The sequence below is a fragment of the Herbaspirillum sp. AP02 genome (genome assembly GCF_015767275.1).
Classification (GTDB): Bacteria; Pseudomonadota; Gammaproteobacteria; order Burkholderiales; family Burkholderiaceae_D; genus Herbaspirillum.
This window is the reverse complement of sequence record NZ_JADWMY010000011.1, coordinates 1-57,671: the sequence shown is the minus strand read 5'-3', so window position 1 is coordinate 57,671 and position 57,671 is coordinate 1. Positions and strand designations below refer to the sequence as shown.

General features: G+C 63.9%; 48 protein-coding genes. 31 read left to right on the top strand and 17 right to left on the bottom strand.

What is annotated here, in order from left to right; translation table 11 throughout:
• Positions 1 to 88: 88 nt before the first annotated feature.
• Positions 89 to 1,504 carry a PAS domain-containing sensor histidine kinase gene (locus tag I5R65_RS19735; protein ID WP_231395260.1) on the top strand — a complete coding sequence of 472 codons (1,416 nt, stop codon included), beginning with the start codon at positions 89 to 91 and terminating at the stop codon, positions 1,502 to 1,504.
• Complete coding sequence (locus I5R65_RS19730) at positions 1,489 to 2,844, top strand: sigma-54 dependent transcriptional regulator (RefSeq protein ID WP_180666805.1); 1,356 nt, start codon at positions 1,489 to 1,491, stop codon at positions 2,842 to 2,844. The genes I5R65_RS19735 and I5R65_RS19730 overlap by 16 nt, the downstream gene beginning before the upstream one ends.
• 52 nt (positions 2,845 to 2,896) lie before the next feature.
• Here I5R65_RS19730 and I5R65_RS19725 read toward each other — a convergent pair whose 3' ends face one another.
• From I5R65_RS19725 to I5R65_RS19710, 4 genes are all read right to left on the bottom strand, one after another.
• Positions 2,897 to 4,702, bottom strand: a complete 1,806-nt coding sequence (locus I5R65_RS19725; protein WP_180666803.1) for a sensor domain-containing phosphodiesterase — start codon at positions 4,700 to 4,702, stop codon at positions 2,897 to 2,899.
• Positions 4,695 to 6,410 carry a methyl-accepting chemotaxis protein gene (locus I5R65_RS19720; protein WP_180666801.1) on the bottom strand — a complete coding sequence of 572 codons (1,716 nt, stop codon included), beginning with the start codon at positions 6,408 to 6,410 and terminating at the stop codon, positions 4,695 to 4,697. Before I5R65_RS19720 ends, I5R65_RS19725 begins: the two co-directional genes overlap by 8 nt.
• Positions 6,411 to 6,796: 386 nt before the next feature.
• A complete protein-coding gene (locus I5R65_RS19715) occupies positions 6,797 to 7,609 on the bottom strand; it encodes an SDR family oxidoreductase (protein WP_180667063.1) in 813 nt (270 codons plus the stop codon).
• Positions 7,610 to 7,737: 128 nt separating this feature from the next.
• Positions 7,738 to 8,085, bottom strand: a complete 348-nt coding sequence (locus tag I5R65_RS19710) for a multidrug efflux SMR transporter (protein ID WP_180666799.1) — start codon at positions 8,083 to 8,085, stop codon at positions 7,738 to 7,740.
• 260 nt (positions 8,086 to 8,345) lie between these two features.
• On the opposite strand from I5R65_RS19710, the gene I5R65_RS19705 reads away from it, so the two are divergent.
• From I5R65_RS19705 to I5R65_RS19695, 3 genes are all read left to right on the top strand, one after another.
• Positions 8,346 to 9,041 (top strand): hypothetical protein, encoded by a 696-nt coding sequence (locus I5R65_RS19705; RefSeq protein WP_231395259.1) that lies wholly within the window; start codon positions 8,346 to 8,348, stop codon positions 9,039 to 9,041.
• Positions 9,042 to 9,200: 159 nt separating this feature from the next.
• A complete protein-coding gene (locus I5R65_RS19700; protein WP_006461163.1) occupies positions 9,201 to 9,548 on the top strand; it encodes a DMT family protein in 348 nt (115 codons plus the stop codon).
• Complete coding sequence (locus tag I5R65_RS19695; protein WP_180666795.1) at positions 9,545 to 10,774, top strand: MFS transporter; 1,230 nt, start codon at positions 9,545 to 9,547, stop codon at positions 10,772 to 10,774. The genes I5R65_RS19700 and I5R65_RS19695 overlap by 4 nt, the downstream gene beginning before the upstream one ends.
• 6 nt (positions 10,775 to 10,780) lie before the next feature.
• Here the strand turns inward: I5R65_RS19695 and I5R65_RS19690 are convergent, their stop codons facing one another.
• Positions 10,781 to 11,524 (bottom strand): helix-turn-helix transcriptional regulator, encoded by a 744-nt coding sequence (locus I5R65_RS19690; protein ID WP_102662617.1) that lies wholly within the window; start codon positions 11,522 to 11,524, stop codon positions 10,781 to 10,783.
• Between the two features lie 190 nt (positions 11,525 to 11,714).
• Here I5R65_RS19690 and I5R65_RS19685 point away from each other — a divergent pair, with 190 nt between their 5' ends.
• Genes I5R65_RS19685 through I5R65_RS19675 form a run of 3 tightly spaced genes read left to right on the top strand, consistent with a single transcriptional unit; the run spans position 11,715 to position 13,355 of the window.
• Positions 11,715 to 12,125 (top strand): hypothetical protein, encoded by a 411-nt coding sequence (locus I5R65_RS19685; protein ID WP_180666793.1) that lies wholly within the window; start codon positions 11,715 to 11,717, stop codon positions 12,123 to 12,125.
• Between the two features lie 23 nt (positions 12,126 to 12,148).
• Entirely contained in the window at positions 12,149 to 12,940 is a 792-nt protein-coding gene (locus I5R65_RS19680; protein WP_180666791.1) for a DUF2145 domain-containing protein, read from the top strand.
• Between the two features lie 34 nt (positions 12,941 to 12,974).
• Positions 12,975 to 13,355, top strand: coding sequence for a cytochrome c family protein (locus I5R65_RS19675; protein ID WP_370460923.1), 381 nt, complete (start codon positions 12,975 to 12,977; stop codon positions 13,353 to 13,355).
• 11 nt (positions 13,356 to 13,366) lie between these two features.
• Here the strand turns inward: I5R65_RS19675 and I5R65_RS19670 are convergent, their stop codons facing one another.
• Positions 13,367 to 14,245 carry an oxygenase MpaB family protein gene (locus I5R65_RS19670; RefSeq protein WP_180666789.1) on the bottom strand — a complete coding sequence of 293 codons (879 nt, stop codon included), beginning with the start codon at positions 14,243 to 14,245 and terminating at the stop codon, positions 13,367 to 13,369.
• A gap of 419 nt (positions 14,246 to 14,664) precedes the next feature.
• Between I5R65_RS19670 and I5R65_RS19665 the strand changes: the two genes are divergently transcribed.
• The 4 genes from I5R65_RS19665 (at position 14,665) to I5R65_RS19650 (ending at position 22,304) form a co-directional block, all read left to right on the top strand.
• Positions 14,665 to 17,853, top strand: a complete 3,189-nt coding sequence (locus I5R65_RS19665) for an efflux RND transporter permease subunit (protein ID WP_180666787.1) — start codon at positions 14,665 to 14,667, stop codon at positions 17,851 to 17,853.
• 3 nt (positions 17,854 to 17,856) lie between these two features.
• Positions 17,857 to 19,071 (top strand): efflux RND transporter periplasmic adaptor subunit, encoded by a 1,215-nt coding sequence (locus tag I5R65_RS19660; protein WP_180666785.1) that lies wholly within the window; start codon positions 17,857 to 17,859, stop codon positions 19,069 to 19,071.
• Positions 19,068 to 20,576, top strand: coding sequence for an efflux transporter outer membrane subunit (locus tag I5R65_RS19655; protein ID WP_180666783.1), 1,509 nt, complete (start codon positions 19,068 to 19,070; stop codon positions 20,574 to 20,576). The genes I5R65_RS19660 and I5R65_RS19655 overlap by 4 nt, the downstream gene beginning before the upstream one ends.
• 177 nt (positions 20,577 to 20,753) lie before the next feature.
• Positions 20,754 to 22,304 carry a methyl-accepting chemotaxis protein gene (locus I5R65_RS19650; protein ID WP_180666781.1) on the top strand — a complete coding sequence of 517 codons (1,551 nt, stop codon included), beginning with the start codon at positions 20,754 to 20,756 and terminating at the stop codon, positions 22,302 to 22,304.
• A gap of 13 nt (positions 22,305 to 22,317) precedes the next feature.
• Here I5R65_RS19650 and I5R65_RS19645 read toward each other — a convergent pair whose 3' ends face one another.
• The 4 genes from I5R65_RS19645 to I5R65_RS19630 all read right to left on the bottom strand — a co-directional run bounded on the left by I5R65_RS19645 (position 22,318) and on the right by I5R65_RS19630 (position 25,872).
• Positions 22,318 to 22,908, bottom strand: a complete 591-nt coding sequence (locus tag I5R65_RS19645; protein ID WP_180666779.1) for a hypothetical protein — start codon at positions 22,906 to 22,908, stop codon at positions 22,318 to 22,320.
• Between the two features lie 4 nt (positions 22,909 to 22,912).
• The gene (locus tag I5R65_RS19640) at positions 22,913 to 23,545 is read right to left on the bottom strand and encodes a ComF family protein (protein WP_231395258.1); all 633 of its coding nucleotides are present in this window, start codon (positions 23,543 to 23,545) and stop codon (positions 22,913 to 22,915) included.
• A gap of 147 nt (positions 23,546 to 23,692) precedes the next feature.
• Complete coding sequence (locus I5R65_RS19635) at positions 23,693 to 24,424, bottom strand: response regulator (protein WP_180666775.1); 732 nt, start codon at positions 24,422 to 24,424, stop codon at positions 23,693 to 23,695.
• Positions 24,421 to 25,872 carry an ATP-binding protein gene (locus I5R65_RS19630; protein WP_370460922.1) on the bottom strand — a complete coding sequence of 484 codons (1,452 nt, stop codon included), beginning with the start codon at positions 25,870 to 25,872 and terminating at the stop codon, positions 24,421 to 24,423. Before I5R65_RS19630 ends, I5R65_RS19635 begins: the two co-directional genes overlap by 4 nt.
• Positions 25,873 to 26,081: 209 nt before the next feature.
• Between I5R65_RS19630 and I5R65_RS19625 the strand changes: the two genes are divergently transcribed.
• Genes I5R65_RS19625 through I5R65_RS19615 form a run of 3 tightly spaced genes read left to right on the top strand, consistent with a single transcriptional unit; the run spans position 26,082 to position 32,082 of the window.
• Positions 26,082 to 27,407, top strand: a complete 1,326-nt coding sequence (locus I5R65_RS19625) for an efflux RND transporter periplasmic adaptor subunit (protein ID WP_219341763.1) — start codon at positions 26,082 to 26,084, stop codon at positions 27,405 to 27,407.
• 11 nt (positions 27,408 to 27,418) lie between these two features.
• Positions 27,419 to 30,574, top strand: a complete 3,156-nt coding sequence (locus tag I5R65_RS19620; RefSeq protein ID WP_180666772.1) for an efflux RND transporter permease subunit — start codon at positions 27,419 to 27,421, stop codon at positions 30,572 to 30,574.
• A complete protein-coding gene (locus I5R65_RS19615; RefSeq protein ID WP_305037728.1) occupies positions 30,574 to 32,082 on the top strand; it encodes an efflux transporter outer membrane subunit in 1,509 nt (502 codons plus the stop codon). The genes I5R65_RS19620 and I5R65_RS19615 overlap by 1 nt, the downstream gene beginning before the upstream one ends.
• A gap of 79 nt (positions 32,083 to 32,161) precedes the next feature.
• On the opposite strand, the gene I5R65_RS19610 is transcribed toward I5R65_RS19615, so the two are convergent.
• A complete protein-coding gene (locus tag I5R65_RS19610) occupies positions 32,162 to 33,799 on the bottom strand; it encodes a methyl-accepting chemotaxis protein (protein WP_180666770.1) in 1,638 nt (545 codons plus the stop codon).
• Between the two features lie 449 nt (positions 33,800 to 34,248).
• Here I5R65_RS19610 and I5R65_RS19605 point away from each other — a divergent pair, with 449 nt between their 5' ends.
• The 13 genes from I5R65_RS19605 (at position 34,249) to I5R65_RS19545 (ending at position 47,415) form a co-directional block, all read left to right on the top strand.
• Complete coding sequence (locus I5R65_RS19605; protein ID WP_180666768.1) at positions 34,249 to 35,103, top strand: NAD(P)-dependent oxidoreductase; 855 nt, start codon at positions 34,249 to 34,251, stop codon at positions 35,101 to 35,103.
• Positions 35,104 to 35,397: 294 nt separating this feature from the next.
• Positions 35,398 to 36,195 carry an amino acid ABC transporter permease gene (locus I5R65_RS19600; protein WP_180666766.1) on the top strand — a complete coding sequence of 266 codons (798 nt, stop codon included), beginning with the start codon at positions 35,398 to 35,400 and terminating at the stop codon, positions 36,193 to 36,195.
• Positions 36,192 to 36,845, top strand: coding sequence for an amino acid ABC transporter permease (locus I5R65_RS19595; RefSeq protein WP_180666764.1), 654 nt, complete (start codon positions 36,192 to 36,194; stop codon positions 36,843 to 36,845). The genes I5R65_RS19600 and I5R65_RS19595 overlap by 4 nt, the downstream gene beginning before the upstream one ends.
• Positions 36,829 to 37,623 carry an amino acid ABC transporter ATP-binding protein gene (locus tag I5R65_RS19590; protein ID WP_231395257.1) on the top strand — a complete coding sequence of 265 codons (795 nt, stop codon included), beginning with the start codon at positions 36,829 to 36,831 and terminating at the stop codon, positions 37,621 to 37,623. The genes I5R65_RS19595 and I5R65_RS19590 overlap by 17 nt, the downstream gene beginning before the upstream one ends.
• A 90-nt stretch (positions 37,624 to 37,713) precedes the next feature.
• Positions 37,714 to 38,478, top strand: coding sequence for a transporter substrate-binding domain-containing protein (locus I5R65_RS19585; protein WP_370460927.1), 765 nt, complete (start codon positions 37,714 to 37,716; stop codon positions 38,476 to 38,478).
• A 393-nt stretch (positions 38,479 to 38,871) separates the two neighbouring features.
• The gene (dapA, locus tag I5R65_RS19580) at positions 38,872 to 39,759 is read left to right on the top strand and encodes a 4-hydroxy-tetrahydrodipicolinate synthase (RefSeq protein WP_180666760.1); all 888 of its coding nucleotides are present in this window, start codon (positions 38,872 to 38,874) and stop codon (positions 39,757 to 39,759) included.
• A 32-nt stretch (positions 39,760 to 39,791) separates the two neighbouring features.
• On the top strand, positions 39,792 to 40,961 hold the full coding sequence (locus I5R65_RS19575; RefSeq protein ID WP_180666758.1) for an iron-containing alcohol dehydrogenase: 1,170 nt from the start codon (positions 39,792 to 39,794) through the stop codon (positions 40,959 to 40,961).
• Positions 40,958 to 42,268 carry a four-carbon acid sugar kinase family protein gene (locus I5R65_RS19570; RefSeq protein WP_180666756.1) on the top strand — a complete coding sequence of 437 codons (1,311 nt, stop codon included), beginning with the start codon at positions 40,958 to 40,960 and terminating at the stop codon, positions 42,266 to 42,268. Before I5R65_RS19575 ends, I5R65_RS19570 begins: the two co-directional genes overlap by 4 nt.
• Positions 42,265 to 43,275 (top strand): 4-hydroxythreonine-4-phosphate dehydrogenase PdxA, encoded by a 1,011-nt coding sequence (pdxA, locus tag I5R65_RS19565; protein WP_180666754.1) that lies wholly within the window; start codon positions 42,265 to 42,267, stop codon positions 43,273 to 43,275. The genes I5R65_RS19570 and pdxA overlap by 4 nt, the downstream gene beginning before the upstream one ends.
• A gap of 95 nt (positions 43,276 to 43,370) precedes the next feature.
• Positions 43,371 to 44,816, top strand: coding sequence for a sodium:solute symporter family protein (locus tag I5R65_RS19560; protein ID WP_180666752.1), 1,446 nt, complete (start codon positions 43,371 to 43,373; stop codon positions 44,814 to 44,816).
• A gap of 31 nt (positions 44,817 to 44,847) precedes the next feature.
• Complete coding sequence (locus I5R65_RS19555) at positions 44,848 to 46,032, top strand: exo-alpha-sialidase (protein WP_180666750.1); 1,185 nt, start codon at positions 44,848 to 44,850, stop codon at positions 46,030 to 46,032.
• 32 nt (positions 46,033 to 46,064) lie between these two features.
• Complete coding sequence (locus I5R65_RS19550; protein ID WP_180666748.1) at positions 46,065 to 46,526, top strand: nuclear transport factor 2 family protein; 462 nt, start codon at positions 46,065 to 46,067, stop codon at positions 46,524 to 46,526.
• Positions 46,527 to 46,638: 112 nt separating this feature from the next.
• Positions 46,639 to 47,415: a DeoR/GlpR family DNA-binding transcription regulator gene (locus tag I5R65_RS19545; protein ID WP_180666746.1), complete on the top strand. Its 777-nt coding sequence runs from the start codon at positions 46,639 to 46,641 to the stop codon at positions 47,413 to 47,415.
• Between the two features lie 24 nt (positions 47,416 to 47,439).
• Here the strand turns inward: I5R65_RS19545 and I5R65_RS19540 are convergent, their stop codons facing one another.
• Entirely contained in the window at positions 47,440 to 48,168 is a 729-nt protein-coding gene (locus tag I5R65_RS19540; RefSeq protein WP_180666744.1) for a FadR/GntR family transcriptional regulator, read from the bottom strand.
• Between the two features lie 462 nt (positions 48,169 to 48,630).
• On the opposite strand from I5R65_RS19540, the gene I5R65_RS19535 reads away from it, so the two are divergent.
• The gene (locus I5R65_RS19535) at positions 48,631 to 49,887 is read left to right on the top strand and encodes an MFS transporter (protein WP_180666742.1); all 1,257 of its coding nucleotides are present in this window, start codon (positions 48,631 to 48,633) and stop codon (positions 49,885 to 49,887) included.
• Positions 49,888 to 49,971: 84 nt separating this feature from the next.
• On the opposite strand, the gene yfcF is transcribed toward I5R65_RS19535, so the two are convergent.
• On the bottom strand, positions 49,972 to 50,643 hold the full coding sequence (yfcF, locus tag I5R65_RS19530; RefSeq protein WP_180666740.1) for a glutathione transferase: 672 nt from the start codon (positions 50,641 to 50,643) through the stop codon (positions 49,972 to 49,974).
• A gap of 439 nt (positions 50,644 to 51,082) precedes the next feature.
• Here yfcF and I5R65_RS19525 point away from each other — a divergent pair, with 439 nt between their 5' ends.
• Positions 51,083 to 51,385, top strand: a complete 303-nt coding sequence (locus tag I5R65_RS19525) for a type II toxin-antitoxin system MqsR family toxin (protein WP_370460920.1) — start codon at positions 51,083 to 51,085, stop codon at positions 51,383 to 51,385.
• A 1-nt stretch (position 51,386) separates the two neighbouring features.
• The gene (locus tag I5R65_RS19520) at positions 51,387 to 51,869 is read left to right on the top strand and encodes a type II TA system antitoxin MqsA family protein (protein WP_180666738.1); all 483 of its coding nucleotides are present in this window, start codon (positions 51,387 to 51,389) and stop codon (positions 51,867 to 51,869) included.
• Between the two features lie 17 nt (positions 51,870 to 51,886).
• Here I5R65_RS19520 and I5R65_RS19515 read toward each other — a convergent pair whose 3' ends face one another.
• The 4 genes from I5R65_RS19515 to I5R65_RS24490 form a co-directional block, all read right to left on the bottom strand.
• Complete coding sequence (locus I5R65_RS19515; RefSeq protein ID WP_180666736.1) at positions 51,887 to 52,618, bottom strand: GntR family transcriptional regulator; 732 nt, start codon at positions 52,616 to 52,618, stop codon at positions 51,887 to 51,889.
• A 349-nt stretch (positions 52,619 to 52,967) separates the two neighbouring features.
• A complete protein-coding gene (locus I5R65_RS19510) occupies positions 52,968 to 53,552 on the bottom strand; it encodes a 3'-5' exonuclease (protein ID WP_180666732.1) in 585 nt (194 codons plus the stop codon).
• 292 nt (positions 53,553 to 53,844) lie between these two features.
• Positions 53,845 to 56,607 (bottom strand): DEAD/DEAH box helicase, encoded by a 2,763-nt coding sequence (locus I5R65_RS19505; protein ID WP_231395256.1) that lies wholly within the window; start codon positions 56,605 to 56,607, stop codon positions 53,845 to 53,847.
• A partial coding sequence (locus I5R65_RS24490; protein WP_196872207.1) for a DNA methyltransferase occupies positions 56,607 to 57,671 on the bottom strand: 1,065 nt, incomplete at its 5' end. The genes I5R65_RS19505 and I5R65_RS24490, both read right to left, overlap by 1 nt.

Below are 57,671 nucleotides of genomic sequence, written 5' to 3'. Positions count from 1 at the left end.
GGCCTGTTCACACTAAATCGCACTCGTAGATATAGTGTGAACAGGCCCTGGCGCTTCATGTTTAAATGCAAGCGCCATGCAAGGCGACATGCCAACTGGCAGTGGAGGCCTCCTGAATATCAAGAACACCATCAAACGCGACCTGCTCATCCTGTGGGCCTTCATTGCCCTGATCGCGCTCGTGCTGGCCTTCCTGCTGCTGCAGCTGAGCCGGCAGGGTGCCGCGTCGCAGATCAGCCAGGCTACGGGCCAGGCCGCGGTGAGCTGCACCGCCATGAGCGCCGGACTGGCGCACGCGCTTTCCACCCCTCTTTCCAGCCCCGCTGGCGCCACGCGCCAGGAGCCCGGGGCCGACGGCCTGCCTGCACGCTCGCTGATGCAGGCCGTGATCGACCTGTCCCTGCGCGATCAGGCCGGGGTGGAGGGGGGATTCTGGCATCCGCAGCAGGATGTGGTGGCCTATGCCTTTCCCACCTATGACGGCAGCGGCATCAAGCGCGACCCGCCCGGGGCGGAAATGGAACGCATCGTCTCGATCGCCCAGCGTGCCCTCGATGGTGCGGCCACCGTGAGCGACGTGCGCCCCGGGCTGCGCGAGGCGGTGGTGTTCGCCGCCTGCCCGGTCGCGTGGAAGGGTGTGTCGCTGGCCGCCTGGACGCTCAAGCGCGTCCCCGTGATGAGCGCCGGCGTGCTCAACCAACTGCTGGTGGCCATCGCGTTGTTGCTGGGTTTCGTGATCGTCAGCGGGGTCTGGCTGGGGAGCACGCTGAGCCGCTGGCGTGGGCAGTCCGAACGCCTGTCGCGCCAGCTCGCGCATGCCGAGCGCCTGGCCACGCTGGGTCGGGTGGCCGCCGGCATGGCCCATGAAATCCGCAATCCCATCGGCGCCATGCGCATGAAGGCCGAGAACGCCCTGGCAGCACCGGCCCAGGTGCGCGAGGCAAGGGTGACCGGCGCGCTGGAAATGGTGGTCAGCCAGACCGAGCGGCTCGATGCGCTGGTGGCCAGCCTGCTGGCGCTGGCCCAGCCGTTCCAGGTGCAGCGCCAGCGCATCGACCTGGCAGCCTGGATCGAGGAACGGCGCCAGGCGCACGCCGAGCTGGCCGAGAAAAAGCAGCTGCAGCTGGGCACGGCACTGGACCTCCCCAGCTTCGCCACGGGACTCTCGACCACCGCGCTGGACCCGGTGCAGATGGCGCGCGCGCTGGACAATCTGCTGCTCAATGCACTGGCCCACTGCGAGCCTGGCGGCCACATCGACATCGGCGCCCGGCTTGGCGCGGATGGCCGCCTGCAGCTCTGGGTGGCCGATGACGGCCCCGGTGTCGCGCCCGAACTGCGCGAGAGCCTGTTCGATCCCTTTGTCAGCCAGCGCAGCGGCGGCACCGGCCTGGGCCTGGTGCTGGTGCGCGAAATCGTGCATGCGCATGGCGGCAGCATCACCCTGGCCGCCACCGGGTGTGGCGCCCGTTTCGATATGGAGTTGCCATGGCGCGCATCCTGATCGTCGATGACGACGTCGCTTTTCGTAGCAGCCTGGCCGAGACCGTCGGCGATCTCGGCCACGAGGTGCTGGAGGCCGGCAGCACCGCCGCCGGCCTGCGCCTGCTCTCTGCCCACGCCATCGATGCCGCCATCGTCGATCTGCGCATGCCGGATGAAGATGGCCTGGTCTTCCTGCAGCGTGCACCGGCCATCGCCGCCATTCCCTGCATCATGCTGACCGCCTATGCCAGCGGCGACAACACCATCGAAGCCATCCGCCTGGGCGCCTTCGACCACCTGACCAAGCCGGTCCCGCGCACCGCCCTGGTAGAGACCCTGGAACGTGCCTTGCGCCAGAGTGCCGCCGCATCAGCCGTGTCTGCCTCGCCGGACGCGGCCACCGCCAGTGCCAGCGAGCGCAACCAGCTGGTGGGCGACAGCGAAGCCATGCGCCAGGTCTTCAAGCAGATCGGCCGTGCCGCCAGCAGCGACGCCACCGTGCTGATCCTGGGCGAAACCGGCACCGGCAAGGAGCTGGTGGCACGTGCCCTGCATCGCAATGGCAGTCGCGCAGGGCGTCCCTTCGTGGCGGTCAACTGTGCGGCGATTCCCGCCGAACTGATCGAGAGCGAACTGTTCGGCCACGTCAAGGGGGCCTTCAGCGGTGCCACCCAGCATCGTCTGGGGCGCTTCCAGGAAGCCGACGGCGGTACCCTGTTCCTGGATGAGATCGGCGACATGGCGCTACCGACCCAGGCCAAGATTTTGCGTGTGCTGCAGGAACGGGAACTGACGCCGGTCGGCGGCAGCCAGTCGCAGCGCGTGGATGTGCGCGTGATCGCCGCCACCCATCGCGACCTGCCACAGGAGATTCGCGACGGACGCTTCCGGGAAGACCTCTGGTACCGCCTGCAGGTGGTGCCGATCATGGTGCCGCCGCTGCGCGAGCGGCCCGGCGACATCCTGGCCATTGCCGAACATTTCCTGCGTCAGCACGGTGGCGACAGCCCCAGGCGCATCAGCGCGGCGGCGGCGCGACGCCTGCTGCAGCATGCCTGGCCGGGCAATGTGCGGGAACTGCGCAATACCATGGAACGGGCGGCGGTGATGAGTCACGGCGCCTGCATCGAGGTGGAGCATATCGCCTTGCCCACCTTGTCCGTGGCCACTCCGGGACAGGGTGTGCACATCGATTGGGATGGACCGCTGGCAGCGGCCGTGGCACAGGTGGAGCGGGTGATGCTGGAGCGCGCATTGGCCGCAGCCAACGGCAATCGTGCCGAAGCCGCCCGCCGGCTGGGCATTTCGCGCCAGCAGCTGTATCGCAAGCTGGAAGAATCGGGACCGCCATTTAGTTAGGCCCCCCGGAAGGTACCTGGTCGCTCTAGTCGCCAGTCTCTGGCCTGAGACCTCAGGCCGCAGCCCGCACGTGGGCCGCGAAGGCCTCCGGCGTCAGGGGACGGGCCATGTAGTAACCCTGTGCTTCGTCCACGCCCCAGGTGCGGATCAACTCCAGGGTCTGCGCCGTTTCCACGCCCTCGGCCACGATGTGGTAATCCAGCTCCTTGGCCAACGCGATCAGCGATTGCACGATGCGACGATCCCGCTCGCTGGTGTCCAGGTGGCGGATCAGCGACTGGTCGATCTTGACCACCGAGGCCGGCACCTGCTGCAGGTAGGCGAAGTTGCTGTAGCCGGTACCGAAATCGTCCAGCGCCAGCCCCATACCCAGGGCGCGGATATCGTGCAGCAGCCCGAGCACGGCCGGGCTGTGCATCCATATCCCTTCGGTACATTCGATCTCGACCATGGCCGGGTCGATGCCGCTGTCGCGGCAGGCACGTTCCAGGCGGCCGATCAGGTCGGACTCCTCGAAGTTGGGCGCGGCCAGGTTGATGGCCAGCTTGACCGGCATGCCCTCGTCCTTCCATGTCGCCATCTGCTGCAGGGCGGCCTGGATCACCCATTCCGACACCGGACGGATCAGCGCCGTGCGCTCCACCAACGGGATGAATTCGGCCGGCGAGATCGGTCCCAGCGCATGGTGCTGCCAACGCAGCAGGGCCTCGCCGCCGTGATAGCGGTTGCTGCGCAGGTCCAGCTTGGGCTGGTAGGCCAGTGCCAGGCCACCCCCCTGCTGGCGCTCGGGCAGGAGCGCTGCGGGGATATCGTTGAGCAGGCGGAAGCGACGCTGGTGCATCACGTCGGCATCGGCATCGTAGTCGGCCCAGCGGTGCCGGCGCGCCAGGGCTTCATGCAGGGCCGCCACCGCCTTGCGCGGCGCATCGCGCAATTGCTCGCCGTTTTGCGCGACGCTGACGATGCCGCCATAGCTGGGCAGCTTCATGGGCACGGCCATGCTGTCGACCGGCTCTTCCAGCACCGCGGTCATGCCGCGCAAGTGGCTGGCCATCTGCTCGGCCTTGCCGGCGTGCGAGAGCAGCGCGAAACGGCCGTCACTGATGTGATAGACGTCGCCCTGCCCCACCACCAGTGCCTGCAGCCGCGCCCCGACATTGCGGATCAGTTCGTCATGGATGCGCGAACCCAGCACGCTGCCGATCTCGAAGGAGGTATGGGCGTCCGGCATGTCGATGTAGGCCAGCGCCCGGGTTCCCGGCGCATCGCTCTGCAGGGCGGTATCGGCCGATGCCAGCGAGGCCAGGTCTTCGCGCAACTGATACTTGTTGGGCAGGGCCGTGAGCGGATCGACGCGGCCGATGGCCCGGCGCAGCAGCATCTGCGACATCGCCAGTGCGGCCAGCTGCTGCAGCTGCTTGCGCTGGGCTGCATCGAAACTGCGTGCAACGGTATCGGTCACGCACAGCGCACCAATGGCATGCCCCTCGGGCGTGAGCAGGGGGGCACCTACATAGAAGCGGATATAGGGCGGTCCGACCACCAGCGGATTGGCGGCAAAGCGCGGATCGAGGGCGGCGTCTTCCACCACCATCAGCGCACGCTGGCTTACCGTGTGGTCGCAGAAGGACAGCTCACGGGATGGCGCGCACATGTCCGGGCCACTCTGCGACTTGACCCACTGGCGGTCGGCATCGATCAGCGAGACATAGGCGCCACTGACCGCGAACAGCGAGTGACACAGGCGGGTGATGTTGTCCAGATCTTCGGAGGAGCCGGTATCGAGCAGGTGCAGGGCATGCAGCGCCGCCAGGCGCTGCAGTTCATCGTTCGGCCGGGACAGCGTCGCGTCATCCATTCACGTGTTCCCCCGCTGCAGCCAGTTGCAGGCTTCGACCCGGACGGGCATCCAGCGCGGGTGGCGGGTTGACGAGCGTTGCAGACGACTTCGTTGCCGCCAACGAGGAGGGCGCTGCCAGCTGGAACACATCGACCGCCCGGGTCAGGTGCTGGGCCTGGTCCTGCAGGCTGGAGACAGCGGCGCTGGCCTGTTCCACCAGGGTGGCGTTCTGCTGGGTGACCTGATCCATCAGGGCGATGGCCTTGTGCACTTCCTCGATGCCCACGCTCTGCTCATGGCTGGCGGTGGAAATTTCGCCCATCACGTCAGTGACCTGCTGCACGCTGGTCACGATCTGTTCCATGGTTTCGCCGGCGCGCTCCACCAGGCGGGTACCGTTCTCGACGTTGTCGACCGAGGCATCGATCAGTTGCTTGACCTCCTTGGCGGCCGCTGCGCTACGTTGTGCCAGGCTGCGCACCTCGGTGGCGACCACCGCGAAGCCACGTCCCTGTTCACCGGCACGTGCCGCTTCCACCGCTGCGTTCAAGGCCAGGATATTGGTCTGGAAGGCGATGCCGTCGATCACCCCGATGATGTCCACGATCTTGCGCGACGAGGTGTTGATGGCGGCCATGGTATCGACCACTTCGTCGACGATGGCGCCGCCCTGCTTGGCGATGTCGGAGGCATTGCGGGCCAGCTGGTTGGCTTCGCGGGCATGGCCGTCGTTCTGCTTGACGGTGGCCGTCAGTTGCTCCATGGCCGAGGCGGTTTCTTCCAGCGAGGCGGCCTGGTCTTCGGTACGGGCCGACAGGTCGCTGTTGCCGGCGGCGATCTGGGCGCTGATGGTGGCCACACCCGCTGCCGCATCACGCACTTCGGTCACGGTATTGCGCAGGTTGACGCTCATCTCGGAGAGCGTCGCCATGATGCTCTGGCGCTTGCCGCCATCGTAGCGGCGCAGGGCCACTTCGTGGTACAGCTCGCCACGGTCCACCGCCAGTGCCAGTTGCTTGACCTGGTCCGGCTCGGCACCCAGGGCGCGGCCAATGGAACGCGTGATCAGGCCGGCCAGCACCACCCCGGCCACCATGGCCGCCGCCAGCAGTACCAGCATGAAGGCCTGGAAACCACGGGCGGTGCTGCGTGCCTTGGTCGACTCGGCCTGGCTCATGCGTTCCTGCAGATCGATGAATTTGTTCACCGTGGCCAGCCAGGTGATGAAGGCCGGCTTGGCTTCGCCCAGCATGATCTTGCGGGCGCCGTCGATGTCGCCGCTGCTGCGGGCGGCGATGATGCGTGCCGAAAGCGGCATGGCGCGGGCTTCGGCGGCCTTGATCTGGGCCAGGGCGTCGCGCTCGTCGGCGTTGGGAGCGTGCGCCCCCTTGTTGGCGAAGATGGCGTCCAGGGGTTGCGCCGATTGCTGGTAGTCGGCATCGAGCTTGTTGATCAGGGTCACCACCTCCTTGACCTCGGCGTCACCCACCAGCGTCAGGTCGCGCAGGGCGATGGCGCGGTCGTGGACGCTGCCACGGAAGTTGATGGCATAGCGTTGCTTGACGTTGTTGTCTTCGCTGACCGTGGTCAGGCTGCCCTCGATCGAATTGACCTTGCTGATGCTCACCACCGTCAGTACCAGCATCATCACCAGTACCAGCGCAAAACTGAGACCCAGGCGCGCAGCCACGCTGAGCGAGCGCCCCTTGTTGTTAGCCTTATCCATGATTTCCCCTGTTGTATGGATTCAATGTGCGGACCAGATCCGCTGCTGGCGCGTTCTCGCGCCTTGGAAGACAGTGCGATGCCAGGCCCCCACCGTCCCATGCAAGACCAAGGGGGGCGTGTTTCCGGATGACCAGCCCCGACCGCTCATCCGCTGTTTTCACGGTCGGGGAGCCTAGCACGTCGGCGGAAAAACTTCTTGGACGTTCTCGGATCCTTGTGACGGACATGCGCGGCGCTGCCAAAGCCGATTTGCCGGGCCGCGAGGCAATCCTGCAAGCGTCTGCACTGCACCCGGATGACTGCCGCTGATGGGAAAACCACGACAGCAAGTTTTAGAACCACCCTGAGGCAGTCGCTCCGGATCAGGCCGGCCGCTGGATCGGATCAGTGCACGGCGCGGTAGCGCGCTGCCGGCACATTGGCCGAGAGCTTGCCGGCCAGGTCCTGGCGGGCGGTCTCGAAGCGGGTCCAGGCATCTTCCTCGTGCAGCGAGGGAATGGTCACCAGTTCGCCGCGCTGGAAGCCGACCAGGGCGGCATCGACCATCTGGTCGGCGGGCATGACGATGGCCGGGTCCAGGTGTTCCACCGGCAGCCCGCCGATGGCCCAGAAGTCGGTCGCGGTGGCACCGGGCAACACCGCCTGCACCTGTACGCCCTTGGCCGCCAGTTCATGATGCAGCGATTGCGAGAAGGCCAGCACGAAGGCCTTGCTGCCGCCATAGACGCCGTTGAGCACTTCCGGTGCCACGCCGACGATGGAGGAGATATTGATGATCGCGCCCTGGCCGCGTGCCACGAAGCCGGGGACCACGGCATAGCTCAGGCGGGTCGGCGCGGTGACGTTCAGGGCGATCATGTCGGTCATGTGATCGACATTGCTCTGCAGCAGCGGGGTGTGGGTGCCGATGCCGGCATTGTTGACCAGCAGGGTGATGCTGGCATCGTTGCGCAGCTTGTCTTCCACCTGCGCCAGCGACTGGGCCTGGCCCAGGTCGGCTTCCAGCACTTCCACGGTACGGCGGGTGTCGTTGCTGATGCGCTGGGCCAGGGCATTGAGGCGCTCGCGGTTGCGGGCCACCAGGATCAGGTCGTAGCCCAGGCGGGCGAGGCGGTCGGCATACAGGGCGCCGATGCCGGACGAAGCGCCGGTGATGAGAGCGGTACCGCGTTGGGTGGCGGCTTGGGACTGGGTCATGATGTTCTCCTTGGGGTTGTCGGTTGCGATGGAGAGCATCTTATGGCGGCGGCCGATATCCGGAATGACGTAGATGGTGGTGTTTTCGGACATCCTGACCGGATCCCGTCACCCGCTACCTGACTGCCTCAATGCCCGGCGCTGCCGGAAAAGATGTTGATCACCAGCACCCCGGCCACGATCAGTGCGATCCCGGCCACCGCCGGCCCGTCCAGGCGCTGGTGGTGGATCAGCCAGGCCGCCAGCGTGATCAGCACGATCCCCACCCCCGACCAGATCGCATAGGCCACGCTGGTGGGCATGCTGCGCAAGGTCAGCGAGAGGCAATAGAAGGACAGGCCATACCCGAGCACCACCACCAGGGCCGGCAGCACGCGGGTCATCCCGTCGGAAGACTTGAGGGCGGTGGTGGCGATGACTTCGGCGACGATGGCGACCGCCAGGGTCAGGTAAGGAGAGGGGGAGGGAAGGGACATGGGCAGGCTCCTGTGCAAAAGAGGGATGGCGGCGGACAGTGTCCGCCTGCGGACGCTGAAGTGTCACGGAAACGGACACCTGCTGGCAAGGGTGAGTTCCTAAGTGATTGAATATAAAGGGATTCATGGCAGGCACGGGGTTTGCAAAAGAGGGAATACCTCTCACCCCTCAAGGAGTTGTCATGAAACATTCTTCATCCCCGCTTTCATCTCTGCGATCAGCCTCGCTGCGGTCCCTGGCCGCTGCATCGACCGTGGCCATGCTGACTTCACTGCTGCCTGCCCATGCCCAGGCGCTGCCACCGCCGCCGGCACCCTTGCCCGGTCCGGTCCCCGCTGCGGGTATGGCGCCGCCTGCGCCGCCGGCCACCTATGAAGCTGCCTTGACGGCCCAGGCGCCGGTTACCGAAGGCCGCGTCAGCCGCCTGTTGATCAATCCCTATGGCGAGGTCGATGGCCTGCTGGTGGGTGAGCGCACCCTGGTCAAGTTCCCGCCGCACCTGTCGCAGACGCTGCAAGGCGCGGTCAAGCCGGGGCAGTCGGTACGGGTGTTCGGCCAGAGTGAGGGGGCCGGTCCCAACAACGCCGGCACCATCAAGGCCGACGCCATCGTCAATCTCGCCACCGGCCAGACCGTGATCGATCGCCCGCCCGCCTTCGACGCCAACCCGCCGCTGCCGCCCCACCTGCGCGCCGCGCAGCTGCGCCAGCTGACGGTGCGCGGCAAGATCGCCATGGTCCTCACCGGTCCGCGTGGCGAAGCCAATGGCGTCATCCTCGACGACGGCAGCATCGCCCGCTTCGCCCCCGACAGCGTGCGCATGCCGCTGGAACCCGGCGCGTCGTTTGCTGCCAATGGCTTGGGCACCCGCAACAGCATGGGTACCGCCATCGAGGCCATCGATGTCGGTGCCAGTGCGGACAGCCTGCAACCCCTGTACAGCCGGGTGCGCTGAAGCCGCCATGCGCAGGCATGGCCGGTTTTCCCCGTCGTACTGATCGTCAAGCCGATGCGTAACGGGCGGTCCCTGGAGCATCGCTCCATGGTTCCATGGCTCCCTCGCTTCGTTACGCATCCTTTCTTTCTGTCGCCATTTTCATAAAGAACAAAAAACATGTCGCCCAAAGTCCTTCCCATCGTCTTCCTGATCATCTCCAACGTCTTCATGACCTTTGCCTGGTACGGCCATCTCAAGTTCGAGAACCGTCCCCTGTACCTGGTGATCCTGGTCAGCTGGATGATCGCCCTGGCCGAATACTGCTTCGCCGTCCCCGCCAATCGCATCGGCCACAGCGTCTACAACGCCGCCGAACTCAAGACCATGCAGGAGGTGATCACGCTGGTGGTGTTCTCGATCTTCTCGGTGCTCTACCTGGGTGAGCAGTTCACCATCAACCATCTGGTCGGGTTTGGCTGCATCTGCCTGGGCGCCTTCTTCATCTTCAAGGGGCCGATAGGATGAACTCCAAGGCCGGCTCCATCGCCTGGCTGTCCAGGCTGAACTTCTTCCTGGCCGACGTGCGCGACGGTCTCGGGCCTTTCCTCGGGGTGTTCTTGATGGGGCAGGGCTGGGCCGCCGACGACATCGGCTATGTGATGACGCTGGGCGGCATCGCCGGCATGCTCGCCACCACGCCGGCCGGCGCGCTCACCGATGCGGTGCGCGCCAAGCGCCTGGTGGTCGGGCTGGGGTCGGTGCTGGTGGTGGCCGGCTCCTTGCTGCTGCTGGTGGCCCCCAGTTTCACGCTGACCGCCATTTCCCAGGTCGGCACCGGCATCGTTGGCGCCATCATCGGCCCGGCCATCGCAGGCCTCACCCTGGGCATCGTCGGCCAGCAGGGTTTGCCCGCCCAGCTCGGGCGCAACGAAGCCTGGAACCATGCCGGCAACGTCTTCTCGGCGGCCCTGGCCGGCGCACTCGGTTACTACTGGGGCCTGCCGGCGGTGTTCGTACTGATGGCGGTGATGGCGCTGGCTTCGCTGGTCTGCCTGTCGCGCATCCGCCCGCAGGATATCGATCACGACGTCGCCCGTGGGCTGGACCCGGAACGCGCTGCAGCGGCACCGCAGGTCTCCACCTGGCGCGTGCTGGTCGCGTCGCGGCCGCTGATGCTGCTGGCCCTGGCCATGATGCTGTTCCACCTCGGTAATGCGGCGATGTTGCCCCTGCTGAGCCAGTCGGTGGTGGCGCGGGGTGGTGCCGATCCGGCGCTCTATACCGCGCTCACGGTGATCGTGGCGCAGCTGGTGATGATTCCCACCGCGCTCCTGACTGGCCGCTTCGCTGAACGCCAGGGCTACTGGCTGCCAATCACCATCGCCCTGCTGGCATTGCCGGTGCGCGGCCTGGTGGCCGGCGTGTGGGATTCGCCCTGGGCGCTGCTGCCGGTGCAGATGCTCGATGGCGTCGGTGCCGGCCTGCTGGGCGTGGCCTTGCCGGGTTCGGTAGCGCGCATCCTGCAGGGCAGCGGCCATATCAACATCGGCCTGGGCGCGGTCACCACCATCCAGTCGGTCGGCGCGGCGCTGAGCCCGGCCCTGGCCGGTGTGGTCGCCAAGCACTACGGCTATGGCGCCGCGTTTGCCGCGCTGACCGGGATTGCCGTGCTGGCGCTGCTGGTGTGGGGATGGCTGGCGGAGCGGCGCGATCATGCACCGGGTGGCAGGCCGGCGGTGGTGACGGAGTAGTCCGCGCTATGGCTTCTCGTCCCGACGCAATTCCAGGAAATACGCCGGCGACCAGGGCCTGAGCGCCACGATCATGGCAGTGCCGGTGCGTCGTTCCAGCGGCAGCGACAGGTCCTGGTGGTGCGCCGCGAGGAAGTCTGCCGAGAGCCGGTTCATGGTCCGCTGGACGGCGGCATTGCTCTCTTCGGAAAGGGTGCCGCTGACCATGATCATCTTTTCGCCCGGCTGGTCGAAGTGCGAATTGAAGAAATCGTTGCGCAACTGGGCGCGGAAATACTGCTGGATCGGGCCGCCGGGCAGCCAGGTGAAGTCCTGCGCCACACGCACCCGGATGCGATTATTGGGCAGCAGGTCAAGAATGCCCAGCTTGTCCAGTTGTGCCAACAGGCGGATGCATTCGGCCGTGCTCATGGCAAACGTCGAGACGATTTCCTCCAGCGTCCACTGGTGTAAGGCATGCACGGCCACCAGCAGCAGCTTGGGATCGGCCACCAGTTTCTTTTCCTGTTCTTCCGTCAGGCGCGACGGCACCGGCTGTTCGGTCACCACCATGCGCGCCAGATCGCTGATCTGGATACCCAGCAGCGTACAGACCTGATCCAATCGCTCCAGCGTGAAGCTGCGTTCGGCAAAGATGCGCTTGACGCTGGCTTCGCTCAGGGCCAGCCCCTTGGCCAGCTGCGCATAGGTGATGCCGCGCGCCTTGAGCAGGTTCTTCAATGCATTGACCAGCGATTCCGCCTGGGCCATGGTGATCCCTCCTGAGTTCTCCGTTTATTCACTCTTTCTGGCCCGGTATTGTATTTCGATACCTGATGAAACAGGAATTGCGCTTCGGAATGACACGCTCAACAGCGCTCCAACACCTTGTTACATTGCGTCTCGCTGACCCGCCTTCGTGGCAGCAGTTACCCAAAAGTCAAACTACAAGGAGCCCGTCATGAAAAGCCTTTCCCTGCAACGTCTGTCCCTGTCCTGCGCCCTGGTGGCCGCGCTGCTGGCCTCTCCGGTACACGCCCAGTCGCGTAACAGTGATGCGTCCACCGCCTCGGTGGCAGTCTCGGTGATCGTCCCGGCCGTATTCATTTCGGAAGCAGGCCGTTATGTGGTCAAGGGTGTGGAGGGATCGGCCAACGGGACCGTGTATGTGCTGGAAAAAGTGGGAGAGGGCGTCCGTGGATCGATCACGGTGGGCGCCAACGTCAGCGGCGCGGCGTCGGTCGGCGTGGGCGCATCGGTGAGCTTCGTGGCCACCGCGTCCGGCACGTTGATGGTGGCCTCCGGCAAGGTGCTGGCGATCATCCCCAATGCACTGGGCAAGGCCCTGCTGAAGAACGAGAAACTGTCCTGATCCGCACATACCGGGAGACCATCATGCAAACTTCGCAACATCGCATCAAGCATCTGCTGGCCGGCCTGGCCCTGGCCATCACCCTGCCGCTGGCGGCGCATGCCGGGCAGTCCTGCGAGCAGACCATTCCCGAGGCCAGCGCCGTACGCCAGCAACTGGAGATGGCGGTCAAGACGGTCGAGCGGCTCAATGCCAGCGGTGCTGATGTGGCCATCATCGGCCGTATCGGCCAGGACCTGAGCCAGTACCATCAACGCTATTCCCACATCGCCATCGCCTATCGCGATGGCCAGGACTGGTACGTGGTGCACAAGCTCAACGAGTGCGGCACCGCCGTGAGCAACGTCTACGAGCAGGGCATGGGCCAGTTCTTCATGGACAGCCCCTTCCTGCTGGAGGCCTACGTGACCGTGCCGCAGCCGGAGGTGCAGCAGAAGCTGCGCGCGGCCATCGTCCGTCCCCAGGTGACCCGCATGCATGAGCCGCAGTACAGCATGCTGGCCTACCCATGGGCCACCCGTTACCAGCAGTCCAACCAGTGGGTCACCGAAACGCTGGCGACCGCGCTGGAGCCGCAGATCAGTACCCGCGAGCAGGCCCAGGCCTGGCTCAAGTTCAAGGGCTATGCGCCCGATACCTTGCAGCTCGGCCCGCTGACGCGCTTGGGCGGACGCATGTTCAAGGCCAACATCGCTTTTGATGATCATCCCAGCGCCCTGCGCTTCAGCGATAGAATCGAGACCACCACGGCCGATTCGGTGTTCGCCTTCCTGCAGAAGTCGGGCCTCGAAGCCAGCCATTTCGTGATCCAGTAGCGTCCCGCCTCATCAGTCTCAACCCGGAATATCCATGCGCCCGAATCCCTGCCTGGCCCTCGCCTTCGCCATTACCCTCATCCCGATGACCGGTCAGGCGGCAGGGGATGCGGTGGCCGGGCGCGCCGCCTTCGCCAAGTGCGCCAGCTGCCACGCCGTAGGACCCTCGGCCCGCGCCGGCTTCGGTCCGCAGCTGAGCAACGTGATCGGCCGCAAGGCCGGTTCCACCGCGGATTTCAAGTATTCGCCGGCGATGGCCGGTGCCGGCTTCGTCTGGACCGAGGACAAGCTGCGCGCCTTCCTCAAGGCGCCCAGCGAGGTGGTGCCGGGCAACAAGATGCGTTTCTGGGGCATCGGCAGCGACCGCCAGATCGACGACATCCTGGCCTACCTGCGCAGCGTCCGTCAGCCCTGAAAGAGCGGCCTTCAGCCGTACGGCGGCAAGCCCATGCGCCGCCGCGCCAGATGGATGGAGCCGTTGCGCACCGCCCAGCGCAGTGGCTGTGCCGCCGCCAGTACCGAGCGTCGCAGCAGTTCCCGACGCCACGGCGGACGCGGCGTGACCCCCAGCATCTCTTGCGCCCAGGGCGGCAGCAGGTCCACCCCGGCGCGCATCATCAGGCGCGTCCATGGTTGCGCCAGCGCGTTCGGCGCGGGGGCATTCAACACCAGTTGCAAGGTCTTGCGGGTGCGTTCGTCACAGCGCAGTTCGGGGCGCATCGCCTGGATGTATCCTGCCACCGCACTCTGTGAACGTGGGACCTCGCGCGCGCCCAGTGCCTCGGCCACGCGGGCGATCTCGTCGAAATACTGGTCCTGGCGCGCCGCCGGAAAGTCCGGCCGACGATAGCGCAGATAAGCCTGCAGGAAGCAATGCACCTCGGCTACGTGTACCCAGGTCAGCAGGTCGGGGTCGCTGGCGGAATAGGCACGTCCGTCCGGCGCCACCCCCTTGACCACGAGATGGATGCGCTTGACCCGCTCGATGAGGCGCTCGGCGTCGGCGCGACTGCCGAAGGTGGTGCCGGCGATGAATTGTGCAGTCGCGCGCAGGCGCGCCAGCATGTCGGCCTGGAAGTTGGAGTGATCCCACACTCCGGCCAGTGGTAGCGGATGCAACATCTGCAGCAGCAGGGCCGCCACGCCGCCGGTCAACATGGACGTGAAATCGCTGTGGACCTGCCAGGCTGCAGAGTCCGGACCGAACAGGCCAGGATCGCCCGGCGGCTGCAGGAAGTCGGCACTGCCGGGGCCGCGGCTGATGGAGAGGACACTGGCTTCGATGCGCTGGCGCAGGAATTCCATGATGCAGGGGAGGGTGCAGGGATAAGGTGAAGGAAGGGCAGTGTGCCATAGCAGGGCCATTCCTGCCGGGCGCCACATGTGGCGTTTTTCCGGTTGTGCTTGCAGCCGGTGAGAAGCCGCTCGCTGACATTTCTGTCAGAAAGCGATTTGTCGAAAAGCCTTCTGCAAGGCGGCTCCGAGGCCGCTACAATAGCCCACGCCGCACGGCCCACGAAGAATAAAACCGGGCCCGGGCAAGCTCATCGGATTCAGGGAACGCAGACCGGCGACCGGGGAAAAGCGCCAGCCTGCGCCACATAGAACAAAGCACAGCAGGAGAGGACGGCCGGGGCCGCACGGGGCGCCGGTTCATGGCATGGGCAGGCTGCATGACGCAGGCTGCCCGGTCGTTCCTGCCCGCCTTACAGGGATAGCAGTTCATGAACATGGTCGCGCTGGCGTTGCGCCGCCCGTACACCTTCATCGTGATGGCCTTGCTGATCGTGCTGGCCACGCCATTGACGCTGAAGAACATGGCCACCGACATCTTCCCCGAGATCAATATCCCGGTGGTCTCCATCATCTGGAACTACAACGGCCTGTCGGCGCAGGAGATGGGGCAGCGCATCGCCGCCCAGAACGAGCGCGGACTCACCACCGTGGTCAGCGACATCGAACACATCGAGTCGCAATCCCTGGCCGGGGTATCGGTGATCAAGGTGTTCTTCCAGCCCAAGGCCAATATCCAGACCGCCATCGCCCAGGTGGTGGCATCGGTGCAGACCCAGGTGCGCCAGCTGCCGCCGGGGATCACGCCGCCGTTGGTGATCAAGTATTCCGCCTCCAGCATCCCGGTGATGCAACTGGCGCTGTCCTCGCCCACGCTGCCCGAGCAAACCGTGTTCGATGCTGCCGTCCAGACCCTGCGTCCGCAACTGGTCACCATTCCCGGCGTGGCGGTGCCTTATCCCTATGGCGGCAAGAGCCGGTTGATCTCGGTGGACCTGGATACCCAGGCCCTGCAGTCGCGTGGCCTGGCCCCCATCGACGTGGTCAACGCCATCAATACGCAGAACCTGATCTTGCCCTCCGGGACGGCCAAGTTCGGCGGCACCGAATATTCGGTCAAGATCAACGGCTCGCCCGAAGCCGTGGCTGGCCTCAACGAGCTGCCGGTGCGCACCACCAACGGCGCCACCATCTATCTCAAGGATGTGGCCAACGTGCGCGACGGCTTCTCGCCGCAGACCAACGTGGTGCGCCAGGACGGCGCGCGCGGCGTGCTGCTGTCCATCCTCAAGAACGGCGGCGCTTCTACGCTGGACATCGTGGACAACCTGCGCAAGCTCCTGCCTACCGCCGCCCAGACCCTGCCTGAAGACCTCAAGATCACGCCGCTGTTCGACCAGTCGCTGTTCGTGAAGGCCGCCGTGACCGGCGTCATCAGCGAGGCGCTCATCGCCGCCGGCCTGACGGCGGCCATGGTGCTGCTGTTCCTGGGCAACTGGCGCAGCACGCTCATCATCGGCCTGACCATTCCGCTGTCCATCATGGCCGCCATCCTGCTGCTGGCCGCCATGGGCGAAACCCTGAACCTGATGACCCTGGGCGGCCTGGCGCTCTCGGTGGGCATCCTGGTGGACCAGGCCATCGTCACCATCGAGAACATCGAGCGCCACCTGCACCTGGGCCGTCCGCTGCACGACGCCATCACCGTGGGTGCCGGCGAGATCGGCGTGCCGGCCTTCGTCGCCACGCTGTGCATCTGCATCGTGTTCGTGCCGATGTTCTTCCTCTCCGGCGTGGCGCGCTTCCTGTTCGTGCCGCTGGCCGAAGCGGTGGTTTTTGCCATGGCCGCGTCCTACATCCTCTCGCGCACCCTGGTGCCGACGCTGGTGATGCTGCTCATGGGCAGCCACGGCCAGGTCGAAAGCGCCAAGGCCAGCCTGCTGCAGCGCCTGTACCGCGCCTTCGACAACCGCTTCGAGCGGGTGCGCCACGGCTATACGCTGGTGCTGTCCTCGCTGCTGGCGCACCGGCGCCGCTTCGCGCTGGGCTTCCTGGGGTTCTGCCTGCTCTCCTGCCTGTTGTATCCCTTCCTCGGCCGCGACTTCTTCCCCAACGTGGATGGCGGCCAGATCCGCCTGCACATGCGCATGCCCACCGGCACCCGCATTGAGGAAACCGCCCGTGCCGCCGACGAGGTCGAGCGCGTCATCCGCAGCCTCATTCCGGCCTCCGAACTGGAGACCATCCTCGACAACCTGGGCGTCCCCAATTCCGGTATCAACCTGTCCTACAGCAATGCCGGCACCATTGGCACCCTCGATGGCGAAATCCTGATGGCCCTGAAGGAAGGCCACCGGCCCACCGAGGAACTGGTGGCCATGCTGCGCGAGCAATTGCCGCGCCGCTTCCCCGGCATCGAGTTCTTCTTCCAGCCGGCCGACATCGTCACCCAGATCCTGAACTTCGGCCTGCCTGCCGCCATCGACGTGCAATTCACCGGCCCCAACATGGAAGCCAATGCACGGCTGGCGGCCGAGCTGACGCGCAAGATCAAACAGATTCCCGGCGCGGTGGATGCCCACGTGCACCAGCGACTGGACGGTCCGTCCCTGGACCTGCGCATGGATCGCACGCGCCTGCAGCAGTTCGGCCTGTCGGCCTCCAATGTCGGCCAGAACCTCCTGATCGCCCTGTCCGGCAGTTCGCAGACGCAGCCGGCCTTCTGGCTCAATCCCAATAACGGTGTGGTCTACAGCATTGCGGTGCAGTCCCCGCAATACCAGGTCGATTCGCTCGATTCCCTGCTCAATATCCCGGTCGGGGCTGGCGCCAATGCCACCACCCCGCCGCAACTGCTGGGCAACCTGGTCGATGTGCATGCCGGACGCCAGATGGCGGTGGCCTCGCGCTATAACATCTCGCCGGCCATCGATGTCTATGTCAGCGTGCAGGGCACTGACCTGGCCAGCGTGGCCAGCAAGGTGACGGCCCTGGTGGAAGAGATCAAGCCCAGGCTGGCCCGTGGCAGCCAGGTGGTGATCCGCGGCCAGGTGGAAACCATGCAGTCATCCTTCATCGGCCTGGGCGTCGGCCTGGCCATGGCCATCGTGCTGGTGTACCTGCTGGTGGTGGTCAACTTCCAGTCGTGGATCGATGCCGCCATCATCATCGCCGCGCTGCCTGCCGCACTGGCCGGCATCGCCTGGATGCTCTTCATCACCGGCACCACGCTCTCGGTGCCGGCCCTGACCGGCGCCATCATGACCATGGGCGTGGCCACCGCCAACAGTATCCTGATCGTGGCCTTTGCGCGGCAGCGCCGGGAAGAGGGCGCCACCCCGCTGGCCGCCGCGCTGGAAGCCGGCTCCACCCGTATCCGCCCGGTGCTGATGACGGCGCTGGCCATGATCATCGGCATGATCCCCATGGCCCTGGGCCTGGGCGAGGGTGCCGAACAGAACGCGCCACTGGGGCGTGCCGTGATCGGTGGGCTCATGCTGGCCACCGTATCGACCTTGTTTTTCGTGCCGGTGGTGTTTGCCGGCGTGCATCAGAGACTGGCCCGCCGCGCCGACAAGCGCCGCCATCCCGTGGCCGGGCCCGCGCATCAGGAGTCTTGAACCATGTCGCATGACCGTCATTCCGAACTCGGCATCCACCCCCTTTCCGAGGGCGAGCCGCAACAGCGCCAGCAGATGATGAAGCGCGCCCGGCTGGTGCTGGTGGTGGTGCTGATCCTGCTGGCCGCAGGCGCGGCGCGTACCATCATCAGCCGCACGGCCAACGCGCGCGCCCTGGAAGCCGGCACCGCCGAGCGTGCCAAGGTCTTCGTGCGCGTGACCGAGGCGCGCAGCAGCGCCGACGGCCAGACCCTGGCCTTGCCCGGGACCTTGCAGGGCTTTGTGCAGTCCCCCATCTCGGCGCGTTCCGGCGGCTACCTCAAGCGCTGGTACAAGGACATCGGCGCCGAGGTCAAGAAGGGCGACCTGCTGGCCGAACTGGATACCCCGGAAATCGACCAGCAACTCTCGCAGGCCCTGGCCGCGCGCCAGCAGGCCGCCTCCAGCATGGAACTGGCCAAGAGCTCGATGGCCCGCTGGGAAGCCCTGCGCAAGAAGGATGCGGTCTCGCAGCAGGAACTGGATGAACGCCGCAGCGCCTTCGCCCAGGCCAGCTCCAACCTGGCGGCAGCGGACGCCAACGTCGAACGGCTGCGCCAGGTGGAAGGCTTCAAGCGCATCGTGGCACCGTTCTCGGGCATCATCACGCGCCGCAACGTGGACGTGGGCGACCTGATCGATCCGGGCGCCGGGCGCTCGCTGTTCGTGCTCTCGCAGACCGATCCGTTGCGGGTCTATGTCAACGTGCCGCAGTCCTATGCCAACCTGGTCAAGCCCGGCCAGCAGGTCACGGTCACCCAGTCCGAACTGCGCGGCCGCAAGTTCGAAGGCAAGGTGGCGCGCACCGCAGGGTCCATCGATACGGCCACCCGTTCCATGCAGATCGAGGTGACCCTGGCCAATGCCGACAACGCCTTGCTGCCCGGTGCCTTCGTGCAGGTGGCACTGCCCCTGAAACCCAGCGGTGCCTTGCTGGTCGCGGCCGATACGCTGATGTTCCGGCGCGACGGGTCGTTGGTGGCGGCCGTCGATGAGCAGAACAAGGTACAGCTCAAGAAGGTCAGGCTGGGGCGCAACTTCGGGCTCACCGTGGAAGTGCTGGAGGGTTTGAGCGGCAAGGAAAAACTGATCCTCAATCCCTCCGATTCGCTCTCTGAAGGTGACCAGGTCGAGCCCACCCTGGAGCAGCCCGCCCCAGCGAAGAAGGCCGCATCATGACGCTGCGCCGTCCGCCGGTCGTACTGGTCATGCTGACCTGCGCCCTGGTGCTCACTGCCTGCGCCAGCGGCCCCGACTACGTCAAGCCGACGCTGGACATGCCCGCCGCCTGGACGCCGGAAGCTCCCTGGCGCAGCATGCAGCCGCAGGACGAGGTAGCGCGCGGTCCCTGGTGGGAGCGCTTCGGCGATGTCCAGCTCAACGCCCTGCAACAGCAGGCGCTGGCCGGCAACCAGACGTTGGCGATTGCCACGGCGCGGCTGGCCCAGGCGCGCGCCCAGCTGGATGTGAGCGGGGCCGCGCAGGCGCCGCAGGTCGGCATCAGCAGCCGTGCGGCGCGTGCGCGCATCTCGGCCAACCGGCCGCTGACCAACTACAATTCGCCCAATTACGCGACCGTACAAAACGATTTCGCGCTGGGCTTGACGGTCAGTTACGAACTGGATTTCTTCGGCCGTGTACGACGCTCGGTGGAAGCGGCCGGTGCCGCCCTCCAGCAATCGGCTGCCGATCTCGAAAACACCCGCCTCCTGATCAGCGCCGACCTGGCCAGCAATTATTTCAACCTGCGTGAACTGGATATCGAACTGGACGTGGTCCGGCGCGCCATCGAGCTGCAGCGCAAGGCGCTGGATCTGGCCACGTCGCGGCACGACCTGGGTGCCACTTCCGGACTGGACGTAGCCCAGCAACAGGCCCTGCTGGATACCACGCTGACCCAGGTCGACCTGCTGGGCCGCCAGCGCGCCCAGTACGAGCACGCCATCGCCACCCTGACCGGTACCCCCGCGCCGGGATTCGCGATCGCCCCCTCGCTGGCGCCGATCGCCTTGCCGGCGATCCCGCTGGGCGTGCCCTCGGATGTGCTGGAACGTCGCCCCGACGTCGCCTCGGCCGAGCGCGCCATGGCCGCCGCCAATGCCCAGATCGGCGTGGCCAGCGCGGCCTACTATCCCAGCTTCATGCTGCAGCCCTCGTATGGCGTGGACAGTCGCAACTGGGGCGCGCTCTTCAATGCCCCCAGCGTGCTGTGGTCGCTCGGGGTATCGGCCTCGCAAAGCCTGTTCGACGCCGGCCGCCTGCGCGCCGGCGTGGACTTCAGCAAGGCTGGTTACCAGGCCACCGTAGCCGGTTACCGACGCACCGTGCTGACCGCCATGCAGGAGGTGGAAGACGGCATCACCGGCATCGCCGCCCTGGACCGTGCCTATCGGCAATCGCAATCGGCCATCGCCAGTGCACGCCGGGTGCTGGACATCGCCACCAGCCGCTACGAAGGCGGCGCCACACCCTACCTCGATGTGATCACGGCGCAACAGTCCCTGCTCAACAGCGAGCGCCAGGCGGCGCAATTGATGGGGCAACGGCTGCTGGTGTCGGTATTCCTCATCAAAGCTCTCGGGGGAGACTGGCAGGAGCGTCGCGAGAGTGAACCGCAGGTCGGTACATCTTCAGCACCGGTACTTGCAAAATTGCCAATCTTATCGCCACAAGAGAACGACTGATATGATGGCCTGACCAGTTTGATCGGCCGGAAACCCGCTTGCTGACAGGCTTGTCAGTTCTGCGTGGCAAGTACGGCAATTGCCCGGTAAACCCCCGCGTAATCAGCGATATGGCCCGTTCAGGACCTGCCTAGAATCGACTCTGCATTCCAGCACTGTGAGAATAACGAGGCATACATGAACTGGTTCAACAATCTGAAGATCGCCCGGAAACTGATCCTTTCCTTTGCCGCCGTCATCATCCTGACGGTCATCCTGGGGGTATTTGCGATCCGCGAGCTCAAGGCGGTGAACCAGGCCTCCACCGACATGGCCAGCAACTGGCTGCCGACCATCAAGGCAGCGCAGGCCATCCAGGCTTCGCTGCCGCGCATGCGCATCTCCGAACTGCAGATGATCACCGCGGCCAACCCTGCCGAACGCGAAGACGCCCTCAAGGCCATCAAGTCGCGCCTGGAGATCCTGGCCAAGCAGCGCGCCACCTACGAAAAGCAGATCTCGGAGGCGGAAGAGAAGCTTGTCTACGAAAAGTTTTCCAAGAATTTTGCCAGTTACCTGGAGATCAACCGCAAGCTCGCCGACATCTCCGGCGAAGGCAAGGAAGAAGATGCCCGTACCATGTTCAAGGGCGATTCCAACAAGACCTTCCGCAGCATGCTGGAAAACATGGACGAGATCGTCAAGATCAATGACGCCGGCAGCGCCCGCTCCGACCAGGAGGCCGGCGACGTGTTCGACGCTGCCCGCAAGTGGATCATCGGCTTGCTGGCGGCCATCGTGATCATCGCCTTTGCGCTGGCGGTGGCGGTGGCGCGCGCGGTGTCGCGGCCCCTGAACGAGGCGGTGAGCGTGGCCGAACGCGTGGCGCAAGGCGACCTGACGGTGGAAATCCACTCCCACAGCAAGGATGAAACGGGCATGCTGATGCAGTCCCTGCGCGCCATGAACGACAGCCTGCACAAGATCGTCTCCGAGGTACGTACCGGCACCGATGCCATCACCACTGCCTCGCAGGAAATCGCCACCGGCAACCTCGATCTGTCCTCGCGCACCGAGCAACAGGCCGGCTCGCTGGAAGAGACCGCCTCGGCCATGGAAGAGCTGACCTCCACCGTCAAGCAGAATGCCGACAACGCCCGCCAGGCCAACCAGTTGGCGGCCTCGGCCTCCGACATCGCCAGCCAGGGGGGCGAAGTGGTGCACCAGGTGGTGCAGACCATGGAAGGCATCACCGAGAGCTCCAGCCGGATTGCCGACATCATCAGCGTGATCGACGGCATCGCCTTCCAGACCAACATCCTGGCGCTCAATGCCGCGGTGGAAGCGGCGCGTGCCGGCGAGCAGGGTCGCGGCTTCGCCGTGGTGGCCTCGGAAGTGCGCTCACTGGCCCAGCGCTCGGCCTCGGCGGCCAAGGAGATCAAGCAGCTCATCGATGATTCGGTGGAAAAGGTCGGCGCCGGCAGTCAACTGGTCGAGCGCGCCGGTGCCACCATGAGCGAGGTGGTCGCCAGCGTGCGCCGCGTCACCGACGTGGTGGCCGAGATCAGCGCCGCCAGCCACGAGCAGAGCACCGGCATCGAGGAGATCAACCGCGCCATCACCCAGATGGACGAAGTCACACAGCAGAACGCCGCGCTGGTGGAAGAAGCCGCTGCCGCCGCGCAGTCGCTACAGGACCAGGCCGGACGGTTGACGCAGGTGGTGAGCGTGTTCAAGATCCAGCGCTGATGCCGGTCGCTGCTCAGTGATGCGCAATGATGGCGGGGCGTTCCGCCAGCAGGGACAACTGCAGTTCGCGTGAGCGTAGCACGCTGACCTTCTCGGACAGGCCGATCTTGACATCGGCTTTCCTGCGGTCCGGAGACGGCATGTAGTTCAACAATTGTTCGAGTGCCTCCACGCTCTTGATTGCGTGAAAGCTCTTCAGCTTGTCCACAAAAGCCAAGGAATATTTTTTTCGGCTGAGCAGTTCGATCACGTTGCTCAGCGTGCCGGTACTCTTTGCATCCCAGATCATCAGACCGGAATCGGCCGCTTCCGCCATCGCCAGGTCCTTCGCCGTGAAATAGGCTCTCGATCCGGGACTGTGGTAGCTCTTGACCTGGCGTATGGCCCATTGGCCAATGTTGTTGCGCGGGACGTTGCCGGTGCAGAAGACGGTGACATGCTGGTAGCGTTGGTCGGCCAGGAACTGCTGAATGGACGCGTCCGCGCCGTCGGCATCTCCGACGATCACATCGAATTTCTGATGCACGATGTTCATGATCCGGTCCTGCACCTTGGCATCCAGGTGCCGGATGGCGATCGACCCGCCAATAAAAACGGTCGTCATTGATCTACCTCCATGTCAGCGCCGCCACATAAATCTGCCCGATTTTCTCATAAGTCCGTAGTACATCGGACGCCGCATCGAGTGTGGCCCCGGTGTGATACAGGTCGTCCAAAAGCAGCGCGTTCCACCTCCCCGTATTGGTAATCAGCCGGTGCAGGGTGAGGGTTCCGGCGAGGGCTGCCTCCTTTTCTGAGCGTACATGAAGGTCCTTCAACGCCGGCCCGCTTGCTGTCTTGCGTAACAGTCCAAAGACTGGCTTGCCAGTGATCTGACCCAGCATATCTGCCACAGCCGTGACCGGTTGCACCGCCCGCCCTGCACTTGCAGCCATCGGGATGATCAGGCCGAACGCTGGTAACAAGGGCAGGATACTGCTTTGTATTGCCCGTGCCAGGGGGAGAACATATTGCCGCTGCTGCCGGTACTTGAGCTGGTAGAGCGCCTCCCCCACGTCGCTGCGCCTGGTGTCGAACAGCATGTGGCCATATTCGTCATGGCCGGTCGGAATGCTATACAGACTGTGTTTGTCGAGTACAAAGCCGAGATCGAATTTGCCGAAGATTTTCTTGATGTTGACCCGCATGTGCTCCGCCCATAGTGACTGTGGATGCAACAGCCAGACGTGCTTGCAGGTCATCTCCCAAGAGTCCTGTTCCTTTCCGTTTCCTGAAAATCCGGTAGCGGCCGCTGCTGCCAGCGGACGGTAAGCCTCATTTTCCTGATTGATCGATTCTGTTTGGAACTAAGGTTCTTTCGCCAAATTTTTTCGTTGCGCGGCCGGTCGCTATGACGACGGCAACTCGAAGCAATACCCCACCCCGTACACCGCCTGGATCGCGTTATGACCAGGGAAGAACGGCTCCAGCTTGCGCCGCAGGTTCTTGATGTGGGTATCGATGACGCGGTCGGTGACCGGGCGGTCGTCGTCGTGCAGGTGGTTGAGCAACTGCTCGCGTGAAAATACCTGGCCCGGTGCGGCGGCGAAGGTCTTGAGCAGGCGCAGTTCCAGTGGCGTCAGGTTCAGCGGCTCGCCGCGCACGCTGGCCTGATGCCGCAGTTCGTCGATGTGCAGCAACTCCGCAGCGGTCGGACTCGTCTGTGCCTGTGCGCGTTGCACCAGCGCATTGCGCCTGAGCATGGACTTGACCCGCGCCACCACTTCACGCGGCGAAAACGGTGCCTTGCTGATGTAGTCGTCCGCCCCCAGTTCCAGACCACGCAGGCGATCCTCTTCTTCGGCGCGGGCGGTCAGCATCAGGATGGGCACGTCGCAGAAGCTGCGCAGGCGGCGGCAGATTTCCCAGCCATCCATTCCCGGCAGCATGATATCGAGCAGGATCAGGTCCGGACGCTGCTGCTGCACCGCCGCGACGACGGCATCGCCCCGCGCCACATGGCGTGACTGGTAGCCGGCTGCAGCGAGATATTTCTGCAGCAGTTCGGCCAGCTTGGGCTCATCCTCGACGATGAGGATGTCGGCGCTCTGGGGCGGCTGGAAGTGGAAGGCTTCGCTCATGGCTGCTCCTCGAACCGCGCCGGCAGCACCACCGTGACGCGCAGGCCACCCATGGGCGAGGCGCTGGCCGCAATGCTGCCCTGGTGCGCATCGACGATGCGGCGGCAGATCGCCAGCCCGAGCCCGGCGCCACCACTGGCGCGGTTTCGCGAACTCTCGACCCGGAAGAAACGCTCGAACAGGCGCGCCATCGCCTCCGGCGGCACGCCCGGTGCGCTGTCGTCGAAGACCAGATGCCAGTGTTGTTCCTGCAGGCTGGCCTGCAGGTGCAGGCCGCCGCCGGCATCGGTGTAGCGCAGGCTGTTTTCGAAGAGGTTGTTGAACAGTTGCTGCAGGCGCGCGCCATCGGCATGCACCGGCATGGCCGCCGGTAGTTGCGCGGTCAGGGCCAGGCCGCGCTGGCTGAAGCGCTCGCCATAGACCTGCACGCTGGCACGCAACAGTGGCAACAGGTCCATGTCCGTCTGGCGATAGGCCAGCGCACCTGCATCGGCCAGGGACAGGTCGTAAAGATCACCCACCAGCTTGTTGAGATGTCCCACCTCGCTCTTGAGCGAGCGCAGCGTCTGCGCGTCCGGTTGCATGACGCCGTCTTCCAGTGCTTCCAGCTGACCGTTGAGGATGCCCAGCGGCGTGCGCAGTTCATGCGAGACGTCGGCCATGAATTCGCGCCGCAATTGCTCGTTGCGCTCCAGCGTCATGGCCAGCTGGTTGAAGTCCTGCGCCAGTCGCCCCACTTCATCGCCGGATTCGACCTCCACCCGGGTAGCGTAGTCGCCGCCGGCCAGCCGGTGGGTGGCGCGCGCCACGCGGGTGAGCGGGCGCGTCAGCACGCCGGAGATGCGCACCACCAGAAACGCCGCCAGCATCACCGCCACCACCGCAATGATGAGCTGGGCCAGGAACTGGCTCTGCTGGAAGCGCAGGTCGATGGCACCGATCACGTTTTCGAAGGGCGTCTGCGCCACCCAGCCCACGATCACGTCATCCAGCAGCAGCGGTCGCAGGCGCGCATCGGGACCGATGTTGGGGTAGCCGATCACCAGTTGTCGATGGGCATCCAGCAAGGAAAAGCGCAGCGTGGCGCCGGTCAGGTCGGATGGGGTCAGCGGGGGGCCAGGCGGCGGCACCACGCCATTGTGCTCGACGATGGCCGGTTTCATCAGTTCGAACCAGACCCGTGGCTGGCCACGGATGAAGTCCCAGTTGCCGTGTTCGCGATAGGCCTGTTCCAGGCGCGGCACCATGTCTTCCATGCGCTGCTGGGCCTGCTCGTTGAGATAGCCGAGGAAGTCGCGGTTGAAGATGTAGTGCCCGGCGCCATTGATGGCGGCGATCAGCGCCACGATCAGCGCCAGCATCGCGTAGAACAGTTTCAGGCGGATGTTGGCGCGGTGGAAGAAGCGGTCGGACAGCGCCGCCAGCGAGTGGGCGATGGACTTGAACACGGGGGCCGGGAATGACAGGACAAGGCGCCAGCTTAACAAGATAGTCGCATGGCGGCGAGGGCCGGGGAGCGATCTGTTTCATTCCGGGGCGAAAGTGGCTGCGCTCAATTTTCCTTCACATTTGCTTTTCATAATCACGGGTCCGATAGCTCATTGCGCCCGGATTGCCTGCCTATGGCGGCAGGTGTTCCTGGCAGAAAGCCGCCCCGATGCCCGATTTCCGCTCCCAAGCCCTGCCCCTGCTGCGCCAGAATCCGTCCCGCCTGCTGCGCACCCTGACCCTGGCCGCCCTGCTGGCCGCGACCCTGGCGGCCTGCTCCCGCTCCGGCGAGGCGCCCAAGGCAGCGGCCCAGGCCGAGGTCGGTTACGTGGTGGTCAAGGCCCAGCGACAGACAGTGACCACCGAATTGCCCGGCCGTACCAGTGCCTACCTGGCCGCCGATATCCGCCCGCAGGTGGGCGGCATCATCCAGAAGCGGCTGTTCAAGGAGGGCGCCAAGGTCAAGGCTGGTCAGCCGCTGTACCAGATCGACCCGGCCAGCTACCAGGCGGCCTACGACAGCGCCAAAGCATCGCTGCTCAAGGCCGAGGCCACGCTGGCTTCGTCCAGGCTGAAGGCCCAGCGCTACGCCGAACTCAACAAGATCGACGCCGTCTCCAAACAGGATAACGACGACGCCCAGAGCACCCTGCGCCAGAACCAGGCCGACGTCGAAGTGCAGAAGGCGGCCGTGCAGACGGCGGCCATCAACCTGCAGTACACCAAGATCCTCTCGCCCATTTCCGGCCGCATCGAGAAGTCCTCGGTCACGCCCGGCGCGCTGGTGACCGCCAGCCAGACCACGGCGCTGACCACCGTGCAGCAGATCGATCCGATCTACGTGGACGTCACCCAGTCCACGGTAGACCTGTTGCGCCTGCGTCGCGAACTGGCCAGCGGCCAGATCAGGAAGAGCGGCGAGAACGCCGCCCAGGTCAAGATCCTGCTGGAAGACGGCTCCACCTACGAGCGCTCCGGCCGGCTGGAATTCACCGGCCTGTCGGTCGATACCGGTACCGGCATGATCACCCTGCGCGCAGTGGTCCCCAATCCGGACGGTGTGTTGCTGCCGGGCGCCTATGTGCGGGCGGTGCTGGAGGAGGGTGTGGACGAGCATGCCCTGCTGGTGCCGCAGAAGGCGGTCAGCCGCGACCAGACCGGGGCGGCCACGGCCCTGGTGCTGGGTGCCAATGGCAAGGTGGAACAGCGCCTGGTCACCGTGGCGCGCGCGGTGGGCAACAACTGGTGGATCAGCAAGGGGCTGAAGGAGGGTGACAAGCTCATCGTCGACGGTCTGCAGAAGGTGCGCACCGGCGATACCCCGCGTGCCATCGACATCACCGACAGCCTGAAGAAGGACCTGGCCAACGAAGCCGCCGCCGCGGCCGCCGATCCCTCGCTGGGAGGCGATGCCGACAACGCTGACGCTGACAATGGCAGCGCCAGCTCCGCGACCACCACCACCGACAACGCCGCCGGCGCCAAGTCGAAGTAAGCGGGGCGCACATGGCACGTTTCTTCATCGACCGGCCCATCTTCGCATGGGTCATCGCCATCATCATCATGCTGGGCGGCCTGATGGCCATCCGTTCGTTGTCGCTGGAGCAGTATCCCGACATCGCCCCACCCAAGGTCAACATCAAGGCCACCTATACCGGTGCCTCGGCCAAGACCCTGGAGGATTCGGTGACCCAGGTCATCGAGCAGCAGATGAAGGGCCTGGACAACCTGCAATACATGTCGGCCAGCTCCAGCTCGGCCGGCAGCGCCACGGTGTCGCTCACCTTCACCGCCGGCACCAATCCGGACGTGGCGCAGATGCAGGTGCAGAACAAGCTGCAGCAGGTCACGGCGCGACTGCCGCAGGCGGTGCAGAACAACGGCGTGACGGTCACCAAGGCTTCCACCGACATCCTGATGGTGTTGTCGCTGACCTCGGATGATCCGCGCATCACCAGCATCGATATCGGCGACTTCATCAGCAGCACCCTGACCGATCAGATCAGCCGGGTCGAGGGCGTGGGTGACGTTACCGCCTTCGGTACCAATTATGCGATGCGCATCTGGATCGACCCGGCCAAGCTGCAGAAATATGCGCTGATGCCGTCCGACGTCACCAGCGCCCTGGAAGCCCAGAACACCGAAGTCTCCGCCGGCGAGATCGGTGCGCTGCCGGCCCGGCCCGGACAGCAGATCAATGCCACCATCACCGCGCGCAGCAAGCTGACCACGCCCGATGAATTCCGCAACATCATCGTCAAGTCCTCAGCCGACGGTTCGCTGGTCAAGCTCTCCGACGTGGCGCGGGTGGAACTCGGTGGCGAGAGCTACCAGGTGGCCTCGCAGCAGAACGGCAAGCCGTCCTCGGCGCTGGCCATCCAGCTGGCCACCGGCGCCAATGCGCTGGCCACGGCCGATGCGGTCAAGCAGAAGATGGCCGAGCTGGAGCCGTACTTCCCCGCCTCCATGAAGCTCAAGACCAATGTCGCCTATGACACCACGCCCTTCGTGCGGGTGTCGCTGGAAGAGGTGGTCAAGACCCTGATCGAGGCCATCGTGCTGGTGGTGCTGATCATGTACCTGTTCCTGCAGAACCTGCGGGCCACCTTCATCCCGGCCATCACGGTGCCGGTGGTGCTGCTGGGGACCTTCGGCATCCTCGCCATGTTCGGCTATTCGATCAACACGCTGACCATGTTCGGTCTGGTGCTGGCCATCGGCCTGCTGGTGGACGATGCCATCGTGGTGGTCGAGAACGTCGAACGCCTGATGAGCGAGGAAAAACTCAGTCCCCGTGAGGCTACCCGCAAGTCCATGCAGGAGATCACCGGCGCGCTGGTGGGCATTGCCATGGTGCTGTCGGCAGTGTTCATTCCGATGGCCTTCTTCGGTGGCTCCACCGGCGTGATCTATCGCCAGTTCTCCATCACCATCGTCTCGGCCATGGCGCTGTCGGTGATGGTGGCGCTGACCCTGACCCCGGCGCTGTGCGCCACACTGTTGAAGCCCCATGCCGCCGGCCATGTGCAGCAGGGCCGTTTCTTCACCTGGTTCAACCGCACCTTCGATCGCAGCGCCACGCGCTACCAGGGTGGCGTGGCCGGCCTGCTGCGGCGTGGCAAGCGCGGCCTGCTGATGTATGCCCTGATCGCGGCGGCCATGGCGATCCTGTTCATGCGCCTGCCCACCTCCTTCCTGCCGGAAGAAGACCAGGGCGTACTGATGGCGCAGATCCAGCTGCCCACCGGCGCCACGGCCGAGCAGACCGCTACCGTGGTCAAGACCGTGCAGGAATACTTCATGAACAAGCCAGAGTCGGTCGATTCGGTGCTGGCCATCGTCGGTGCCGGCGTGGGCGGCAACAGCCAGAATGGTGCGCGGGCCTTCATCCGCCTCAAGCCCTGGGATGCGCGCACCGGTGCTGACCAGTCGGCCTCGGCGCTGGTGCGTCGTGCCAATGCGGACCTGTCCAAGATCCGTGGTGCGCGGGTGTTCCTGATGAACCCGCCGGCGGTGCGTGGCCTGGGCCAGAGTTCCGGCTTCGACCTCGAACTGAAGGACGTCGGTGGTGTGGGTCACGATGCCCTGCTGAAGGCGCGCGACCAGTTCCTGCAGCTGGCGCGCAGCAATGCGCTGTTGGCCAACGTGCGCACCACCGGCCTGGACGATACCCCGCAGCTGCGCGTGGCCATCGACGACCGCAAGGCTGATGCGCTGTCGATTGCGACCTCCGACATCAATGCCACCCTGGCCACCGCCATGGGCGGTACCTACGTCAACGACTTCCTCAGCAATGGGCGGGTCAAGAAGGTCTATGTGCAGGGTGATGCACCGTTCCGCATGCAGGCCGATGATCTGAACCGCTGGTATGTGCGCAATTCGGCCAGCCAGATGGTGCCGTTCTCGGCCTTCATGAGCAGCAAATGGACCTACGGACCGTCGCTGCTGGAACGCTACAACGGCGTGTCCTCCTTCGAGATCGTCGGTGAGCCGGCGGCCGGGGTGAGTTCGGGGACCGCCATGGCGGAGGTGGAAAAGCTGGTGGCGCAACTGCCCGCGGGCATCGGTTTCGAGTGGACCGGTTCGTCCTACCAGGAGCGGCTCTCGGGCAACCAGGCACCGATGCTGTACGCGATTTCCATCCTGTTCGTGTTCCTCTGCCTGGCGGCGCTCTACGAGAGCTGGTCGGTGCCCTTCGCGGTGATCCTGGCGGTGCCGCTGGGGATCGTCGGTACCGTGCTGCTCACAGGGATCTTCGGCATGTCCAATGACGTGTATTTCCAGGTCGGCCTGCTGACCACGGTGGGCCTGTCGGCCAAGAATGCGATCCTGATCGTGGAGTTCGCCAAGCAGTTGCACGAGTCCGGCAAGAGCCTGCGCGATGCCACGCTGGAGGCGGTGCAACTGCGCCTGCGACCGATCCTGATGACCTCGCTGGCCTTCATGTTCGGCGTGCTGCCACTGGCCCTGGCCAGCGGTGCCGGTTCGGCCAGCCGCCGCGCCATCGGTACCGGTGTGCTGGGCGGGATGCTGTCGGCCACCATGCTGGGCATCTTCTTCGTGCCCTTGTTCTATTACCTGATCGGCACCTGGCTGGACCGCCGCGCCGCGGCCAGACCGCGCCGGGATGACGATCACGCCATGCCAAAGGAGGGCCTGTGATGATGCGCCCGATGATTCATGAGAAACACCTGCGCACCGTCCTGGCGCTGGCCCTGAGCGCTGCCCTGGCCGGCTGCGCGAACCTCGCGCCAGACTATGCGCAGCCGGCCGCGCCGGTTCCGGCCAACTGGTCGCAACAGGTCGATGGCAAGCCCTTGGTCACCAGTGGTTCGCGCGCGGCCGGCGAGATCGATGCCGACCAGTTGGGCTGGCGTGAATTCTTCCTCGACCCGCGCCTGCAGCAGGTGATCGCCGCCGCGCTGGACAACAACCGCGACCTGCGCGTGGCCGCCCTGAACATCGAGAAGGCGCGTGCCGAATATCGCATCGCCGATGCCGACCGCTATCCGGCCATCTCCGCCACCGGCACCAGCAGCGCCAGCCGCACGCCGGCCGAATTGTCCACCAGCGGCCGCGCCACGGTGACGCGCCAGCAGAGCGTTACCGTGGGCATCAGCGCCTACGAGCTGGATTTCTTCGGTCGCCTGAAGAACCTCTCCGATGCTGCGCTGGAAACCTACCAGTACCAGGTCGAGACACGCCGCAGCACCCACATCAGCCTGGTGGCCGAGGTCGCCACGGCCTGGCTCACGCTGGCCTCCGACCGCGAGCGCCTGAAGCTGGCGCAGGACACCTATGCCAGCCAGTCACGGACCTTCGAACTGAGCCAGCGCAGTCATGAGATCGGGACTGTCTCCGGGGTCGACCTGGCCAGCCAGGAAGCCACCGTGGAAAGCGCCCGCGCCGACGTGGCCAGCTATACCAGCCAGGTGGCGCAGGACCTCAATGCGCTGCGTCTGCTGGTGGGCGCGGATATCGATGCGGCGCTCTTGCCCAGCGGCCTGCCGGAAACCGCCAGCGTGCTGCCCTCCACCCCGTCCGGCCTGCCTTCGGCGGTGCTGCTGCGTCGTCCCGACGTGTTGGCGGCCGAGCATACGCTCAAGTCCGCCAATGCCGATATCGGTGCGGCGCGTGCGGCCTTCTTCCCCAGCATTTCACTCACCGCCGATGGCGGCACCGCCAGTCGCACGCTGGGCGGGCTGTTCAAGGCCGGCAGCGGCAGCTGGAGCTTCGTGCCCTCGATCAACCTGCCCATCTTCAATGCCGGCAGCTTGCGCGCCAGCCTGGATGCGGCCAAGATCACGCGCAACATCGACGTGGCCAATTACGAGAAGGCCATCCAGACCGCCTTCCGCGAAGTGGCCGATGCACTGGCCGTGCGCGCCACGCTGGACCAGCGACTGGACGCCCAGGGCAAGGCGACCGCCGCCAGCGACAAGGCATTCCGCCTGTCCGAGGCACGCTACAAGAACGGCATCGACAGCTACCTCACGACGCTGGTGGCGCAGCGCACGCTCTATTCGGCGCAACAGACCCTGATCTCGCTGCGACTGACCGAGCAGAGCAATCGCATCACGCTCTACAAGGTGCTGGGCGGTGGCTGGAATGAGCAGACCCAGTCAGCGTCGGCTTCGGCCTCGGCTGCGGACAAGGGTGCGCCTTCCTGATTGCAGGGGCCGGCTCACAAGATGAAACGCCGCGACCTGTTACCGGGTCGCGGCGTTTCTATCTCCATTTCTTCCTGGATCAGCGCAGACCGAGGCTGGCGCGCGCGGGCGTGATATCGATGGTGCGACGTTCTCCCTCTTCTTGCGCCTGCTGACCTTCCATCTGCGCCGCACTGAGCTTGAAGGCATCCACCAGATGGTTCAGATGGTCGGCCTGCTGGCTCATCGATTGCGAGGCTGCTGCGGCTTCTTCGACCAGGGCGGCGTTCTGCTGGGTGTTTTCATCCAGACGCGAGATGGCGCGCTGCATCGCCTGGATGCCATCGGACTGCAGCCGGCCGGCGGCGCTGATCTCGGCCACCACGGCGGTGACGCGCTGCACGCTGGTCACCACTTCCTGCATGGTGCCGCCGGCATGTTGCACCAGGCGGCTGCCATCGGCCACGCTGGCCACCGAGCTGTCGATGAGCTGCTTGATCTCGCGGGCGGCGGCGGCCGAGCGTTGCGCCAGCGAACGGACTTCCGATGCCACGACCGCAAAGCCGCGCCCCTGTTCGCCGGCACGCGCCGCTTCGACGGCGGCATTGAGCGCCAGGATATTGGTCTGGAAGGCGATGCCGTCGATCACGCTGATGATGTCCACGATCTTGCGCGAGGAGGCATCGATCACGCCCATGGTATCGACCACCTGCTGGACCACCGCGCCACCCTGGCTGGCAATGTCCGAGGCCGAGGTGGCCAGCGCCTCGGCCTGCTGCGCATTGTCGGCATTGCGACGCACCGCCTGGCTCAGTTCGTCCATGGCGATGACGGTTTTCTCCAGGATGTCGGCCTGTTGTTCGGTTCGCTCCGACAGGTTCTGGTTGCCCATGGCGATTTCGGTCGAGGCGCTGGCGATGGTGTGGGTCCCGGTGCGGACCTGCTGGACCAGCGAGGCCAGCTTGTCGCGCATGATGCGGATTTCATGGATCAGGCTGGAGCGGTCGCCCGGCTCGGTATGCACGGGCGTGGCCAGTTCGCCGTCGGCGATGCGCCCGGCGATTTCCACCGCATAGCGCGGCTCGCCACCCAACTGGCCCAGCAGGCTACGGCGGATCAGCCAGGCTGTGGCGATCGAGACCGCCAGGATGATCGCGGCACACAGCATGATCAGATGCAGCGAGCTGTCGAACAGGGCTTCGGCAGCATCGCCGGCCTGCTGGTTTTCACGTTGCACGGTCTTGAGCAGGATGTCGATGTCACTGACGATCTGGCGCCGCAGCGGACTGCATTCCTTCACGAGGAACTGGCCATAGGCTTCCATCTGGCCGCTCTCGCGATAGCGGCGCGGCCGCTTCAGTTCGTCGGCCATGCTCAGGAGGCCGCTTTTGGCCTTCTCGAACTGGGCATTGCCCGCCATGACGGGTTCCAGCTGGCGCAGCGCGGCCAGGTAGATGGCTTTCTGCTCGTCCAGCAGGGCCAGTTCGCGGGTGGCGTCGGCATCATCGCGAAAGATATAGGCGTTGCGGGCAGCCATGCCGGTCTGGTCCAGCGCCTCGCGGGCGACGTAGAGCGGTTCCAGCTTGCTGGCGGTGACCTGGTTCTGGTAGCGCATCGCGCCGGAGATGGACTGCATGCGGACCAGCGCGATGGCGATCAGCACCAGCATCAATGCGATGACGATGCCGAAGCCGAGACGCAGCTGGGTCCCGATCTTGAGCTTGCTCAGATGATTCATGGGATTGTGACTTTTCTTGTACGTGGAGTCCGGCTGTGGGAGCAGCGGGAGGAGGAGCAGGATTGCCTGCCGCGATAGCCGTTGGGGAGGGCGCGTTGCAGCTTGGCTTTCCCGATGGAAAAGATTGTAGATGAGAGCGATTCCCAGCTTCAAGGACTTTCGGGCGCGACATCAGCTTTATCTCAGTTGATGCGAGTTAACGTTGTTTTGTTGAGAGATAGAGGGTATATCGTGTGATTTTCCCGTGAGAATTGCCTACGTTGTCGCGCTTTTGACGCGCCTTTTTTGCCGTATAAATCCATTTGACAAGGCCTCGCCCGGCGGGAATAATCCGCAGGTGATACGACAACGTACAAGATCGTTTTCAGCGATGGCATCTTGTCCACGATGTCGCCGTTGAACCCGATTCCACAACAACAACGATGAGCAACCATCAGGAGACAGCCCGCATGAGCGCAGAGACCGATCGCGATGCGTGGCAGACCGCACGCTTTTCCCGCCTGTTGCTGACCGGCGCAGCCGGTGGCGTGGGCAAGCAGTTGCGCCCGCGCCTGGCATCCTTTGCCGACAGCGTGCGACTGGCCGACCTCGCCAGCGCCATGGAGGCGGCCGGCCCGGCAGCGCCCCACGAGCAGCTACTGGGGTGCGACCTGGCCGACCGTGTTGCGGTCGATGCCATGGTGGCCGGCTGCGATGCCATCATCCACCTGGGTGGGGTGTCGGTGGAACGGCCCTTCGAGGAAATCCTGGAAGCCAATATCAAGGGCGTCTTCCACATCTATGAAGCGGCACGCCGCCATGGCGTCAAGCGGGTCATCTTCGCCAGTTCCAACCACGTCACCGGTTTCTATCGCCAGGATCAGCGCATCGATGCGCATGACCTGCGTCGTCCCGACGGTTACTACGGGCTGTCCAAGTCCTATGGCGAAGACATGGCGCAGTTCTACTTCGACCGCTATGGCGTGGAGACGGTGAGCATCCGCATCGGTTCGATCTTCCCCGAGGCGACCAATCGCCGCATGCTGGCCAGCTGGATGAGCATGGACGATTTCGAGCAGCTCCTGCGCCGCTCGCTGTTCACCCCGGGTGTCGGTCATACCGTGGTCTATGGCATGTCGGCCAATGCCCACACCTGGTGGGACAACCGTTACGCCGCGCACCTGGGTTATGCGCCCAAGGATAGTTCCGAGATCTTCCGTGCCAAGGTCGAAGCGCAGCCGCAGCCGGCCCCGGATGATCCGGTGGCGACCCTGCAGGGCGGCGCCTTCACGGCCGCCGGTCCGTTCGATCCCCTGGTCGGCTGAGTGCCACGCCAGGCCGCGTTTCTCTGATCTATCCCCGCCGTATCCGCAGTACCCGCAGCAGCGCAGTACCTCCCCGGCGGCGTGAAGTCCTTCACCCGCCAGACTGAAAGCACTCGACGTGCAGCGCGTTTCCCCCTGCGTGCAAGGCCCGTCCCGCATGTAAGCGTTTGAGCAGCAGCTTGACCTGAATCGCAGCAAGGCAGCACCCGGCACACCGGGCCGCCCGCACGCAGCAGGATCGCGCACGCGTCGCACCGATGTCCGGTTTCCTTCCACCTTGATGGACCGGCAGCCATGAACTTTTCTCTGGATTTCTCACCACTCGTACCTTATTGGCCGGTGTTCCTGCGCGGCGCCTGGCTGACGCTAAGGATGACCAGCGTGGCGGTCATCGCCGGGGTGACCATCGGCATCTTCGTCGCGTTCGCCAAGAACAGTCGCAATCGCGTCCTCGCCACCGTCTGCAGCGGCTATATCGAGGTGGTGCGCAACACCCCCTTTCTGGTACAGATATTCCTGTTGTACTTCGGCCTGGCCAGCCTGGGCGTGCGCATGCCGACCTTTGCGGCGGCCACCCTGGCGATGGTCGTCAATATCGCTGCCTATGCGGCCGAGATCATTCGCGCCGGCATTGATTCGGTGCCGCGTGGCCAGATCGAGGCGGCGCAATGCCTGGGCCTGTCGACCTGGCGCATCCGCTGGCATGTGATGTTGCAGCCAGCCATCGAGCGCGTCTACCCGGCACTCACCAGCCAGTTCCTGCTGATGATGCAGGCCTCGGCGATGGCCTCGCAGATTTCGGCGGAAGAGCTGACGGCCATCGCCAATACCGTGCAGTCCGATACCTTCCGTTCGCTGGAAACCTATATCGTGGTGGCGCTGCTGTATCTGGTGCTGGCAGTGCTGGTGAAGCTGATCGCCTATGCCGTGGGCGAGACCATCTTCAAGCGTCGCCGCATCCTGCGCCGCGCTGCCGCCCTGGGCCGGCGCGGCCTGGCGGGCGATCCGCCCGGCCCCGCGCCGCTGGCACATGCGCCCTACGTGCATGCACCGTCGCGCCTGCGCGCGCGGGTCGAAGGGAGGGTCTCGTGATGGGCGGCTTTACATGGACCTATTTCTTTTATCTGGTGCAGTCGATCGGCTGGACCCTGGTGCTCTCGGCGCTGGCCTTCGTACTGGGCGGCGTGGGCGGTTTCCTGTTGATGCTGGCGCGCATCTCGCCCCGGGCCTGGCTGCGGCGACCGGCGCTGCTCTTCATCGAATGCATACAGGGCATTCCGCTCTTGATCCTGTTGTTCATCGTCTACTTCGGGTTGTCGGTCTACGGGCTGGTGCTGCCGGCGCTGGTGGCCGCCGGCATCGCGATGATGATCTATGCCAGCGCCTACCTGGGCGACATCTGGCGCGGCTGCGTGGAGGCCATGCCACGGCCGCAGTGGGAAGCCTCCGAATGCCTCTCTCTGACGCGCTGGCAGACGCTGCGCCTGGTCATCATCCCGCAGGCGGTTCGCTTGTCGCTGCCTCCCACCATCGGCTTCCTGGTGCAACTGATCAAGATGACCTCGCTGGCCTCGGTGATCGGTTTCGTCGAGCTCACGCATGCCGGGCAGATCATCAACAACTCGATCTTCCAGCCCTTCCTGGTATTCGTGCTGGTCGGCACCTTCTATTTCCTGCTCTGCTATCCCTTATCGCGCTGGAGCGCATCCATGGAGAGAAAACTCAATGTCGGCAATCGTTAATCCGGAGACGGTGACGCACCTGCGTTCCGTTGCACCCGCCCAGGAGGTGCAGCCCGTCATCGTCAGGCTCGACCAGGTCTACAAGAGCTTCGGCGACAACCAGGTCTTGAAGGGCGTCTCCTTCGAGGTCGCGCGCGGCGAGATGATCGCCATCATCGGCGCCTCCGGCTCGGGCAAGAGCACGGCGCTGCGCTGCATCGACCGGCTGGAGACCATCGACTCCGGCAGCATCGAGGTGGCCGGCATCCGCGTCGATGATCCCCAGGTGGACCTGCATCGCCTGCGGCGCGAGGTGGGCATCGTCTTCCAGAGCTACAACCTGTTCCCCCACCTGAACGTGCTGGAGAACGTGATGCTGGCCCTGCGCCACGTCAAGCAGCAGGACAAGGCCGAGGCGCGGCGCGTGGCACTGGCGGCGCTGGCCCAGGTCGGGTTGGACGAAAAGGCCGCAGCCTATCCCGAGCAACTGTCCGGCGGCCAGCAGCAGCGCGTGGCCATTGCACGTTCACTGGCGATGTCGCCCAAGGTGATGCTGTTTGACGAAGTGACCTCGGCGCTGGACCCGCAACTGACCGGCGAAGTGCTGCGCGTGATGGAAGATCTGGCCGCCAACGGCATGACCATGCTGCTGGTGACGCACGAGATGAGCTTCGCCAAGCGCGTGGCCGACCGCATCATCTACATGCATCAGGGCCGGGTCTGGGAAGTGGGCCCCGGCGAGATGCTGGACCATCCGCATACCCCCGAACTGCAGGCTTTCCTGGCTGCCGACCTGTAACGTCACCGACGTCCTTTGCTGCATCACCCATATCTATAACGGAGACTAGACATGCCCTTACCATCCTTCCCCCGCTGGACCCCTACGGCCATGGCCGTCATCCTGCTTGGCCTGGTGACCCAGAATGCACTGGCCGACCAGCTGGACGATATCCGCAAGGCCGGCAAGATCCGCATTGCCACCACCATCAGCACACCACTGTTCGGCTTCACCGACGACAAGCTGCAACTGGCCGGCTCCGACGTCGATGCCGCGCGCCTGCTGGCGCAGGATCTCGGCGTGCAGCTGGAGCTGGCCGGCGTCACCAATGCCGCCCGCGTGCCGACCCTGCAGGCCAATCGTGCCGACATCGTGGTGGGCTCGCTGTCGATCACGCCTGAGCGTCTCAAGGTCATCGACTTCTCGGTGCCGTATGCCGTCATCAGTCTCATCATTGGCGGCCCCAAGAGCGTGGCCGTCAAGGAGTATGCCGACCTCGCGGGCAAGCGCGTCGGCGTCACCCGCGCCACGCCGAATGACACCTTGACCACGCAGAACGCCAAGGGCGCCGAGGTCGTGCGTTACGAAGACGATGCCACCCTGATCACCTCCATGGTGACCGGTCAGGTCGACCTCTTCTCCAGCACGCCGTCCAACCTGCAGGAAATGCAGAAGAAGGTCCCCGCCAAGAACCTGGAAATGAAATTCGAGCAAAAGGCCTTCGACCTGGGCATCGCCATGAACAAGAACCAGCCGCGCCTGAAGGAATGGATCGATAACTGGGTCCGGACCAACCAGAAGAACGGCAAGCTCAATGCCATCTACAAGAAATACCACGGCCGCGACCTGCCACAGGCGATCCAGAATCCGCAGTAGGCAGGCGGATCGGGAAGCGGTCCCCAAGCCGCTGCGAGATCAGGACCGGGGTGCTTATCCCCGGTCCTTTCTATTTCCAGCGACTGATCGAAGGGCAGGGTAGGAGGCTTCGGAATGACCGACTCGGTCGTTTTTCAGGCCGATTCTTCCCGCCAGGAAAGAATTCATCATTACTATGCCGTGATTAGTGAATATTTCGATCAAAATATTCGCCGAGACTCTTGATTTCGCTTCTGGAGCAGGTTATCTTGATCAAAAAAATCGTTGAGTCACCACCGAGCCACTTGTTCTCTACAGATAATGATCGAAACGATCATTTTGGCAAGGTGGAAGGACTCTCATCCACTGGGGCCGGACTGCACCGGTCGCCACAAGAACAGACGGAGATATCACATGTCGCTGCACTTCAAGGGCATCGTCCCTGCACTCATCACGCCCCTGACCCCGGACCAGGAAATCGACGAAGCGGGCTTGCGCACGCTGGTGGATCGCCTCATCGCGGCCGGCGTGCATGGTCTTTTCGTGTTGGGGACCAATGGTGAGTTCATCTCCCTGTCCGAGGCCGAAAAGCTGCGCGTGGCCCGCATCGCCGTGGATCAGGCAAAGGGCCGCGTGCCGGTCATCGCCGGCACCGGTGCCTATGCCACCCGCGAGGTGATCGCCCTGAACAGCAAGATGCAGGACCAGGGCATCGAGGCGGTCTCGGTGATCACACCCTATTTCAACGGCGCCACCCAGGCCGAGCTGTTCAAGCACTACGACAGCATCGCCCGCGCCACCTCGCTGCCGGTGATGCTCTACACCATCCCCGCCAAGACCGGCGTGCAGTTGAACATCGACACCGTGCGCCGTCTGTCGGAAATCCCGAACATCCGTGGCATCAAGGACAGCGGTGGCGACTTCGACCGCCTGCTGCAGTTGATCAACCTCAAGCGTGACGACTTCGCCGTCTTCACCGGCACCGACTCCATGATCCTGTGGACCCTGATGGCCGGTGGCGATGGTGCCGTCGCCGCGACCACCAATGCGGTACCGAGCGTGGTGATGTCGATCTGGAACCACTTCCACAAGGGCGACATCGCCGCCGCCCGCCAGGCCCAGGAAGCGCTGCGCCCGTTGCGCGACGCCTTCGCCCTGGGGACCTTGCCGGTGGTGCTCAAGACCGCCGCCGGCCTGCTGGGCATGCCGGCCGGCCCGGCACGCTCGCCCGTGCTGCCGCTGGACGAGGCCGCGCTGGACAAGCTCAAGAAGGCCATCGCCGCCTATCCGCGCGTGGCCTGAGTTGCCCGCGCCTGCCTATCCGAGGATCGACCATGAGTACTCCCTATCACTTCCAGACCGTCAAGCATATCGTGCACGGTCCGCACAGCCTGGATCAACTGGCCGACAAGCTGGCGCTGCTGGATCGCCCGGTGCGCCGCATCGCATTGATCACGCAACCCATCATGGAACAGAAGGGCGTGGTGGCCCGCGTGGTCCAGGCCCTGGCGCAGCACGATGTGCAGACCCTGGTGGTGCGCGACGTGCAACCCGAGCCGACCATCGAGAACGTGGAAACCGTGTTTCGCGAGCAGATCGCTCCCTTCGCCCCGGACGCAGTGCTGTCCATCGGCGGCGGCAGCGTGCTGGACGCGGCCAAGCTCTTCGCCGTGCGCCTCACCAACGAAGAGCCGTTGCGCCAGTGGCTGGGCGTGGACCTGATCAAGCGCCCCGGCGTGCCGCTGGTGCTGGTGCCGACCACCTCCGGCACCGGTTCGGAAGTGACCCCCAATGCCATCGTCACCTTGCCGGATGAAGAACTGAAGGTCGGTATCGTCAGCCGCCATCTGCTGCCGCAACTGGTGATCCTGGATGCCACGCTCACCATCGGCCTGCCCAAGCCCATCACGGCGGCCACCGGCATGGATGCCTTCATCCACGCACTGGAATCCTATATTTCCACCAAGGCCAATCCGGTCAGCGACATGTTCGCCATGGAATCCATGCGCCTGATCGGCGCCAACCTGGTGGAGGCCTACCAGAACGGCGAATCGCTGCCGGCACGCCAGGCCATGCTGATGGGTTCCATGTATGGCGGCCTGGCGTTGACTGCGGCCGGGACGGCGGCGGTGCATGCACTGGCCTATCCCCTGGGCGGCATGTTCAACATCACCCATGGCGTGGCCAATTCCATGCTGCTGCCGCATGTGATGGCCTTCAATCTGGATGCCATCGTCGAGCGCCTGGCCAAGGTGGCGCATGCGCTGCAGATCGCGCGCCACGACGATAGCGACCAGGCTGCCGCCGACAAGCTGCTGGCGCGCCTGCGTGAATGGACCGCCGTGCTGGAGATTCCGCAGGACCTGCGCCAGTTCGGTGTCTCCGAAGAACACCTGGAACCGCTGGCGATTGCCGCCGCCAAGGTCAAGCGCCTGCTGGGCAACAATCCCAAGGTGTTGGGCCATGAGGATATCAAGGCCATCTACCAGAGGCTGCTGCCATGACCCTCGGTGCAGCCGGCCGCACACGCCTGCTGATCCTCGGTGACGATCTGTCCGGTACCGCCGATTGCGCCGTCACCTGCGCCCATTTCGGGCTGGACAGTGTGGTGGCATTGGGCAGCGGCGCCGATGCGTCGTTGCAGGCCGTCGACGTGCTGGCACTGGATGCCGACACGCGTGGACTGCTACCGGGCGATGCCGCCCGTCTCAATACGGCGGCCTGGCAAGCGCACCAGAGTGGTCGCAAGCTCTACAAGAAAATCGATTCCACCCTGCGCGGTAACGTGGCCGCCGAGATCGCCGCGCTGACCGGGGCCGGCATGGCCATCGTGGCGCCGGCTTTCCCGGCTGCCGGCCGCACCACGGTGGAGGGCCGGCAATACGTCTTCGACGTGCCGGTGGAAGAATCCGAAGTCTGGCGCAACGAACGCATCGCCGGCCGCGCCGACCTGGTTGCCATGCTGCGCCAGGCCGGCATGAAGGTGGCGCTGCTGGGGCTGGAGACTCTGTATCAGGGCCTGCAACAGGTGCGTCACAGCATCATTGCCTGCCAGGCCGATGGCGTGCAGGCACTGGTCTGCGATGCCCGCACCGTGCAGGATCTGGAGTGCATCGCCGAGGCCTCGGCCGCGTTGGACGGACTGTACTGGGTGGGGTCGGCCGGGCTGGCCACGCCGCTGGTGCGTGCCTGGCAAGCTGCGGTGGCCGTGCCGGTGCAGGTGCCGGCAGCCACGTTCGGTGGCGAGGCTACTCATACCGGCGGCGTACTGGTGATCGTGGGCAGCATGTCCAGTGTTTCGCATGCGCAGGCAGGAGCCCTGGCCGAGCAGGCCGGCGCCGATGTCCTGGCCTGCAGCATCGATGCGACGTCCTTGCTGGACCCCATGTCCACCCGCGCCCGTGAACTGGCGCAGCTGGTCGCGCAGACCCTGCAGCAGGGACGCAGCGTGCTGGTCACCGTGAGCCAGGACCAGCGCGCCGCCGTCAGCGACGGCGCACGCCTGGCGCGGCAACTGGCCGAGCAGCTGGGGCCGGTGGCACGACATGCCAGCGCGCTCATCGCCACCGGCGGCGAGACCGCCCGTGCCATGCTGACCCGCATGGGCGTGCAGCAGCTGGGCATCGTCAGCGAGATCGACACCGGCGTGCCGCTCATGCGCGCACGCCATCTGGACCGGGATTTCCCGGTCGTGACCAAGGCGGGTGGCTTCGGCCGGCCCGACACCCTTTATCGCGCATGGCGGCAACTGGCCGCCGGGCGACCGGGGGCTGCGCTGGCAGCGCCCATATCCACTGGAGAAGAGTTATGACATACCGTCCGGTTATCGGCATCACCATGGGCGATGCCACCGGCGTGGGGCCGGAGATCATCATGAAAAGCCTGGCCCGGCGCGAAGTCTATGATGGCTGTCGCCCGTTGGTCATCGGCGACGCCAAGCGCCTGCGCGATGCCGGCCGCATCACCGGGGTGGACCTCACCGTGCGCGCCATCGCCAGCCCCGCCGAGGCGCACTTTTCCTTCGGCGAGATCGACTGCATCGACCTCGGCCTGATCCCGGTCGACCTGCCCTACGGCCAGCTCTCGGCGGTGGCCGGCAATGCGGCCTTCCAGTACATCGCCCGTACCGTGGAGCTGACCTCGGCCGGCGAGCTTGATGCCATCTGCACCGCCCCGCTGAACAAGGAAGCGCTGCATGCGGGCGGCCATATCTTCCCCGGTCATACCGAAATCCTGGCGCACCTGACCGGCATTCCCGAAGTGTCGATGATGCTGGTGGCGCCCAAGCTGCGCGTGATCCACGTGACCACCCATATCGGCCTGCTGGATGCCATCAACCGCATCGAACCGGGGCTGGTGCAACGGACCATCGAACGGGCGCACGACACCCTGGTGCGCGCCGGTATCACGCAGCCGCGCATCGGCGTGTGCGGCATCAATCCGCATGCCGGCGAGAATGGCCTGTTCGGTTATGGCGAAGAAGAAAAGAAGATCATCCCGGCCGTGGACCTGCTCAAGGCGCGTGGCTGGGACGTCGAAGGTCCGCTGCCGGCCGACACCCTGTTCTATCGCGCCGGTCGTGGCGATTTCGACGTGGTGGTGGCCATGTACCACGACCAGGGCCACGGACCGGTCAAGGTGATGGGCCTGGAGGCGGGCGTGAACGTCACCGTCGGCCTGCCGGTGATCCGCACTTCGGTGGATCACGGCACCGCCTTCGACATCGCCGGTCGCGGTATCGCCGACGAAGGAAGCATGCTGGAAGCGCTCAAACAGGCACAAGACCTGGCCACGCGCCGCGCTGCCCTGGCAGCGTGATGCAAGAGACCGGCGCCGCAAGCCTGCGGCGGCCGGTCTGACAAGAAAATCATCTAAAACGTTATCCGATCTTCGAGGATCGGGAGGAGAACACAATGAACCAGTTTGGAGCATTGGACACGGCCATCATCATCGCGATGGTCGTCGTCTACATCGTTGCCACCTCGTGGCTCAGCATCCGCCTGCGCAGCAAGACCACCGGCGAATTCATGGTGGCCGGTCGCGCCGCCCCGGTGGTGGTGATCGCCATCCTGCTGATGTCTGAATTCATCGGCGCCAAGTCCACCATCGGGACCTCGCAGGAGGCCTTCAATGTCGGCATCGCCGCTTCCTGGTCGGTGCTGGCGGCGGCCATCGGCTTTCTGCTGTTCGGCCTGTTCATGGCCAAGCGCCTGTACAAGTCGGGTGAATTCACCATCTCCGGCTTCGTCGCCCAGAAATACGGCAAGACCGCCAAGCTGGTGGTCTCGGCGGTGATGATCTATGCGCTCCTCATCGTCAACGTCGGCAACTACGTCAGCGGCGCGGCGGCCATTTCCACCGTGCTCAAGGTCAACCTGCCGACCGCCGCCGTCATCACCGCCATCGTCAGTACCATCTATTTCGCCTATGGCGGCCTGAAGAGCGTGCTCTACGTGACCATCTTCCACAGCGCCATGAAGATCTTCGGCATCGGCATCCTGGTGTGGGTGGCGCTGTCCCTGACCGGTGGCATCGCGCCCATGGTCAATACCATGCCCGAGCACTACTTCACCTGGAAGGGCGCCCTGAATGGCGGCACCATCGGCGCCTGGGTCATCGGCACTTCCGGCGCGATCTTCTCCACCCAGTTCATCATCCAGGCCATCTCCGGCGCCCGCTCCGGGGAAGATGCCCGCAAGGCGACCCTGGTGGCCGCGGCATTGTGCGTTCCCATCGCACTGGCCCTGGGCCTGCTGGGCGTGGCGGCCAAGTTCCTGTTCCCGGAGATCAAGGGCCTGTACGCACTGCCGGTCTTCCTGCAGCATATGCATCCGGTGCTCTCGGGCGTCGTCACCGTGTCGCTGGTGGCCTCCATCTTCGTGAGTGTGAGCACCGTGGCACTGGCCATCGCTTCGCTCATCGTCAAGGATTTCTACGTGCCGCGCTTCAAGCCTTCGCCCGAGCGCGAGCTGGTGGCCATCCGCTGGATTTCGCTGGTGGTGGGCTTCGTGCCGCTGATCTTCGTGCTGTTCGTGCCGCAGATCCTGGCGCTGTCCTTCTTCACCCGGGCGCTGCGCCTGACGGTGACGGTGGTGGCCCTGATGGGCATCTACCTGCCGTTCTTCAACAGCAGCCGCGGCGCCATCTCGGCGCTGGTGCTGGCCACCGTGGCCACCACCGTCTGGTACTTGCTGGATAACCCCTTCGGCATCGACAACATGTATATCGCCCTGGTGGCCCCGGCCATCGTGATGGTGATCGAGCGCCTGATCTTCCCGGCTGCGCCGACTGCCACCGAGCACGCCACGGCGCACCCCACCACGCCCGAACTGGCGGCCGGCAGCCGGCAGCAGCATTGAATCGCTCCAAGTCAAGAAAGAGGATGACAAGATGAACCCGTCCACTCCCGCCGCCGGCCAGGTCCTCCAGGCCCACGGTGATGATGCCCGCCGCGAGGCGCACCTGCCGGCGCTGACCGTACAGAACCATGCGGCCAACCTGATCGCGCTGTCCAACGGCGACCTGCTGTGTGCCTGGTTCGGTGGCACCCAGGAAGGTATTCCCGATATCTCGATCTACCTGTCGCGCCTGGACGCCGGCAGCCAGATCTGGAGCGTACCGGTGCGCCTGTCGGAAGATGCCAGCCGCTCCGAGCAGAACCCGGTGCTGTTCGAAGCGCCCGATGGCAAGCTGTGGCTGATCTATACCGCACAGTTGTCGGGCCATCAGAACACCTCCATCGTACGCCGCCGCGTCTCCTCCGACATGGGCCGGACCTGGGGGGCCATCGAGACCTTGTTCGACACTCCCGGCACCTTCGTGCGTCAGCCCATCGTGGTCGCTGCCGATGGCGCCTGGCTGTGCCCGGTCTTCATGTGCCGGGTGGCCGAGGGGGAGCGCTGGTCTGGCAACGATGACATCAGCGTGGTGATGCGTTCCACCGATGGCGGCCAGCACTGGCGCGCGCACGAGGTGCCGGGCAGCGTGGGCTGTGTGCACATGAACATCCAGCCGCTCAAGGAGGGTGGCTTCCTGGCGTTGTACCGCAGTCGCTGGGCCGATCACATCTACAGCAGCCGTTCGGCCGATGGCATCAGCTGGAGCGCGCCGCTGCCGCTGGACCTGCCCAACAACAATTCCTCGATCCAGTTCGTGGCGCTGGCCAATGGTCATCTGGGACTGGTGTTCAACCACAGCAGCGCGGCCAACAGTACCGAGCGTCGTGCTTCGCTGTATGACGACATCGAGGATTCGGAAGACAGCGGCAGCCTGGTCACCCAGTCGGCCTCGCAACGCGGCGTGGCCTTCTGGGGCGCACCGCGTGCGCCGATGACGCTGGCCATCTCCCACGATGGCGGCCGCAGCTGGCCGCTGATGCGCAATCTGGAAGTGGGAGACGGCTACTGCATGACCAACAATTCGGCCGAGAAGCTCAATCGTGAGTATTCCTATCCCTCTATCGTGCAATCGGCCGATGGCAGGCTGCATATCGCCTATACCTACTTCCGCCAGAACATCAAGTACGTGACCGTCGAGGAAGCCTGGGTTGCGCAGCCGGTGGCGGCTGCGGCCTGATTGGCTGATTACATTATTCGCAGGAGACAAGCATGGACAAGCAAATCATCACCCGCAGGGAGGTCCTCGTGGCATTGGGAACAGGCATCGCCGCCGTCGGTGCGAGCGCGCCAGCCGTGGCGGCCACGGCAGCCGATGCGGCCTCGCTCGAAGCCGCCAGCGAGGCGCTGCGCCAGGCGCTGGAACAGGGCGACGGCCCGGCCCTGCAGACCCTGCTGCATGAGCGCATGACCTATTCCCACTCGGATGGCCGGGTGTGGACCAAGGCGGTCCTGCTGGAGGCCATCGCTGGCAAGCAGCGCTACCTCAGTGTGCGTACCTCGGCGCAGACGGTGGAGGTGGCGGGCAGCACCGGCATCGTGCGTCACACCTATGACGTGGTCAACAACGACGAGAAGAAGAGCACCGGCCATCTGAAGGTATTGCTGTGCTGGGTCAGCCAGGGGCAGGGCTGGCAGATGCTGGCACGCAGCGCCACCACCGTACCGGCCTGAGCGATACGACCGGCGCAGTCCCGGAAGCGGTGAACCGCCTCTGGAAGCCGGTATACTCCTTGCCTGCCATCCCCGCCGGGATGGCGGCAACGACAACCCGAGACTGCACCCTATGAAAGTTACCCGCCGCCGCGAGGCCATGGTCCAGGCCGTCCTCTCGGGGATGACGGAAGTGACCGCACTGTGCGACCACTTTGGCATCTCCGAAGTCACCGTGCGCCGCGACCTGCGCGCACTGGCCGATGAGGGCCTGATCCTGCGTACCTATGGTGGCGCCGCCTCGGTCAGCCTGCATGCCCCGGAAGAGTCGCTGGAGCAGCGCAGCCACAGCTTTCAGGCCGAGAAGGATGCCATCGGTGCGGTGGCCGCAGCCTGCGTGGTCGATGGCGACACCGTCTTCCTCGATGCCGGCACCACCACCGCGGCCCTGGCCAAGGCGCTGGTGCCGCGTACGGGTATCCAGGTCATTACCAACAACCTGCTGGTGGTGCAGACGCTGGCCGGCAGCCAGGTCGGCGTGACCCTGATCGGCGGCGACGTGCGTCCTACCAGCATGAGTACCTTCGGCCCGATCGCCCAGCTGGGGCTGACCCGGCTGACCTTCGACAAGGCCTTCCTCGGTGCTGACGGCGTGGTGGCCGGACGCGGCCTGTGCGAAGCCACGGTGGAACAGGCCTATCTGAAGGAATGCATCATCCGTCAGGCGGCCACGGTGTTCGTGCTGGTCACCGCCGACAAGCTCAATCGCGACAGCCAGCAACACTGGACCCCGGTGGAAAAGCCCTGGACCCTGATTACCGATGCCCAGCCCGGCCATGCCGGGCGGCACAGCTTCGAAAACCTGCCAGGAGTGAAAATATCTTCAGTCGAGGTACCGCACTCGGCCTGAGCCCGGGCGGCGTGATGGCGTGATTCAGCCGCCCTCGAAGATGCGCAGCCGCGCCAGGTCGATATGCGCGCGCATGGCCGCTTCGGCCCGCTCGCGCGAACCCTCCGCGATGGCCTGGACGATGGCCTGATGTTCGTCATCGATGATCTGGATGCGCACGCTGTCCTGCGGCGAACCAAGGTTCTGCGCCAGCTCCATGCATTGGCGTATCGGTCCCAGCGCATGTTCGATGGTGGAGATGAAGAAGGGGTTGCGGCTGGCGCGGGCGATGGCCATGTGCAGCGCCAGATCTTCCTCGACCCCGGTCTGCCCCTTCAGTTGCGCACTCCGCAGCGCCTGCAGGCAGGCGTGCATCAGGCGCACGTCTTCTTCCTGGCGCGCCTGGGCGGCGATGCCGGCCGCGCCCACTTCCACGCATTCCCGAAAGGCGTAATAGCGCTCCATGTCATGGATGCTGGCAATCTGCGCCGGTACGCTGTTTTGCAGGGAAGGCAGGCGCTGCACGTAGTTGCCGGAGCCACGGCGCGACACCACGATGCCCTCCGAGCGCAGCCGCGACAGCGCCTCGCGCACCGTGGTGCGGGAGGCCTGGTAGCGCTGCGCCAGTTCCACCTCGGTCGGCAGCCGGCGGTTCTCGCCCAGTTCGCCGCGCAGGATGGCGGCGATGATCTGCTTGCAGATATGTTCGGAGCGGCTGAGCTGGCCGGCCGCTGGAGTTGGAGCAAGGGGCGGCGTTGTGCGAGATTCTGACATGTACGATGACTGCTGCCGTTGAGTTCTTCTTCGGACACTATGAAGGACTCGTCTTGCCGGCGCAAGCAAGCGATACCGAAAGATGTTGCAATTTGCACAACGGCGTCGGAAAGCCCGCTAAAAAGCACTTACAGACCGGAAGACGGCCCAAATCCGGTTGACTTCGCACACGCTGCTCATTAGAGTTGTCCACCTGCATTCGAAATTAGTCCGACTAATTCACTGAAAACTTATACGACATCGTATAATTGCAGCCATAAAAAAGACAACAGCAGCCAGCATGGAGACCGGTATGAACCCAAGATCTGCCTAGTTTCTCTCAAGCTTCCGGCCGTCCTCACGACGGCCTGGCCTGCTTCCCTGCGCGTCATCCACCGTCGTCCGGCCTGCCCGGCGTCGCGCGCAGCAGGGACGGCCTGCTGCAGTACTGCCCATTTGAATAAAAATCCTTTTGGAGACGCCATGAAGTACGTAAGAGGAATCCGCTGGTACATGGTCACCCTGGTGACCCTGGCCCTGATCGTCAATTACCTGGCCCGCAATACGCTGTCGGTGGCCGCACCGACCATGATGAAAGAGCTGGACATGAGCACCCAGCAGTATTCCTACATCGTGGTCTCGTGGCAGATCTGTTACGCGCTGATGCAACCGGTGGCCGGCTACATCCTGGACGCGGTGGGGACCAAGATCGGTTTCGGCATCTTCGCGCTGGCCTGGTCGCTGGTGTGCGCCGCCGCCGCCATGGCGACCGGTTGGCAGAGCCTGGCCTTTTTCCGGGCGCTGCTGGGTGTCACCGAGGCGGCTGGCATCCCGGGCGGGGTGAAGGCGTCCACCGAATGGTTCCCGGCCAAGGAGCGCTCGGTGGCCATCGGCTGGTTCAACATCGGCTCCTCCATCGGTGCCCTGTGCGCACCGCCCCTGGTGGTGTGGACCATCCTGCATGGTGGCTGGCGGATGTCCTTCGTGGTGGTGGGCGTGCTGGGGGTGATCTGGTTCGCGCTGTGGATGCTGTTCTACAAGAACCCGCGGGACCAGAAGCTGCTCTCGCCGGAAGAACGCGCCTATATCCTGGATGGCCAGGAAAAATCGCCCGAGAAGGTGCAGCGCGAAAGCTGGTCGCTCATCGTGCGCAGCCGCAACTTCTGGTCGATCGCCATTCCGCGCTTCCTGTCGGAACCGGCCTGGCAGACCTTCAATGCCTGGATTCCGCTGTACATGGCCACCGAGCGTCACATGAACATCAAGGAAATCGCCATGTTCGCCTGGCTGCCCTTCCTGGCGGCCGATATCGGTTGCGTGCTGGGCGGCTACCTGAGTCCGTTCTTCCACAAGCATCTCAATGTGTCGTTGTTCACCTCGCGCAAGCTGGTCATGCTGGTGGGCAGCCTGGCCATGATCGGGCCGGCCTGCGTGGGTTTCGTGGATAGCCCCTATGTGGCCATTGCGCTGCTGTCCATCGGTGGTTTCGCCCACCAGACGCTGTCGGGTGCGCTGTATTCGATCACCTCCGATGTCTTTACCCGTAACCAGGTGGCGACTGCCACTGGCTTGACCGGCATGAGCGGTTACCTGGGGGCGACCTTGTTCACGCTGCTGTTCGGCATCCTGGTCACGCAGATCGGCTATGGCCCGCTGTTTGTCCTGCTGGCGGTGTTCGATCTGGTGGCCGTGGCGGTGGTGTTTGCGCTGGCCCGTCCGCGTGCGCAGGCGCTGGCCTGAGGATATTGCAGGGGGGAGTAGGGCGGGGGCGGCGTCGCAGGACGCCGCCCCTTTTTCATGGGTCATGCGACCTGCACGCCTGGATCAGTGTGCCAGTGGCGGGCGCTGCAGCGCCACCCATTCCTGCACGGCCGGTCGTTGCCACTGGGCTTGCGCATAACGTTGCAAGGCCTCCGGCACCGGGTCACCGTGCAGGGCCAGGCGGTTGATCATCAGTGCCAGGTCGGTATCGGCAATGCTCCAGTCATCGAACAGGCATGACGCGCCTGGCGCCAGCAGGCTTTCGGCCAAGCGGAACAGCCGGGATGCCGCCGCCTGCGCGGCCGCCGTCAGCGGCGCCTTCGTCGCGCCATAGAACAGCACCTGCGTATTGCGCTCTTCACGAATCGGCATGAGGTCGCTGCGCAGCCAGGCCTGCACCTGTCGCGCCCGTGCGCGCTGCGCGGGGTCTTGCGGATAGAGGCGCGGGCCGGCGAAGACCTCGTCCAGGTATTCAGTGATGGCCGAGGACTCCGACAGCGCCAGCGTGCCGTGCTGCAGCGTCGGCACGCGTGCCGTCAGAGACAGCTCGGCATAGGCCGGTGCCAGGTTGGCGGCGGCGTCGAGATCCACCGTCTGCAGCGTGAAGGGCAGCTGCTTTTCGCGCAGGGCCACGAAGACGGACATGGCGTAGGGGCTGGCGTACTGGGCGTCGGCATAGAGCTGCAGCGTATCGGCGGCTGCTACGGCCTGGATTCCGGTAAAACTGTTTTGCATGTGTACCTCTTGAAGAACGGTTGAAGAAAGCCGTCCCGCCGGCGCTGCCGGGCGAGGTCTGAAAAGGGGAAATGCTGCTGCGATCCAGTCCCGCCAGGCGATCCGCCGGACGGGACGTGACATCCCCGTCAGCGGAGATGCCGTTTTTTGGTATTCAGCCCGCACGCGCGCAGGCCCGCCGCCGGGAGGGCTGTGGACTTACGGGTGATGGATCGCTTCAGATTCATGGTGCGGGAAGTGATGGGCTGAGTGACGATAGTAAACGAGATCTCCTCAGCATTTCAAACCATCTGTCTGAAATCCGCACAAGTCGCACCACACTCCCTCCTTCGCTCCACCTCTCCTGTCGCACACATCAGTCGTATCCGACCATGTTGTGCAGTTTTCTCGAACAACTTTCGCCCATATCACCTTGGTTTATGTAACCAGGATGGTTACCATGCACATGGAAAAGCACACGCCTCACCGCAAGCTGTACCAAATCCATTCACTGCTCGCCCAGGGGCGGATCCGCAAAACCGCGACGGCTATCCTGGGCGCCGCAGCATTGGGCATGGACGAATCCGAGATGACCGCAGTGGTGGCAGCGCTCAAGAGCAGTGATTTCTACAAGAGCATGACCAGCCACCAGGATCACCGGATCTGGCATGACGTGTACTGCCCGCTGACCCGTCATGGCGTGCTGTACATCAAGCTGACCGTGCTGGATGACGTATTGATCGTAGCGTTCAAGGAGAGATGAGATGAACTGTCCCAGTTGCGGCGGTGCAGAGATGGTCCGCGCCACCCGAGACCTGCCCTATACCTATAAGGGCGAGACCACGCTCATCGTGGGCGTGACAGGTGACTATTGCCCGCTCTGCGGTGAATGCCTGCCCCTGCCTGCGGAGGAAGAAAGAGTCTCCTCCGAGGCACTGGCCTTCAACAAGGAGGTCAACGCCGGCCTCATCGATCCGGCCGAGATCACCGCGGCACGGGAGCTCCTGCAGTTGGGCCAGCGCGAAGCCAGCTTGCTGTTCGGCGGCGGCATCAATGCCTTCAACCGTTACGAGGCCGGGAAGATCAAGCCGCCACGCGCATTGGTATTGTTGCTGCGCCTGCTGCACAAGCATCCGGAACTGCTGGCAGAGGTAAGGGCCGTGACGAACGATGTAGCGCGCCCGCCTCACATACTTGAAATCCGGGAACCACGGGCCGCCCGGCTGACGCAAGGTCGACGCAAGTAGAGTCCCGGCAGCTGCCGCTAGCGAATCTCTGCGCTATACCTGAACTTGCTCGCCGCGCCCCTGGACTGCCGCCACTCCAGCGGTGTTCCGTCCGAACCGAAGGCGATGCGTTCGATCACCACCACCGGCGTCTTTTCCTTCAATCCCAACAGGCGCGCCTGCGCCGCCGTCACCGTCTCCACCGTCAGGGTCTCGCGGGCCGAGGCCACGATCAGGCCGCATTCACGTTCATACAGCGGATAGAGCAGGTCACCGAAATCTTCCGGCGCCTTGTCGGCCAGGGCCTTGAAGCGCTGGGCGCAGAGATAGATGTTCTCGGCCAGCACCGGTTGATCATCCACCGTGCGCAGGCGCAGCAGTTCGATCACCCGGGCATGGGGCTTGAGGTGCAGGGCCTCGACCACCTGGCGCGGCGCTTCGATGGTCTTGCGACCCACGATGACGCTCCTGGGGGCCAGCGGCTGGCCCTGGGCGGACTCGAAACGGAAGAAACGGAACAGGGAATTGTCGAAGCGCGCCTTGCGCACGAAAGTCCCCCGGCCATGCGTGCGTTCCACCAGCCCTTCGGCAATGAGCGTTTCGATGGCGCGGCGCACCGTACCCACTGCCATCTGATGGGTCTGGCTGAGCTCCGCTTCCGAGGGAATGGCTTGACCCGGTTGCCACTTCTGGGCGCGGATCTGGGCGGCCAACAGGTCGCGCAACTGGAGATAAAGCGGCAGGCGCCCATCGACGGACTGGTCAGGCATGGTGGAACTGGCCTTGCATGGATGAAAGGGGCTCAGTCTACCCGTGGCGCGGCTTGCCCACAACGGTGGGGTGAACAGTCCGGCGCCGTACCGGCAGGTACAGCGCAGCCTCCATTGCCTTGTCGCTGCGTCGCCACGATGATGCACCTGACCCATGGCGGCTACCAGAAACGGCCTTGCCATGGGAGATTGCGCCACGTGGAAATCCTCAAACTTACGCTGAGTACGACGGCTTTTTCAATCAAACACTTATCACCAATCATCAACTATGATCGGGAAGCCAAAATCTGCAAAAAAGAAGTGAACTTTAGTATTGATGAAGGCCTTGAAGTGGATCATTGCTTCATCATTAAATAACGCCGCGCGCTTGGCCATGTGCCGAAATCGTGGCATTCCCCAAAACCCACGGTATCAGCCTGGCAATGTTGACAGCATCGTCCAGCCCTCGATGATGCTGCCCTTCCATGCTATTACCGGTGAGCGCGCACGCCCGAACCATCCCAACTTCCTTGCCAATTCGCTGGGTCTTTGCGAACAGACGCTTAGCATTTTGATGGGGCATGACCAACGGCATAGCAATCCCATGACGCTCGGCGTCTCTGCTTAGCTGCTTGTTATCGTAGCTTCCCCAACTCATCCAAACAGTATCGGTCGACCCTACGTTGTTGGCAAATGCCTGAAGCGCTCGTGCCGCGACAGGAAACAGAGGTGCCTGGTCGACTTCTGCTTGAGTGATTCCAATTAATTGCTTGCAAAATGGTGTGAGTATTGGCTGCATCAGCGGCCTTACTAGATGCTGAAACCGCTCAAGGACTGCGCCGTCTTGGGTGGCCCAACAGGCCCCGATTTCAATGATTTCCATTTCTTCCGGCGCGATACTGCCGTCATCCGCGCAGGTCGCTTCAAGGTCAACTACCAAAAATCGCTTTTCCATTTTTTACCAAATAGCTTCTATTGATTAAAGAAAGCACTCCTGATGTATGTCGCCGAAGAGAAATTTAATATTTCTGGGACCAATCGTATTGAAAAATATTTAATTCCAAGTAGAAAGACCGCCGGAATCGATTATTTTAAAATGGGCAGTTGAATAAAAGGCGCATCGTTGGTCAATTGCACGGGAGATTCGTGATGCGACTTGGTGTCCTTGCTATGATATCGAGGACGCCGCCCAGAGGTTCTTTTGTTTCAGCCGGGCGGATCGTCAGTACTCGACTCTCTTCGTTAAGTCAAACGGGTTGACAAGTATATTGAGACGCCTTCAGCTTGATCTGAATGGCCTGCAGCTCTGATAATTTAAGCACGTCGCCCAAGCTGCCGTTTTCATTCACCCACCGGAGGCGATTGCCATCAGGCGTGAGGAACAAGACCTTGCCGTAAGCGGTTGGGAAGTGTTGTGATTTACGTGAAGCATCCTTGGTACTTTCCTTTGTTTCCAGTAGTCGCTGCATTGGGGCTTCACCGGGCGAATGCGAAATACAGACGACGAAATCCGGATAGAAGTAGTGGTCGTGCTCTGCACGCACTACGCGTACTGAGTACGGTTTTTTATCCGGGTTCCGATGCCACCAGTGAACGAAGTCGGCGTCGTCTAGCGCTCGGGCGAACGCCTGTTCCAGGTTATTTAGCTTCACCCATCCATCATAGCGACCGACACTGAAGGTGCTACCGTCCTCCAATGTGAATATCCGATCTGTCCACCAATTGCGTTCATCCATAAAGAGTACAGTGTCCACTGCCTCAGCGAGCTCGGTGGAAGGCGGCAAGACGCCATAGATGTTTTTTCTAGAAGTTTCTAATGGGAGGTCTTCTGGGAAGATCATCACGTTGGGCAGGGGCTGGGCATCGACTTGCTTGGCCTGGTCGGCAATGGATTGGAAGATCGCTTCGCGAAGTTCCTGTGCACAGTCACGAATGACCCAATGGGCGGCATCTCGGGACATTCGGACAAGGTCTCTCTCTGAGAGAGCTACTTGCGAAGGAGCGGCCTGAAGAGTTAAATCCAACGTGGGCCTCAAGCGCGCAGAAATAGTTTGTACGATGATGCGATAGTCCTCTTCCTCTGCATGCGGGAGCTCCTGCAGAGCAGTCATCGCCTCGCGCGCCAAAGCTGCTCGATCGGTGACAACCAGGATGTCCTCAGCGTAATTGGTACCTTCGGTGAGTTCCCGGTGAAGTTCTTTTTGCAGCACGCGGTTGAGTGCCGCATTTACTGCCGACTGAGCCAGTGTCGAGCTTACCTCTAGAGACTGGGCGACTTGAAGTGAGATCGCAGATAGATCGACCAGCGAAGGCTTTTCCTCAGACTTGAGGGCCGCATTCAGAGTGGGTACGTTCTCCCTTCGGTGAAAAGTCTTCAGCCTGTTCTCGGTCAAAGCCTCCAACACCTCCGAGCGTGTGCGCGGTTTATGGATGCGTGATGACTTTTTCTGTGCGGGTTCTGTAGCTTGGGTGTCCAGAGCCCAGGTAGGATCGCCAAACAGATCTTGTCCCCAAGTTTGTTGGTTGCCGCTACTTGCTGGAGGCAGCCATGACTGCGATGGTGCTGCGGAGTCGGAGGCTAAAGTTGGGGCAGTCATTTGAGTGTCAGGTAGCCCCATGCTATAGCTTAAGGGTTGCTCTACGGTTGGCCGGTTGGTGTAGACGAGGCCTCCCGCAACCGTGTGGCGGATTAACAGCTTCTCAGTTTGCCCTTCCAGCTGGCTCTTAACCGCGCTAGTGGCTTGTACAGCCGCTTCAAAGCCTGCTTGCGCCTGAGCATTCCCTAGGTAGACATAGGCGGTGTTCAGCTCGGCCGGGATGTGCTGTGGCTTCGGAAAACTGTCGCGAACCTGTCGTGCTACGCGCATGACTCGGCCGATGAATTGCATGGCGAAGTCCGTGTCATTGACGGGCTTTGTGCTGGCCAGAACGAAGGCGCGTGGCGCGTCAAAGCCCGTACCTGCTGACTGCTTGAAAATTAGCACCTGTTTGGTGGTGTCGTTGGCAATCGCTGCCATCAACACAGGGTCTGGCTCATCCGCAGAGTGCTTTCCAATGGCTTCGGGCGGCACGTTGCACTGTCGCATCAGCTCCTCAGCCGCCTCCTCTACTGCGCGTTCACCATTAGCGACCTGCACTAGCAACAAGGGTGTGCAAGCGATACCCGCTTGCTGCAATCTTTGACCGATCAACACATTGCGCGCCCAAGCCTGGCGCAGTACCGTGCGCCGCAGGTCGGTCACTTGTTGCATGGTTGTGCCCAAGCTGTACACCACTGCTTCGATGTATTGCTTGTTCAGCCGGGCCTTAACAACGTCGTCGCGGCTGACTGAGAAATGTTCTTGGCCGCTGTAGCCGGCGTGAGCCACGAAGTCGGTCAGCCGCTGGTCCTTTGGAGTGGCTGTAGCCATGAGCAGGTAGTCGGCCTGCAGCCAGTGTGCAAACTTGCCGAATTCAGTGCTCTTGTCCAGGCCGATGTGGGCTTCGTCTACTACTAAGCCAATTTGTAAGCCTTTCGCGCGTGCGCGGGCAACTAGCGCCGCCAGAGTACGCACGTCGTCGTCGGCATCGGCGTCATAGCCTTTGGTTCGCCATTGAGCGCGAGCTACGCCCTGAGCAGTGGAAATGAGCACCGTCCCAGCGCCGAGGTCCTGATTGCGCCCTTGTGAGAAGAGTACGGGTGACAAATCTGGGGCGTGATGTAAAAGCGAGTCCAGTGTTTGCCCCACGAGCGTTACGAAGGGAACAAACCAGAACCACAACACATCACGCTGCGCCCCTATGCGTTGCAAAACCTGGCCCATGACAAATGTCTTGCCCGAGCCAGTGGGCGCACGCAGCAGGCAGGGAGGTGCTGGCGTGCGAAGCAGAGCCTTGCTTATGTTGTCCATCAGCTCCGCCTGGAATCGCTCGGGTTGGTGCGTTGAGGTTTGGACCGGCAGGTCCAGAGCGGCTTGGAACTTGGGTTGTATCTTAGGCATCGATGTTGTCGTGGTGTCGGACATATTCATTAGCGGCCTCCCTGGCCTTGAATCAGTGCTTGGCGTAGAGTGTGGACTTGCGCCTCTACTCCTCGCTCAGCCAGCAATTCGGCCAATGCTTTAGGGCGTGGGGCGTACACTATCAGTCGTGCCACTTGGTACTCGTTTGGCAGGCCACATAACTGGTCCAGCACCTGTCCGTTGACGACGGAGCACAGTGCCATTAGCCAGTCTGCGCTCTTCGCGATAAGGTGGATTGGGCCGCTTTGATGTGCCACAGCTACCGTCGCGGCATGACGCAAGGTCAACAGAGTAGCTGCATGTTCTGCTGTGGCATCTAGGGCCACATCCGCAGCATCCAGTTTGTCGAGTTGGAGGTAGGCGAACTCTCCCCCTCCCGCTACGCTGTGGCCATCCTTGGTGCCATAGCCTTGAATAACGCGCCGTATGCGAGCCGCACAAACATCGCGGCACAAGTTTTTGCTGGGCTCCTTGTCGTTAGCCTCGGTACTGCTGCACAGGATGAAGCGGCGTTCCCCTCCGTCTTCGGCATTCAGTTCGAGGATAGCTTGCCCTGTAGTGCCGCTGCCAGCGAAAAAGTCCAACACGACGTCCGACGGCTTTGTGGCTTGGGCGAGAAGGCCCTTTATTAACGAGATGGGCTTGGGATATGGAAACGCATTGAATCCAAGAATTTCATTTACCGAGTGCTCACCCGTACCGCTACGTTGAGCAGCGAGTCCGACAGTGAACTCGTCTAAAATTTCTTCTTCAACCGCCCCACGCACCCAGCTGGATACAGGGCGAACCTCGCTTTGCAGGTCTGATAAATGTCGCTTAAACCATGGTCGGTCAAAACCTATTGGCTTTCCAACCCAGAAGTCCAGATCTGGTAACTCGGCAGTCAGAAGAGGAGTCTTAGTTTTAGGTCGGACCGGTACCCGCCCAGTGGAAATGGCGTTAAGGAGTGTTGATTTGCTCGCAGAATTGACCCTCGCCATCTGACCCACTTTCCACTGCCTTCCGAAGGCAGCTACGCGGTCATACGACCCCTCATATCCCAGCTCTTTCAGGTCCAGGAACATCTGTTTCAG

Coding starts and splice junctions, on each gene's coding strand:
- I5R65_RS19735 (WP_231395260.1), top strand. CDS start 89: ATGCCAACTGGCAGTGGAGGCCTCCTGAATATCAAGAACACCATCAAA.
- I5R65_RS19730 (WP_180666805.1), top strand. CDS start 1,489: ATGGCGCGCATCCTGATCGTCGATGACGACGTCGCTTTTCGTAGCAGC.
- I5R65_RS19725 (WP_180666803.1), bottom strand. CDS start 4,702: ATGGATGACGCGACGCTGTCCCGGCCGAACGATGAACTGCAGCGCCTG.
- I5R65_RS19720 (WP_180666801.1), bottom strand. CDS start 6,410: ATGGATAAGGCTAACAACAAGGGGCGCTCGCTCAGCGTGGCTGCGCGC.
- I5R65_RS19715 (WP_180667063.1), bottom strand. CDS start 7,609: ATGACCCAGTCCCAAGCCGCCACCCAACGCGGTACCGCTCTCATCACC.
- I5R65_RS19710 (WP_180666799.1), bottom strand. CDS start 8,085: ATGTCCCTTCCCTCCCCCTCTCCTTACCTGACCCTGGCGGTCGCCATC.
- I5R65_RS19705 (WP_231395259.1), top strand. CDS start 8,346: ATGCTGACTTCACTGCTGCCTGCCCATGCCCAGGCGCTGCCACCGCCG.
- I5R65_RS19700 (WP_006461163.1), top strand. CDS start 9,201: ATGTCGCCCAAAGTCCTTCCCATCGTCTTCCTGATCATCTCCAACGTC.
- I5R65_RS19695 (WP_180666795.1), top strand. CDS start 9,545: ATGAACTCCAAGGCCGGCTCCATCGCCTGGCTGTCCAGGCTGAACTTC.
- I5R65_RS19690 (WP_102662617.1), bottom strand. CDS start 11,524: ATGGCCCAGGCGGAATCGCTGGTCAATGCATTGAAGAACCTGCTCAAG.
- I5R65_RS19685 (WP_180666793.1), top strand. CDS start 11,715: ATGAAAAGCCTTTCCCTGCAACGTCTGTCCCTGTCCTGCGCCCTGGTG.
- I5R65_RS19680 (WP_180666791.1), top strand. CDS start 12,149: ATGCAAACTTCGCAACATCGCATCAAGCATCTGCTGGCCGGCCTGGCC.
- I5R65_RS19675 (WP_370460923.1), top strand. CDS start 12,975: ATGCGCCCGAATCCCTGCCTGGCCCTCGCCTTCGCCATTACCCTCATC.
- I5R65_RS19670 (WP_180666789.1), bottom strand. CDS start 14,245: ATGGAATTCCTGCGCCAGCGCATCGAAGCCAGTGTCCTCTCCATCAGC.
- I5R65_RS19665 (WP_180666787.1), top strand. CDS start 14,665: ATGAACATGGTCGCGCTGGCGTTGCGCCGCCCGTACACCTTCATCGTG.
- I5R65_RS19660 (WP_180666785.1), top strand. CDS start 17,857: ATGTCGCATGACCGTCATTCCGAACTCGGCATCCACCCCCTTTCCGAG.
- I5R65_RS19655 (WP_180666783.1), top strand. CDS start 19,068: ATGACGCTGCGCCGTCCGCCGGTCGTACTGGTCATGCTGACCTGCGCC.
- I5R65_RS19650 (WP_180666781.1), top strand. CDS start 20,754: ATGAACTGGTTCAACAATCTGAAGATCGCCCGGAAACTGATCCTTTCC.
- I5R65_RS19645 (WP_180666779.1), bottom strand. CDS start 22,908: ATGACGACCGTTTTTATTGGCGGGTCGATCGCCATCCGGCACCTGGAT.
- I5R65_RS19640 (WP_231395258.1), bottom strand. CDS start 23,545: ATGACCTGCAAGCACGTCTGGCTGTTGCATCCACAGTCACTATGGGCG.
- I5R65_RS19635 (WP_180666775.1), bottom strand. CDS start 24,424: ATGAGCGAAGCCTTCCACTTCCAGCCGCCCCAGAGCGCCGACATCCTC.
- I5R65_RS19625 (WP_219341763.1), top strand. CDS start 26,082: ATGCCCGATTTCCGCTCCCAAGCCCTGCCCCTGCTGCGCCAGAATCCG.
- I5R65_RS19620 (WP_180666772.1), top strand. CDS start 27,419: ATGGCACGTTTCTTCATCGACCGGCCCATCTTCGCATGGGTCATCGCC.
- I5R65_RS19615 (WP_305037728.1), top strand. CDS start 30,574: ATGATGCGCCCGATGATTCATGAGAAACACCTGCGCACCGTCCTGGCG.
- I5R65_RS19610 (WP_180666770.1), bottom strand. CDS start 33,799: ATGAATCATCTGAGCAAGCTCAAGATCGGGACCCAGCTGCGTCTCGGC.
- I5R65_RS19605 (WP_180666768.1), top strand. CDS start 34,249: ATGAGCGCAGAGACCGATCGCGATGCGTGGCAGACCGCACGCTTTTCC.
- I5R65_RS19600 (WP_180666766.1), top strand. CDS start 35,398: ATGAACTTTTCTCTGGATTTCTCACCACTCGTACCTTATTGGCCGGTG.
- I5R65_RS19590 (WP_231395257.1), top strand. CDS start 36,829: ATGTCGGCAATCGTTAATCCGGAGACGGTGACGCACCTGCGTTCCGTT.
- I5R65_RS19585 (WP_370460927.1), top strand. CDS start 37,714: ATGGCCGTCATCCTGCTTGGCCTGGTGACCCAGAATGCACTGGCCGAC.
- dapA (WP_180666760.1), top strand. CDS start 38,872: ATGTCGCTGCACTTCAAGGGCATCGTCCCTGCACTCATCACGCCCCTG.
- I5R65_RS19575 (WP_180666758.1), top strand. CDS start 39,792: ATGAGTACTCCCTATCACTTCCAGACCGTCAAGCATATCGTGCACGGT.
- I5R65_RS19570 (WP_180666756.1), top strand. CDS start 40,958: ATGACCCTCGGTGCAGCCGGCCGCACACGCCTGCTGATCCTCGGTGAC.
- pdxA (WP_180666754.1), top strand. CDS start 42,265: ATGACATACCGTCCGGTTATCGGCATCACCATGGGCGATGCCACCGGC.
- I5R65_RS19560 (WP_180666752.1), top strand. CDS start 43,371: ATGAACCAGTTTGGAGCATTGGACACGGCCATCATCATCGCGATGGTC.
- I5R65_RS19555 (WP_180666750.1), top strand. CDS start 44,848: ATGAACCCGTCCACTCCCGCCGCCGGCCAGGTCCTCCAGGCCCACGGT.
- I5R65_RS19550 (WP_180666748.1), top strand. CDS start 46,065: ATGGACAAGCAAATCATCACCCGCAGGGAGGTCCTCGTGGCATTGGGA.
- I5R65_RS19545 (WP_180666746.1), top strand. CDS start 46,639: ATGAAAGTTACCCGCCGCCGCGAGGCCATGGTCCAGGCCGTCCTCTCG.
- I5R65_RS19540 (WP_180666744.1), bottom strand. CDS start 48,168: ATGTCAGAATCTCGCACAACGCCGCCCCTTGCTCCAACTCCAGCGGCC.
- I5R65_RS19535 (WP_180666742.1), top strand. CDS start 48,631: ATGAAGTACGTAAGAGGAATCCGCTGGTACATGGTCACCCTGGTGACC.
- yfcF (WP_180666740.1), bottom strand. CDS start 50,643: ATGCAAAACAGTTTTACCGGAATCCAGGCCGTAGCAGCCGCCGATACG.
- I5R65_RS19525 (WP_370460920.1), top strand. CDS start 51,083: ATGCACATGGAAAAGCACACGCCTCACCGCAAGCTGTACCAAATCCAT.
- I5R65_RS19520 (WP_180666738.1), top strand. CDS start 51,387: ATGAACTGTCCCAGTTGCGGCGGTGCAGAGATGGTCCGCGCCACCCGA.
- I5R65_RS19515 (WP_180666736.1), bottom strand. CDS start 52,618: ATGCCTGACCAGTCCGTCGATGGGCGCCTGCCGCTTTATCTCCAGTTG.
- I5R65_RS19510 (WP_180666732.1), bottom strand. CDS start 53,552: ATGGAAAAGCGATTTTTGGTAGTTGACCTTGAAGCGACCTGCGCGGAT.
- I5R65_RS19505 (WP_231395256.1), bottom strand. CDS start 56,607: ATGAATATGTCCGACACCACGACAACATCGATGCCTAAGATACAACCC.